The sequence below is a fragment of the Streptomyces sp. NPDC005004 genome (genome assembly GCF_053600675.1).
In genome coordinates this window covers 112,158-167,923 of the sequence record NZ_JBSGAH010000006.1, presented here as the reverse complement: position 1 = coordinate 167,923, position 55,766 = coordinate 112,158, and the positions used below count along the sequence as shown (strand labels likewise).

The 55,766-nt window shown below is 73.0% G+C and carries 47 protein-coding genes, 1 pseudogene and 1 riboswitch (2 of these 49 cut by a window edge); of the genes and pseudogenes, 16 read left to right on the top strand and 32 right to left on the bottom strand.

Going from position 1 to position 55,766, the window contains the following annotated elements; genetic code table 11:
* Positions 1 to 770, bottom strand: the 5' portion of a protein-coding gene (locus ACWEEU_RS10400) for a YihY/virulence factor BrkB family protein (RefSeq protein WP_451730713.1). Its footprint begins 163 nt before the window's first position; 770 of the gene's 933 nt are visible here — the first part of the coding sequence; its start codon is at positions 768 to 770; its stop codon lies beyond the left edge, outside the window.
* Positions 771 to 928: 158 nt separating this feature from the next.
* Here ACWEEU_RS10400 and ACWEEU_RS10395 point away from each other — a divergent pair, with 158 nt between their 5' ends.
* Entirely contained in the window at positions 929 to 1,684 is a 756-nt protein-coding gene (locus ACWEEU_RS10395) for a decaprenylphospho-beta-D-erythro-pentofuranosid-2-ulose 2-reductase (protein ID WP_385749428.1), read from the top strand.
* A gap of 21 nt (positions 1,685 to 1,705) precedes the next feature.
* Here ACWEEU_RS10395 and ACWEEU_RS10390 read toward each other — a convergent pair whose 3' ends face one another.
* From ACWEEU_RS10390 to ACWEEU_RS10370, 5 genes are all read right to left on the bottom strand, one after another.
* A complete protein-coding gene (locus tag ACWEEU_RS10390) occupies positions 1,706 to 2,287 on the bottom strand; it encodes a 2'-5' RNA ligase family protein (RefSeq protein WP_385749425.1) in 582 nt (193 codons plus the stop codon).
* A gap of 205 nt (positions 2,288 to 2,492) precedes the next feature.
* Positions 2,493 to 3,509 carry a tryptophan--tRNA ligase gene (gene trpS / locus ACWEEU_RS10385; protein WP_385749422.1) on the bottom strand — a complete coding sequence of 339 codons (1,017 nt, stop codon included), beginning with the start codon at positions 3,507 to 3,509 and terminating at the stop codon, positions 2,493 to 2,495.
* A 123-nt stretch (positions 3,510 to 3,632) separates the two neighbouring features.
* Entirely contained in the window at positions 3,633 to 5,090 is a 1,458-nt protein-coding gene (locus tag ACWEEU_RS10380; RefSeq protein ID WP_385749420.1) for a glycine hydroxymethyltransferase, read from the bottom strand.
* A gap of 40 nt (positions 5,091 to 5,130) precedes the next feature.
* Positions 5,131 to 5,219: riboswitch (ZMP/ZTP riboswitch) on the bottom strand.
* Between the two features lie 312 nt (positions 5,220 to 5,531).
* On the bottom strand, positions 5,532 to 6,719 hold the full coding sequence (locus ACWEEU_RS10375) for a glutathionylspermidine synthase family protein (RefSeq protein WP_451730708.1): 1,188 nt from the start codon (positions 6,717 to 6,719) through the stop codon (positions 5,532 to 5,534).
* 20 nt (positions 6,720 to 6,739) lie between these two features.
* A complete protein-coding gene (locus ACWEEU_RS10370; protein WP_385748666.1) occupies positions 6,740 to 7,075 on the bottom strand; it encodes a hypothetical protein in 336 nt (111 codons plus the stop codon).
* Positions 7,076 to 7,192: 117 nt separating this feature from the next.
* On the opposite strand from ACWEEU_RS10370, the gene ACWEEU_RS10365 reads away from it, so the two are divergent.
* Positions 7,193 to 8,047 (top strand): hypothetical protein, encoded by an 855-nt coding sequence (locus ACWEEU_RS10365; RefSeq protein WP_451731019.1) that lies wholly within the window; start codon positions 7,193 to 7,195, stop codon positions 8,045 to 8,047.
* Between the two features lie 105 nt (positions 8,048 to 8,152).
* On the opposite strand, the gene pdxR is transcribed toward ACWEEU_RS10365, so the two are convergent.
* A complete protein-coding gene (gene pdxR / locus ACWEEU_RS10360) occupies positions 8,153 to 9,547 on the bottom strand; it encodes a MocR-like pyridoxine biosynthesis transcription factor PdxR (RefSeq protein ID WP_451730703.1) in 1,395 nt (464 codons plus the stop codon).
* A gap of 46 nt (positions 9,548 to 9,593) precedes the next feature.
* Between pdxR and ACWEEU_RS10355 the strand changes: the two genes are divergently transcribed.
* Both ACWEEU_RS10355 and ACWEEU_RS10350 read left to right on the top strand, forming a co-directional pair.
* Positions 9,594 to 10,082 carry a carboxymuconolactone decarboxylase family protein gene (locus ACWEEU_RS10355; protein ID WP_451730700.1) on the top strand — a complete coding sequence of 163 codons (489 nt, stop codon included), beginning with the start codon at positions 9,594 to 9,596 and terminating at the stop codon, positions 10,080 to 10,082.
* Positions 10,083 to 10,113: 31 nt separating this feature from the next.
* Positions 10,114 to 10,515, top strand: a complete 402-nt coding sequence (locus ACWEEU_RS10350; protein WP_385748662.1) for a hypothetical protein — start codon at positions 10,114 to 10,116, stop codon at positions 10,513 to 10,515.
* Between the two features lie 52 nt (positions 10,516 to 10,567).
* Here the strand turns inward: ACWEEU_RS10350 and ACWEEU_RS10345 are convergent, their stop codons facing one another.
* The 9 genes and pseudogenes from ACWEEU_RS10345 to ACWEEU_RS10305 form a co-directional block, all read right to left on the bottom strand.
* Entirely contained in the window at positions 10,568 to 11,530 is a 963-nt protein-coding gene (locus ACWEEU_RS10345; protein WP_451730697.1) for an ABC transporter substrate-binding protein, read from the bottom strand.
* A 1-nt stretch (position 11,531) separates the two neighbouring features.
* Positions 11,532 to 13,478 (bottom strand): ABC transporter permease, encoded by a 1,947-nt coding sequence (locus tag ACWEEU_RS10340; RefSeq protein WP_451730694.1) that lies wholly within the window; start codon positions 13,476 to 13,478, stop codon positions 11,532 to 11,534.
* On the bottom strand, positions 13,478 to 14,635 hold the full coding sequence (locus tag ACWEEU_RS10335) for a quaternary amine ABC transporter ATP-binding protein (RefSeq protein WP_451730691.1): 1,158 nt from the start codon (positions 14,633 to 14,635) through the stop codon (positions 13,478 to 13,480). Before ACWEEU_RS10335 ends, ACWEEU_RS10340 begins: the two co-directional genes overlap by 1 nt.
* A complete protein-coding gene (locus ACWEEU_RS10330; RefSeq protein ID WP_451730688.1) occupies positions 14,632 to 16,164 on the bottom strand; it encodes a GMC family oxidoreductase in 1,533 nt (510 codons plus the stop codon). The genes ACWEEU_RS10335 and ACWEEU_RS10330 overlap by 4 nt, the downstream gene beginning before the upstream one ends.
* A 70-nt stretch (positions 16,165 to 16,234) precedes the next feature.
* A complete protein-coding gene (locus ACWEEU_RS10325) occupies positions 16,235 to 17,755 on the bottom strand; it encodes an aldehyde dehydrogenase family protein (protein WP_451730685.1) in 1,521 nt (506 codons plus the stop codon).
* Between the two features lie 187 nt (positions 17,756 to 17,942).
* Positions 17,943 to 19,442, bottom strand: coding sequence for a hypothetical protein (locus tag ACWEEU_RS10320; RefSeq protein ID WP_451730682.1), 1,500 nt, complete (start codon positions 19,440 to 19,442; stop codon positions 17,943 to 17,945).
* Positions 19,443 to 19,466: 24 nt separating this feature from the next.
* Positions 19,467 to 19,823 (bottom strand): hypothetical protein, encoded by a 357-nt coding sequence (locus tag ACWEEU_RS10315; RefSeq protein ID WP_385748738.1) that lies wholly within the window; start codon positions 19,821 to 19,823, stop codon positions 19,467 to 19,469.
* Between the two features lie 2 nt (positions 19,824 to 19,825).
* Entirely contained in the window at positions 19,826 to 21,550 is a 1,725-nt protein-coding gene (locus ACWEEU_RS10310; protein WP_451730679.1) for a hypothetical protein, read from the bottom strand.
* Between the two features lie 134 nt (positions 21,551 to 21,684).
* Positions 21,685 to 21,846, bottom strand: a pseudogene (locus tag ACWEEU_RS10305) (LysR family transcriptional regulator); the annotation flags it as partial.
* 188 nt (positions 21,847 to 22,034) lie between these two features.
* Here ACWEEU_RS10305 and ACWEEU_RS10300 point away from each other — a divergent pair.
* Positions 22,035 to 22,721, top strand: coding sequence for a siderophore-interacting protein (locus ACWEEU_RS10300; protein WP_451730676.1), 687 nt, complete (start codon positions 22,035 to 22,037; stop codon positions 22,719 to 22,721).
* A gap of 65 nt (positions 22,722 to 22,786) precedes the next feature.
* On the opposite strand, the gene ACWEEU_RS10295 is transcribed toward ACWEEU_RS10300, so the two are convergent.
* The 4 genes from ACWEEU_RS10295 to ACWEEU_RS10280 all read right to left on the bottom strand — a co-directional run bounded on the left by ACWEEU_RS10295 (position 22,787) and on the right by ACWEEU_RS10280 (position 27,238).
* Positions 22,787 to 23,776 (bottom strand): malate dehydrogenase, encoded by a 990-nt coding sequence (locus tag ACWEEU_RS10295; protein WP_385748746.1) that lies wholly within the window; start codon positions 23,774 to 23,776, stop codon positions 22,787 to 22,789.
* A 327-nt stretch (positions 23,777 to 24,103) separates the two neighbouring features.
* Complete coding sequence (locus ACWEEU_RS10290; protein ID WP_451730673.1) at positions 24,104 to 25,390, bottom strand: DUF2690 domain-containing protein; 1,287 nt, start codon at positions 25,388 to 25,390, stop codon at positions 24,104 to 24,106.
* A 509-nt stretch (positions 25,391 to 25,899) separates the two neighbouring features.
* On the bottom strand, positions 25,900 to 26,394 hold the full coding sequence (locus tag ACWEEU_RS10285; protein WP_385748752.1) for a DUF3017 domain-containing protein: 495 nt from the start codon (positions 26,392 to 26,394) through the stop codon (positions 25,900 to 25,902).
* Positions 26,384 to 27,238 carry a bifunctional methylenetetrahydrofolate dehydrogenase/methenyltetrahydrofolate cyclohydrolase gene (locus ACWEEU_RS10280; protein WP_018544005.1) on the bottom strand — a complete coding sequence of 285 codons (855 nt, stop codon included), beginning with the start codon at positions 27,236 to 27,238 and terminating at the stop codon, positions 26,384 to 26,386. Before ACWEEU_RS10280 ends, ACWEEU_RS10285 begins: the two co-directional genes overlap by 11 nt.
* A 286-nt stretch (positions 27,239 to 27,524) precedes the next feature.
* Between ACWEEU_RS10280 and ACWEEU_RS10275 the strand changes: the two genes are divergently transcribed.
* Positions 27,525 to 28,223: an RDD family protein gene (locus ACWEEU_RS10275; RefSeq protein WP_385748755.1), complete on the top strand. Its 699-nt coding sequence runs from the start codon at positions 27,525 to 27,527 to the stop codon at positions 28,221 to 28,223.
* A 96-nt stretch (positions 28,224 to 28,319) separates the two neighbouring features.
* Here the strand turns inward: ACWEEU_RS10275 and purH are convergent, their stop codons facing one another.
* Entirely contained in the window at positions 28,320 to 29,891 is a 1,572-nt protein-coding gene (gene purH, locus ACWEEU_RS10270; RefSeq protein ID WP_385748758.1) for a bifunctional phosphoribosylaminoimidazolecarboxamide formyltransferase/IMP cyclohydrolase, read from the bottom strand.
* Entirely contained in the window at positions 29,888 to 30,526 is a 639-nt protein-coding gene (gene purN / locus ACWEEU_RS10265) for a phosphoribosylglycinamide formyltransferase (RefSeq protein ID WP_385748761.1), read from the bottom strand. Before purN ends, purH begins: the two co-directional genes overlap by 4 nt.
* 306 nt (positions 30,527 to 30,832) lie before the next feature.
* On the opposite strand from purN, the gene ACWEEU_RS10260 reads away from it, so the two are divergent.
* Positions 30,833 to 31,678: a hypothetical protein gene (locus ACWEEU_RS10260; protein ID WP_385748763.1), complete on the top strand. Its 846-nt coding sequence runs from the start codon at positions 30,833 to 30,835 to the stop codon at positions 31,676 to 31,678.
* Here ACWEEU_RS10260 and ACWEEU_RS10255 read toward each other — a convergent pair.
* A complete protein-coding gene (locus tag ACWEEU_RS10255; protein WP_451730666.1) occupies positions 31,675 to 33,261 on the bottom strand; it encodes a cell division protein PerM in 1,587 nt (528 codons plus the stop codon). The two genes, ACWEEU_RS10260 and ACWEEU_RS10255, sit on opposite strands and share 4 nt — an antisense overlap.
* 104 nt (positions 33,262 to 33,365) lie before the next feature.
* Here ACWEEU_RS10255 and ACWEEU_RS10250 point away from each other — a divergent pair, with 104 nt between their 5' ends.
* Positions 33,366 to 34,424 carry a sigma factor-like helix-turn-helix DNA-binding protein gene (locus ACWEEU_RS10250; RefSeq protein ID WP_451730663.1) on the top strand — a complete coding sequence of 353 codons (1,059 nt, stop codon included), beginning with the start codon at positions 33,366 to 33,368 and terminating at the stop codon, positions 34,422 to 34,424.
* Positions 34,425 to 34,525: 101 nt separating this feature from the next.
* Here ACWEEU_RS10250 and sucD read toward each other — a convergent pair whose 3' ends face one another.
* The 5 genes from sucD to ACWEEU_RS10225 form a co-directional block, all read right to left on the bottom strand.
* On the bottom strand, positions 34,526 to 35,410 hold the full coding sequence (sucD, locus tag ACWEEU_RS10245; RefSeq protein ID WP_030811903.1) for a succinate--CoA ligase subunit alpha: 885 nt from the start codon (positions 35,408 to 35,410) through the stop codon (positions 34,526 to 34,528).
* A gap of 27 nt (positions 35,411 to 35,437) precedes the next feature.
* Positions 35,438 to 36,619 carry an ADP-forming succinate--CoA ligase subunit beta gene (sucC, locus tag ACWEEU_RS10240; RefSeq protein WP_385747822.1) on the bottom strand — a complete coding sequence of 394 codons (1,182 nt, stop codon included), beginning with the start codon at positions 36,617 to 36,619 and terminating at the stop codon, positions 35,438 to 35,440.
* Between the two features lie 396 nt (positions 36,620 to 37,015).
* A complete protein-coding gene (locus tag ACWEEU_RS10235; protein WP_451730658.1) occupies positions 37,016 to 38,209 on the bottom strand; it encodes a vWA domain-containing protein in 1,194 nt (397 codons plus the stop codon).
* 26 nt (positions 38,210 to 38,235) lie between these two features.
* Positions 38,236 to 40,689, bottom strand: a complete 2,454-nt coding sequence (locus ACWEEU_RS10230) for a DUF5682 family protein (protein ID WP_451730655.1) — start codon at positions 40,687 to 40,689, stop codon at positions 38,236 to 38,238.
* Positions 40,686 to 41,816 carry an ATP-binding protein gene (locus tag ACWEEU_RS10225; RefSeq protein ID WP_385747816.1) on the bottom strand — a complete coding sequence of 377 codons (1,131 nt, stop codon included), beginning with the start codon at positions 41,814 to 41,816 and terminating at the stop codon, positions 40,686 to 40,688. The genes ACWEEU_RS10230 and ACWEEU_RS10225 overlap by 4 nt, the downstream gene beginning before the upstream one ends.
* Positions 41,817 to 41,947: 131 nt before the next feature.
* Here ACWEEU_RS10225 and ACWEEU_RS10220 point away from each other — a divergent pair, with 131 nt between their 5' ends.
* On the top strand, positions 41,948 to 43,159 hold the full coding sequence (locus ACWEEU_RS10220) for a hypothetical protein (RefSeq protein ID WP_451730651.1): 1,212 nt from the start codon (positions 41,948 to 41,950) through the stop codon (positions 43,157 to 43,159).
* Between the two features lie 44 nt (positions 43,160 to 43,203).
* A complete protein-coding gene (locus ACWEEU_RS10215) occupies positions 43,204 to 44,811 on the top strand; it encodes a DUF5691 domain-containing protein (protein WP_451730648.1) in 1,608 nt (535 codons plus the stop codon).
* Positions 44,812 to 44,820: 9 nt separating this feature from the next.
* Here ACWEEU_RS10215 and ACWEEU_RS10210 read toward each other — a convergent pair whose 3' ends face one another.
* Entirely contained in the window at positions 44,821 to 45,243 is a 423-nt protein-coding gene (locus tag ACWEEU_RS10210) for a cobalamin B12-binding domain-containing protein (RefSeq protein WP_385747810.1), read from the bottom strand.
* 220 nt (positions 45,244 to 45,463) lie between these two features.
* Here ACWEEU_RS10210 and ACWEEU_RS10205 point away from each other — a divergent pair, with 220 nt between their 5' ends.
* From ACWEEU_RS10205 to ACWEEU_RS10195, 3 genes are all read left to right on the top strand, one after another.
* Positions 45,464 to 46,315: an esterase/lipase family protein gene (locus ACWEEU_RS10205; protein ID WP_451730645.1), complete on the top strand. Its 852-nt coding sequence runs from the start codon at positions 45,464 to 45,466 to the stop codon at positions 46,313 to 46,315.
* A 56-nt stretch (positions 46,316 to 46,371) separates the two neighbouring features.
* A complete protein-coding gene (locus ACWEEU_RS10200; RefSeq protein ID WP_451730642.1) occupies positions 46,372 to 46,923 on the top strand; it encodes an SMI1/KNR4 family protein in 552 nt (183 codons plus the stop codon).
* Positions 46,924 to 47,223: 300 nt separating this feature from the next.
* Positions 47,224 to 48,702, top strand: a complete 1,479-nt coding sequence (locus ACWEEU_RS10195) for a M23 family metallopeptidase (RefSeq protein ID WP_451731016.1) — start codon at positions 47,224 to 47,226, stop codon at positions 48,700 to 48,702.
* Positions 48,703 to 48,786: 84 nt separating this feature from the next.
* Here ACWEEU_RS10195 and pcrA read toward each other — a convergent pair whose 3' ends face one another.
* Positions 48,787 to 51,267: a DNA helicase PcrA gene (pcrA, locus tag ACWEEU_RS10190; protein WP_451730639.1), complete on the bottom strand. Its 2,481-nt coding sequence runs from the start codon at positions 51,265 to 51,267 to the stop codon at positions 48,787 to 48,789.
* A 248-nt stretch (positions 51,268 to 51,515) separates the two neighbouring features.
* Between pcrA and ACWEEU_RS10185 the strand changes: the two genes are divergently transcribed.
* The gene (locus ACWEEU_RS10185) at positions 51,516 to 52,529 is read left to right on the top strand and encodes a tellurite resistance/C4-dicarboxylate transporter family protein (protein ID WP_385747801.1); all 1,014 of its coding nucleotides are present in this window, start codon (positions 51,516 to 51,518) and stop codon (positions 52,527 to 52,529) included.
* On the opposite strand, the gene ACWEEU_RS10180 is transcribed toward ACWEEU_RS10185, so the two are convergent.
* A complete protein-coding gene (locus ACWEEU_RS10180) occupies positions 52,507 to 52,860 on the bottom strand; it encodes a hypothetical protein (RefSeq protein WP_385747799.1) in 354 nt (117 codons plus the stop codon). The two genes, ACWEEU_RS10185 and ACWEEU_RS10180, sit on opposite strands and share 23 nt — an antisense overlap.
* 369 nt (positions 52,861 to 53,229) lie before the next feature.
* Between ACWEEU_RS10180 and ACWEEU_RS10175 the strand changes: the two genes are divergently transcribed.
* Both ACWEEU_RS10175 and ACWEEU_RS10170 read left to right on the top strand, forming a co-directional pair.
* The gene (locus ACWEEU_RS10175; RefSeq protein ID WP_451731013.1) at positions 53,230 to 54,333 is read left to right on the top strand and encodes an NlpC/P60 family protein; all 1,104 of its coding nucleotides are present in this window, start codon (positions 53,230 to 53,232) and stop codon (positions 54,331 to 54,333) included.
* 150 nt (positions 54,334 to 54,483) lie between these two features.
* The gene (locus tag ACWEEU_RS10170; protein ID WP_451731010.1) at positions 54,484 to 55,500 is read left to right on the top strand and encodes a helix-turn-helix transcriptional regulator; all 1,017 of its coding nucleotides are present in this window, start codon (positions 54,484 to 54,486) and stop codon (positions 55,498 to 55,500) included.
* Between the two features lie 12 nt (positions 55,501 to 55,512).
* On the opposite strand, the gene ACWEEU_RS10165 is transcribed toward ACWEEU_RS10170, so the two are convergent.
* Positions 55,513 to 55,766: the end of a LuxR C-terminal-related transcriptional regulator gene (locus ACWEEU_RS10165; RefSeq protein ID WP_385747797.1), read on the bottom strand. 487 nt of this gene lie beyond the right edge of the window; the window shows 254 of its 741 coding nt (coding positions 488-741); its start codon lies off the right edge, out of view; its stop codon occupies positions 55,513 to 55,515.

Below are 55,766 nucleotides of genomic sequence, written 5' to 3'. Positions count from 1 at the left end.
ACGGGGACGCCGAAGGCGCCGTAGACGCTCTTCGCGGCGACACCCTGGATGTAGCCGCTGAGCAGCAGCTTGAGGAGTTCGAAGCCGACCGCGCCGAGCAGGGCGGCGACGACCAGGCGTCGGCGCGGCGGTTCGACGCCGGGCAGGAGGGTGAGGGCGTAGAGCAGGACCAGGAAGTCGGCGAGCACGGCGACGGCGAAGGCCGCCGCCCTCAGCAGCGCGGTGCCCCAGCCGTGTTCGTCGAGCCCCGCCTGGTGTGCCACCCAGCCGATGGCGGCCGAGGCGAGGGTGGAGGCGGCGAGGGTGAGCAGCAGGGCGCCGCCGAGCCCGACCAGGATGCCGGCGTCCTTGATCTTGGCGACGATCGGGTTGACACCCCGGTCGGGCAACTCCCAGACCGCGCGCAGACAGTCCCGGATCTGACCGACCCAGCCGATACCGGTGAACAGCAGCGCGGCACCGGCGATGACGCCGACCGTACCGGCGTTGTGCACGAGCGAGCCGAGGTCCAGCTTGTCGGCCAGACCCGGGAACTGGTCCGCGATCTGCCGCTGGACGGTCTTCTGCCGCGACGGGCTGAGCGTCGCGGCGGTGATCGCGGCGGCCACGGTCAACAGCGGGAACAGCGCGACGAAGCTGACGAACGTCATCGCGGCCGCCAGCCAGGTCCAGTTGACCCGGTCCAGGCGCGCGTACGACCGCCATGCGTGCGTGGTCATCAGCCAGGTGACGACCGGCCCGATGCCGGGGAGCTTTTTCAGCCAGTCCATGATCCGTCTCTGCCCTCGTCGCGGGAACTCCATGTGCCGGTACCCAGATCCGCGGGTACGGCACCGCACTTGTACCGCGTCTCATTAATCACCCATTGCGGGGAGCCCGGCGGTGCCTTGCGGCGTATCACCCATATGCGGGCGATACGGTCACGGGCATGTCTGCTGTCTCCGGACCTCCCCGGTCCCTGCTCGTCCTCGGCGGCACCTCGGAGATCGCGCTGGCGACCGCGCGCCGTCTGATCGCCCGCCGCACCCGCACCGTCTGGCTGGCGGGGCGTCCCTCCGCCGCGCTCGACCGGGCGGCGGAGAACCTGCGCTGCCTCGGTGCCGATGTGCGCACGGTCGCCTTCGACGCCCTGGACCCCGAGTCCCACGAGACGGTGCTGGGCAAGGTGTTCGCGGAGGGGGAGGTGGATCTCGTCCTGCTGGCCTTCGGACTGCCCGGCGACCAGGCGCGCGACGAGTGCGACCCGATGCGCGCCGTCCGCATCGCCCAGACCAACTACACCGGCGCCGTCTCCTCGGGGCTCGTCGCCGCCCGCGCGCTCCAGGACCAGGGCCACGGCGCGCTGGTGGTGCTCTCGGCCACGGCCGGGGAACGGGCCCGGCGCACGGACTTCATCTACGGCTCCAGCAAGGCCGGTCTGGACACCTTCGCGCAGGGCCTCGGGGACGCGCTGTACGGCACGGGCGTCCATGTGATGGTCGTACGGCCCGGGTTCGTCAGGACCGCGAAGACGGCCGGGCTCGGTCCGGTGCCGTTCTCCACCACCCCCGAGGCGGTCGCGGCGGCCGTCGAACTCGGGCTGCGCCGGGGCTCGGAGACGGTGTGGGTGCCGGGGACGCTGCGACCGGTGATGGCGGCGCTGCGGCACACGCCGCGGGCGCTCTTCCGCCGGCTGCCGCTGTAGAACCCCGGCGGAAAAAGCCCGTTACCGGCTCGCGATCGTGCCGCGTCCGGCCGGGCGGCCCGCCTGCGGCGGTACGACAGGGGCGCCGAACTGGTAGTCGCGCAGCCTGCCCCACACGCCGTCGGGTCCCTGCTCGTAGAGCGCGAACCCGGCGCAGGACCACTCCGCCTCGAACCCGGCCAGTTCCTCGAAAGCCCGGTCCATCGCGGCCTCTTCGATGCCGTGCGCCACGGTGACGTGCGGGTGGTAGGGGAACTGCAGCTCGCGCGGGACCGGTCCCGAGGCGTCGCGCACCCGCTGCTGCAACTCCGCGCACTCCTCGGCGCCGCGCACCACGCGCACGTAGACGACGGGCGACAGCGGCCGGAAGGTGCCGGTGCCCGACAGACGCATCGGGAACGGGCGTCCGGCGGCGGCGACGGCGGCGAGATGGGCGTCCACGGCCGTCAGGTCCGCCGCGTCGACCTCGGTCGGCGGCAGCAGGGTGACATGGGTGGGGATGCCATGGGCGGCGGGGTCACCGAAGCCCGCGCGCCGCTCCTGGAGCAGGCTGCCGTGAGGCTCCGGGACCGCGATCGACACGCCGATCGTTACGGTCCCCACGTCGTCTCCCGTCGTCACGTGTTGTCCGGCCGGCCACCTCTGCCCCGGCCACCGGCTATCGACTGTACGGCCACGGCCGTCCCCCGGGCAGGCGCAACGGACGTGATGTACGGCGCTTCTCCCCCTGGGACACGCGTGCGGTCGTACGCCCCGGGCGACTCGGGCGTCCGGGGCCCCGCTCAGTGCGCGTCGGTGCCGCGCGCGCTCAGTGCTTGGCGGGCAGGAAGCCCACCCGGTCGTACGCCTGCGCCAGCGTCTCGGCGGCGATCACGCGCGCCTTCTCCGCGCCCTTGGCGAGGACCGCGTCCAGCGTCTCGGTGTCGTCCAGGTACTGCTGGGTGCGCTCGCGGAACGGCGTCACGAACTCGACCATGATCTCGGCGAGATCGGTCTTGAGGGCGCCGTACATCTTGCCCTCGTAGCTCTTCTCCAGGTCGGCGATGGACGTGCCGGTGAGAGTGGAGTGGATGGTGAGCAGGTTCGACACGCCGGGCTTGTTCTCGGGGTCGAAGCGGATGACCGTGTCGGTGTCGGTGACGGCGCTCTTGACCTTCTTGGCCGTCGCCTTCGGCTCGTCGAGCAGGTTGATCAGGCCCTTCGGCGTGGACGCCGACTTGCTCATCTTGACGCCCGGGTCCTGGAGGTCGTAGATCTTCGCCGTCTCCTTGAGGATGTACGGCTTCGGGATCTCGAAGGTCTGGCCGAAGCGGCCGTTGAAGCGCTCGGCGAGGTCGCGGGTCAGCTCGATGTGCTGGCGCTGGTCCTCGCCGACCGGGACCTCGTTGGCCTGGTAGAGCAGGATGTCCGCGACCTGGAGGATCGGGTAGGTGAAGAGGCCGACGCTCGCGCGGTCGGCGCCCTGCTTGGCGGCCTTGTCCTTGAACTGGGTCATGCGGCTCGCCTCGCCGAAGCCGGTGAGGCAGTTCATGACCCAGGCGAGCTGGGCGTGCTCGGGGACGTGGCTCTGCACGAACAGGGTGCAGCGGTCGGGGTCCAGACCGGCGGCGAGGAGCTGGGCGGCGGCGAGACGGGTGTTGTCCCGCAGCTCCTTGGGGTCCTGCGGGACCGTGATCGCGTGCAGGTCGACGACCATGTAGAAGGCGTCGTGGGTCTCCTGGAGGGCCACCCACTGGCGCACGGCGCCGAGGTAGTTGCCGAGGTGGAACGAGCCGGCGGTGGGCTGGATACCGGAGAGCACGCGAAGCTTTTCAGCGGGGGCCATGGTGCCCATTGTCTCAGAGGCTGGGGGTGTGGTCGGCCCGGGTGGTGGGGGGTGGGGGCGGTGCGCGGGGGACTGCGGACCGTCGGTGGCTGGTCGCGCAGTCCCACGCGCCCCTGGGTGGGTCTAGCCGAGGTCGATTTCGGGGTACAGCGGGAACGCCGCCACCAGGTCCGTCGCCCGCTTGGAGATCTCGTCCGCCAGCTTCGGGTCCAGGACGTGCTGGGCCTTGGAGGGGGCGCCGGACTTCGTCGTGCCGGGCCGGGTCGTCGTGAGGACTCGGTCGATCAGGCCCGCCACCTCGTCCATCTCCGCCGTGCCGAGGCCACGGGTGGTGAGGGCGGGGGTGCCGACGCGGATGCCGGAGGTGTACCAGGCGCCGTTGGGGTCGGCGGGGATGGCGTTGCGGTTGGTGACGATGCCGGACTCCAGCAGGGCGGCCTCGGCCTGGCGGCCGGTGAGGCCGTAGGAGGCGGCGACGTCGATCAGGTTGAGGTGGTTGTCGGTGCCGCCGGTGACCAGGGTGGCGCCGCGCCGCATCAGGCCCTCGGCGAGGGCGCGGGAGTTGTCCACGATCCGCTGGGCGTAGTCCTGGAACGCGGGCTGACGCGCCTCCGCCAGGGCGACCGCCTTGGCGGCCATCACGTGCGGGAGCGGGCCGCCGAGGACCATCGGGCAGCCCCGGTCGACCTGGTCCTTGAGGGAGTCGTCGCACAGGACCATGCCGCCGCGCGGGCCGCGCAGGGACTTGTGGGTGGTGGTCGTGACGATCTGGGCGTGCGGGACCGGGTCGTAGTCGCCGGTGAGGACCTTGCCCGCGACCAGGCCCGCGAAGTGGGCCATGTCGACCATGAGGGTCGCGCCGACCTCGTCCGCGATCTCGCGCATGATCCGGAAGTTCACCAGCCGGGGGTACGCCGAGTAGCCCGCGACGAGGATGAGCGGGCGGAACTCGCGGGCCTGGGCGCGCAGCGCGTCGTAGTCGATGAGGCCGGTGGCCGGGTCGGTGCCGTAGGAGCGCTGGTCGAACATCTTGCCGGAGATGTTCGGGCGGAAGCCGTGGGTGAGGTGGCCGCCCGCGTCCAGGGACATGCCGAGCATCCGCTGGTTGCCGAACGCCTGGCGCAGCTCGGCCCAGTCGGCCTCGCTGAGGTCGTTCATCTGGCGCACGCCCGCCTTCTCCAGGAAGGGGACCTCGACGCGGTCGGCGAGGACCGCCCAGAAGGCGACGAGGTTGGCGTCGATGCCGGAGTGCGGCTGGACGTAGGCGTGCCGGGCGCCGAAGAGTTCGCGGGCGTGCTCGGCGGCGAGAGCCTCGACGGTGTCGACGTTGCGGCAGCCGGCGTAGAAGCGGCGGCCGACGGTGCCCTCGGCGTACTTGTCGCTGAACCAGTTGCCCATCGCGAGGAGGGTGGCCGGGGAGGCGTAGTTCTCGGAGGCGATCAGCTTGAGCATGTCGCGCTGGTCGTGGAGCTCCTGGCCGATGGCGTCCGCGACGCGGGGCTCCACCGCGCGGATGACGTCGAGGGCGGCACGGAAGGCGGTGGACTCGGCGGAGCCGGACGGGGTGGCGTTCTCTGGCATGGGGACCTCCGGACAGGGCGCGTCAGTGTGTCGGCGTGTTCGGTTCGGCCCAGGCGCACGGCACTCGCTGTTCCCGGGCCGCTCCCCGATGGTCCGTCCCATCCCAGCGCGCCAGTCACGGCCCACGGCCACCATACCGGCGATGCCCTGCGGGCGGCGGACGGTCCGGGGAGCGGACGGGGGGCGGGCGGGGCGCGCGGCGACCCGGGGGGCTACCCGGCAACCCGGGTCTACCCGGGGCCGGGAGCTGCCCGGCGACCGGGGACTGCCCAGCGACCGGGGGCTCCCCAGCGACCGGGGACTGCCCAGCAACCGGGGGCTCCCCAGCGACCGGGAGCTGCCAGCAACCGGGGACTCCCCAGCAGCGGGGGCTGCCCGGTCACCGGGGACTCCCCAGCAGCGGGAGCTGCCCGGTCACCGGGGACTCCCCAGTGACCAGGGCTAAAGGATCACGTGCGGGACGAAGCGGGCGTAGGAGTCGGTGATCAGGTCGCTTGACTCGCGGATGCCGAGGCCGGCCGGTTCGCCGTCGACGGTCCAGGCGCCGAGCACGACGTGGTTGCCGTCGAAGGCGGGGAGGGGGGCGAGGGCCTGGTAGCAGCAGGGGTCCCCGTGCTGCGGGGGCGGCGGGGACCCGGGCGGGTGCACGGTGACGCCCTCGCCCTCGCGGCCGAGCAGCGGCTTGGCGACGTAGCCGGTGGTGGCGGCCAGGTCGCGGGGGCCGTCGAGGTGGGCGGGGAGGAGGTTGGGGTGGCCGGGGTACAGCTCCCAGAGGATCGCGAGCAGCGCCTTGTTGCTGAGCAGCATCTTCCAGGCGGGCTCGATCCACAGGGTGCTGCCGGTGCCCCCGCCGTTGTCGAGGGTGTCGAGGACGTGGCCGCCGAAGGAGTCGGTGGTGAGCCATTCCCAGGGGTACAGCTTGAAGATCGCGCGGATGAACCGCACCCGGTTGTCCACGAAGCGACCGGAGAGGGTGTCCCAGCCGATCTCCTCCATGGTGAGCCAGTCGGTGTCGAGCCCGGCCTGCTCGGCGGTCTCCTTGAGATAGGCGACCGTCATCAGGTCCTCGCCGAGTTCGTCGGCCGAGGAGTGCGCGAAGTGCAGCGGGGCGCCGGGCGGGAGCAGCCCGGCCTGGGTGCGCCAGGCGTCGACCAGACGCTCGTGCAGGGAGTTCCACTGGTCGGCGCCGGGGAAACGGTCCTCCATCCAGAACCACTGCGCGGAGGCGGCCTCGACGAGCGAGGTCGGGGTGTCGGCGTTGTACTCCAGCAGCTTGGCCGGTCCCGTGCCGTCGTAGCGCAGGTCGAACCGCCCGTAGAGGGAGGGGAGTTCGGCGCGGCGGTGCCATGCCTCGGCGACCGCGCGGGCCACGCGCGGGTCGGTGATGCCGAGTTCGGCCAGCCGGTCGTGCTCGACCAGGTGCCCGGCGGCGGCGAGGCACATGGCGTGCAGCTCGGCGACGGTCTCCTCCAGCGCCTCGACCTCGGGCAGGGAGAACGCGTAGTAGGCGCTCTCGTCCCAGTACGGGCGCAGGGAGCCGTCGGGGTGGCGGGTGAGCGGGTAGATGACGCCCTGCTCCTCGACGGTGCGCTGCCAGTTGGGTCGGGGGGTGAGGGTGTGGCGTTCCATGGGGGTCGGTTCCGGTCCGGTCAGCCGCCGGAGCCGCCGTGGCCGCCGCCGAAGCCGCCCCGGTGGACGCCGCTGTGCCCGGACCCGCCGCCGGAGCCCTTGCGGGGCGCGGTGAAGGAGCCGCCCTTGATCCGGGAGCCGCTCCGGCTGCCGCCGTAGTACCAGGTCGTGCCGGGCTTGCCGTCGCGGCAGTTCTTGTCCGACACGACTTTGTAGCCCTTGGACGCGGTGTAGCTGTCCTGGTCCACGCAGCGCTTGTCCGGGTCGGACGAGCAGGCGGTCAGGGCGGCGGCCAGCAGGCCCATGCCGCCGAGGACGACCGTCGTGGAGCGGAGTCGGTCCCGGGTGTTCGCCATGTTCTGTTCTCCCCCGTCGGTGATGCGTTCGGCAGTCAGCCTAGAGATCGGTGTGAGTTTCCGGCAGGGCGGCCCCGCGTCCACCCGCTGCCCTACAGTCGCTTTGTGCTTTTTGGAATGGTGTGCGCGCTCGGCGCGGCGGTCTGCTTCGGTACGGCCACGGTGCTCCAGGCGGTGGCCGCGCGGGCGGCCGGAGGACAGGGCGGCGGGGAGGCGGCGCTGCTGCTGCGGGCGGTACGGCAGTGGCGGTACGCGGCGGGGCTCGCGCTCGACGGGCTGGGCTTCGTGTTCCAGATCCTCGCGCTGCGCTCGGTGCCGATCTACGCGGTGGGCGCCGCGCTGGCCGCGAGCCTCGCGGTGACGGCGGTGGTCGCGGCGCGGCTGCTGCGGGTCCGGCTGAGCGGGGCGGAGTGGGCGGCGGTCGGCGTGGTGTGCGCGGGGCTGGCGATGCTCGGTCTCGCCTCGGGCGCGGAGGGCGACCGCGGTGGCCCGTCCTGGCTGCCGTACGCGCTGCTCGGTACGGCCGCGGGGGTGCTGCTCCTCGGCGCGGTCGGCGGCCGGCTCTCGGGGCGGCCCCGCGCACTGCTGCTCGGTCTCGGCGCGGGGTTCGGCTTCGGGGTGGTGGAGGTCGCGGTGCGCCTGGTCAACTCCCTTCACCCCTACGCCCTGTTGACCGACCCCGCCCTCTACGCCCTCCTTCTCGGCGGCGGCGCCGCCTTCCTGCTGCTGACCTCGGCGCTGCAACGCGGCTCGGTCACGACGGCGACGGCCGGAATGGTCCTCGGCGAGACCCTGGGCCCGGCGGCGGTGGGCGTGCTCTGGCTGGGCGACCGTACGCGGGCGGGGTTCGGTCCGCTCGCGGCGGTGGGGTTCGTGGTGGCCGTGGCGGGGGCGCTGGCGCTGGCACGGTTCGGGGAGGCGCCGGATGCGGAGGAGACGGCGGCTGAGCCGGAGACGGAACGGGTGGGCTGAGGGGCTTCACGGCCGCGCACCGCCAGGGGGCGTCTCCCCCGAGGGCCTGTCTGACCATTCTCGTCTGCCGCCCTCCGGGCGACGACGGGAATGGTCAGACCGGCCCTACGGAAGCGCCCGGCACAGCGCCCCCAGCGCCTCCTTCCACGCGCTTTCCGGTGGCGTTCCGTAGCCCACGACCAGCGCGTCCAGGGGCTCGGTTTCGGCGTCGGGGTGCCGGTAGAAGGAGAGGCCGTGGAGGGCGAGGCCCTGCCAGCCCGCGGCTTGGACGACCGAGCGCTCGGTGCCGGGCGGCAGCCGCAGCACCGCGTGCAGACCGGCGGCGATGCCGGTGACGTGGACGCCGGGGGCGCGGTCGGTGACGGCGGCGGCGAGGGCGTCGCGGCGGCGCCGGTAGCGCAGGCGGGCGGCGCGGACGTGGCGGTCGTAGGCGCCGGAGGTGAGGAACTCGGCGAGCGTGAGCTGGTCGAGGACGCCACAGGTGTCGACACGCCCCTTGGCCGCGACCGTCGCCGCGTGCAGGGCCGGGGGCAGGACCATCCAGCCCAACCGGAGTCCGGGGGCGAGCGACTTGCTGGCGGTGCCGAGGTAGACGACCTGGTCGGGGGCGAGGTCCTGGAGGGCGCCGACGGGACGGCGGTCGTAGCGGAACTCGCCGTCGTAGTCGTCCTCCAGGATCAGTCCGCCGGTGCGCCGGGCCCAGTCGACGACGGCCGCGCGGCGGTCGGGGCGCAGCGCGGTGCCCATGGGGAACTGGTGGGCGGGGGTGAGGAGCACAGCGTCCTCCCGGTCCAACAGACGCGGGTCCGTGCCGAGTTCGTCGTACGGCAGCGGGGTCGTGGCGAGGCCCGCCTCGTGCAGCAGGGCGGCGTACGCGTCGAGGCCGTACGACTCGACGGCGACCGTGCGGGCGCCGCGGGCGCGCAGCACGGTGGCGAGGAGGCGCAGGGCGTGTGAGAACCCGGCGGTGATCAGCACACGGTCGGGGTCGGCGCGTACGCCCCGGACGCGGGCGAGGTATCCGGCGACGGCGGTGCGCAGTTCGGGGCGCCCCCGCGGGTCGCCGTAGCCGAGGGCGTCGAAGGGCGCGGTGGCCAGGGCGCGGCGGGCGGCCTGGAGCCAGGCGGTGCGCGGGAAGGCGGCGAGGTCGGGGGTGCCGGGGACCAGGCTCAGGGCGGGACGGCCGGGCGGGCGGTGCCGGGCGGGGGCCGCCGGTGCCGTGGCGGGCGGCGTGGCGCGCTCGGCGACGCGGGTGCCGGAGCCCTGGCGGGCGGTGAGCCACCCCTCGGCGACCAGGCCCGCGTACGCCTCGGCGACGGTGTTGCGGGCGATCCCGAGATCGGCGGCGAGGGCGCGGGAGGAGGGCAGCCGGGTGCCGGGGGCGAGCCGTCCGCCGCGTACCGCGTCGCGCAGCGCGTCGGTCAGGCCCTGGCGCAGACCGGTGCTTCCGGCCGGTTCCAGGTGGAGGTCGATGCCGAGATTGGCCCACGATTCCGCCATGGGAATGGACCATACTCCTGGGCCGCTCCGCTCCTAGGCTCGAAGCATGAACATCACCGAGTACGCCCCCGAGCACCCCGCCCGTCTGGCCTGGACCGAGCACGCGCCCGACGTCTACAAGGCGATGGTCCGCCTCGACATCGCCGCCCGGCAGGGGCTCGACCCCCGCCTCCTCGAACTGGTCAAGATCCGCGCCTCCCAGCTCAACCACTGCGCGTTCTGCCTCGACATGCACACCAAGGACGCCCTCGCGGCGGGCGAGACGGTGGAACGCATCGTCCAGCTCAGCGCCTGGGACGAGTCCCGCCACTTCTACACGGAACAGGAAGCCGCCGCCCTCGAACTCACCGAGGCGGTGACGGTGCTGACCGACGGTTTCGTACCGGACGAGGTGTATGCCCGCGCCGCCAAGCACTTCGAGGAGGCGGAACTCACCCATCTCATCGCCGCGATCACCGTGATCAACGCCTGGAACCGCTTCGCGGTGACGACGCGGATGGTGCCGGGGCACTACACCCCGGGACAGCACGCGTGAATCCTCTCCGTGTGCCGGGGCTTTCTGCGGCATGATGACCGCCGTGGAGAGCGACATACTCATCGACGCCTGGAAGCGTCTTCTCACCGACCCCCGCACGTCGTGGGTGGTGTTCGAGCACGGCACCTGCGTGGTGCTCACCGCTCCCGGGGAAGACCTCGCCGCGCAGGCCGGCCAGATCCTCGCGGAGTTCGGTCCCGTCCACGCGGGTGGTCCCTCGGGAGACTTCAGGGTGATCGAGGTCGAGGACGTCGAGGGCTGGGTGGTCACCGGCCATCACCCGGACGTCCTCACGTACGTCGCCCCCGACGAACCCGGTGGCCGGGACCACCTCTCGGTCGGGCTCTGCGGACGCTCACAGCGCCACCGGGACGGCACCGAACCGCACGTGGTCCACGTCGAGGACAGGCGCGGCCACCAGGGTTCCGCGTAGGAACACGGCCGCGCCGGGCGGCGGCCCACTCTCCGCCGCCCGGCAGTCAGGGTTACGACAGCCAGCGCTTCCAGACCGCCGGGTGGGTGTCCACCCACTTCTTCGCCGCGTCCTCGGGGCTCAGTTTCCGGTCCGCGATCATCAGCGAGACCTCGTTCTGGTCCTCCGTCGTCCACTTGAACTTCTTCAGGAAAGTGGCCGCCTTGCCGCCGGACCTGGCGAAGTCGGCGTTGAGGAATTTGCGGAGGGGGGTGTGGGGGTAGGCGCAGGCGATCTTCGCCGGGTCGGTGTCGCAGCCGGGTTTGTAGGGCGGCAGCTTCACCTCTGTCATCGGGATCTTCTTGAAGAGCCACTGGGGGGTGTACCAGTAGGTCAGGAAGGGCTTCTTCTCCTTGGCGAACTGTTTCATCTGGGTGATCTGGGCGGCTTCGGAGCCGGCGAAGACGACCTGGTAGTCGAGCTTCAGGTTCTTCACAAGGGCCTTGTCGTGGGTGACGTAGGCCGGGGAGCCGTCCATGAGCTGGCCCTTGCCGCCGCTCTCGGGGGTGCGGAAGAGGGACGCGTACTTGTTCAGGTTCTTCCAGTCGGTGACGTCCGGGTGCTCCTTGGCGAAGTACGCCGGGACGTACCAGCCGATGTGCCCGGTCACTCCCAGTCCCCCGGCGGGCGTCACCGTCTTCTTGTCGTGGACGTACCGCTTCTCCTGGTCGGGGTGGCTCCAGTCCTCCAGGAGCGCGTCGACGCGGCCCTGGCTGAGGGCGTCCCAGGCGGGGATCTCGTCCACCTGGACGGTGTCGACGTGGTAGCCCAGCTTGTGCTGGAGGATGTACTGCGCGACGGCCACGTTGGACTGCGCGCCCACCCAGGACTGCACGGAGAGGGTGACGCTCTTCGGGCCGCCCGCGTTGGCGAAGGGGCTGGCCTGCTTGGTCATGTCGGCCGCGCCGCAGCCGGTGAGCAGGGCGAGCGCCGAGGCTCCGGCGAGGGTCACCCCCACAGTCGTACGGATACGCATCTCACGCTCCCTTCTTCGCGCCGCGCCCCGTCGGCTGGGTCACCCGGTCGAGCATCAGGCCGAGGCAGACGATGGCGGCACCGGCGACCAGACCCGTCGCGAGGTCGCCCTGAGCCAGGCCGAACGCGACGTCGTAGCCGAGCGCGCCCGCGCCGACCAGACCGCCGATGATGACGACGGCGAGGACCAGGACCACGCCCTGGTTGACGGCGAGCAGCAGGGAGCGCCGGGCCAGCGGCAACTGGACCTGCCAGAGCTGCTGGCGGCCGGTCGCGCCGAGCGAGCGGGCCGACTCCAGCGCGGCCGGGTCCACCTGGCGCAGACCCTGGGCGGTGATGCGGACGACCGCCGGGAGCGCGTAGACCACGGCGGCGACGACGGCGGGCGCGCGGCCGACGCCGAAGAGCGCGACGACCGGGATCAGGTACACGAACTGCGGCATGGTCTGGAACACGTCGAGGACCGGGCGCAGCACCCGCTCCACGCGCTCGCTGCGCGCGGCCGCGATGCCGGTGGCGATGCCGAGGACCAGGGTGACGGCGACGGCGGCCAGCACCTGGGAGAGGGTGTCGAGCGAGGAGTCCCACACGCCGAGCACGCCGATCGCGGCCATGGCGAGGACGGCGGTCAGGGCGGTGCGCCAGGTGCCGATGAGCCAGGCGAGCGCGGCCACCACGAGCAGCACCGCCCACCAGGGCAGCGCGCGCAGGCCGTCGCGCAGCGGGTCCAGCATCCAGATGGTGAAGTGGCCCGCCCAGTCGGCGGTGCCGCCGACGACGGGGACGCCCGAGTAGAGGTGCGCGGTCATCCAGTCGACGGCGTCGTTGACGGGCGCGGCGATGTCGAGGGTCAGCCCGGTGGGCCAGTCGGCGCGGCCGAGCAGCCGTGCGAGGACCGCCACGGCCACGGCGCCGCCGAGGGCGTACAGCCAGTGGGTGCGCGGGCGGTCGGCGCCCTCGGTGGCACGGCCCGCCGCGGCGGTCACGCGGTCCAGGACGACGGCGAGCAGCACGATCGGGATGCCGGCGGCGAGGGCCGCGCCGACGTCGACGGAGGCGAGCGCCTGGTAGACGCGGTCGCCGAGACCGCCGGCGCCGATGACGGAGGAGATGACGGCCATGGAGAGCGCCATCATGATCGTCTGGTTGAGGCCGAGCAGGAGTTCCTTGCGGGCCAGCGGGAGGCGCGCGGTCAGCAGCCGCTGGCGCGAGGTGGCGCCGAGCGAGCGCACGGCCTCCAGCACCTCGGGGTCGGCGCCGCGCAGGCCGAGCACGGTGAGGCGGGCCATGGGCGGGGCGGCGTAGACGACGGTGGCGAGGACGGCGGCGGGCACGCCGATGCCGAAGACGAGCACCACGGGGAGGAGGTAGGCGAAGGCCGGGAGCACCTGCATGGTGTCCAGGACCGGGCGCAGGGCGCGGTCGAGCCGGTCGGAGAGCCCGGCGCCGAGGCCGAGCAGCGCGCCGACGGCGACGGAGGCGAGCACCGCGACCACCATCAGCGCGAGCGTCTGCATGGTCGCCAGCCACATGCCGAGCGCGCCGCAGGCGAGGAACGCCACGGCCGTGCCGACCGCGAGCCGGACCCCGGCCACCCGCCAGGCGACCAGGGCGCCGAGCACGGTGACACCGGGCCATCCGGCGGCGAGCAGGGTGAGGTAGACGCCGCGTACGGCGAGGACGACGGCGTTGCTGATGTGGCCGAAGAAGTACAGGAACAGCGGGTGGCTGTCCCGGTTGTCGATGACCCAGTCGCTGGCGGCGCCGAGCGGCTTCACCAGGCTCACGGTCAGCGCGTGCGGCCAGCTGCCGCTGCCCCAGCGGGCGCTGAGCAGCGGGACGAGGACCGCGGCGGCGACGGCGAGCACGGCCAGCTTGGCGGCGGGACGGGATCCGAGGGCAGCGGGGAGCGCGCGCCGGGCGGCGGCGGGGACGGTGATCGTGGCCATCAGGCGGCCTCCGGCTCACGCTCGGTCGTGGCCGAGCCGGCGCGCTCGCCGGAGGGGGCGCCCCCGGCGTCCGGCGTGTTGGTCCCCGCGACGACGCTCAGCAGCGCCTCGGAGTCGACCACGCCCATGCAGCGTCCCGCGTCCATCACCCGGGCCGGGGCGCCCGCGCGGGCGACGGCCTCGATGGCTTCCGCGACCGGCGCCTCGGGGCGCACGGCGGGACCGTTGCCCGCCTCCTCGGCGGAGGCGGGCCGCATGGCGGTACGGCAGGTGACGACCTGCTCGCGCGGCACGTCGCGGACGAACTCGCGCACGTACTCGTCGGCCGGGGAGTTGACGATCTCCTCGGGGGTGCCGAGCTGGACCACGCGGCCGTCGCGCATCAGGGCGATGCGGTCGCCGAGCTTGAGGGCCTCGGAGAGGTCGTGGGTGATGAACACCATCGTGCGGCCCTCCTCCTCGTGCAGGCGGACCACCTCGTCCTGCATGTCGCGCCGGATCAGCGGGTCGAGCGCGCTGAACGGCTCGTCGAAGAGCAGGACCTCGGGGTCGACGGCGAGGGCGCGGGCGAGACCGACGCGCTGGCGCTGACCGCCGGAGAGCTGGCCGGGGCGGCGCTTCTCCATGCCCGCGAGGCCGACCTTGGCGACGAACTCGGCTGCCGTCTCGCGGCGTTCGGACTTGCCGACGCCCTGGATCTCCAGGCCGTAGGCGACGTTGTCGAGGACGGTGCGGTGCGGCAGCAGACCGAAGTGCTGGAAGACCATCGCGGCGCGGTGGCGGCGCAGTTCGCGCAGCCGGGTGCGGTCCATGGCGCGCACGTCCTCGCCGTCGATGGCGATGGTGCCCGCGGTGGGCTCGATGAGCCGGGTCAGGCAGCGCACGAGGGTGGACTTGCCGGAGCCGGACAGGCCCATGACGACGAAGACCTCGCCCTTGCGCACGTCGAAGGAGACGTCGCGGACGGCGGCGGTGCAGCCGGTGCGGGCGCGCAGCTCGGCCGGGGACAGGGCGGCCAGCTCCGGGTCGGCGGGGACGCGCTCGGGCTTGGGTCCGAACACCTTCCACAGGCCGTCCACGGAGAAGACGGGCGCGCCGGGCTCGGCGGCAAAGGCAGCGGAGGTGGGCGGCTTGCGGGTCGGCACGGTGAGCGTCATCCCGCATCACCACCGATCAGATCGACGGCCTTCTCACCGACCATGAGTACTCCGATCATCGGGTTCACCGCCGTCATCGTCGGGAAGACCGAGGCGTCGGCGATACGGACGCCCTCAAGTCCGCGGATACGCAACTCGGGGTCCACCACGGCCAGTTCGTCGTCGGGGGCGCCCATTTTGCAGGTGCCGGCCGGGTGGTAGACGGTGTGGGCGACCTTGCGGGCGTACTCGCTCAGCGCCTCGTCGTCCCGCACCTCGGGGCCGGGGCAGACCTCGCGCTTGAGCCAGTGGGCGAGCGGCTCGGTCTTCGCTATCTCGCGGGCGATGCGGATGCCGTCGACCAGGGTCCGCGCGTCGTAGTCGTCCTCGTCGGTGAAGTAGCGGAAGTCGAGCGCGGGCTTCACCTCCGGGTCGGCGCTGGTCAGGTAAAGGCGTCCGCGGCTCTTGGGCTTGGGGATGTTCGGGGTCATCGAGACGCCGAACTCGGGCCGCTCGTAGCCGAGGCGCTCCGGGTTGTCGGTGAACGGGATCTGGTAGAAGTGGAACATCAGGTCCGGGCCCGCGTGTTGGGGGTCGCGGCGGACGAACAGACCCGCGTCGGAGTCCATCGCGGAGTTCTCCGGGATCGGCCCGTCGGTCTCCCAGACGATGACCGACTCGGGGTGGTCGAGCAGGTTCTCGCCGACGCCGGGCAGGTCGTGGACGACCGGGATGCCGAGCCCTTCGAGCTGCCGCCTGGGGCCGATGCCGGAGTGCAGCAGCAGGCGCGGGGTGTCGACGGCGCCCGCGCAGAGGATCACCTCGCCCCGCGCCTTGATCAGCAGCTCCTGGCCGTCCTTGGTGCGCACGTGGACGCCCTCGGCACGGGTGCCGTCCAGCTCCAGCTTGTACGCCCAGGTCTCCAGGAAGAGACGGAGGTTGGGGCGCTCGTCCATCACCGGGTGGAGGTACGCCACGGAGGCGGAGGAGCGCTTGTTGTTCTCCGGGTGGTAGGCGAGGTCGAAGAAGCCGACGCCCTCGGTGAACGGCTTCTTGTTGAAGCCCTCCACGCGCGGCACGTCCAGCGCGGCCTGCGCGGCGTCCACGAAGTCGCGGGCGATGGCGTTGCGGTCCTGCTCGTCCACCGGGACGATGTTGTTCTTCAGCCGGGCGAAGTACGCCTCCATCGGGACGGCGCCCCAGCCCTCGGCCCCGGCCTGCTCCCACTCGTCCCAGTCGGACGGCAGCGGCTTGAAGGAGATCAGGGTGTTGTGCGAGGAGCAGCCGCCGAGGACCCGGGCGCGGCTGTGCCGGATGTGGGAGTTGCCGCGCGGCTGCTCGGTGGTCGGGTAGTCGTAGTCGAGGTCGCCGCCGAGCAGGCCCATCCAGCGGCGCAGGGTCAGCACGTCGTCGCGGTCGACGTCGCTCGGGCCGCCCTCGATGACGGCGACCGTGACATCGGGGTTCTCGGTGAGGCGGGAGGCGATGACGGAGCCCGCGGTGCCGCCGCCGATGACGACGTAGTCGTACGCGTGGGTGTGTTCGGGCATGGGGTGATTGCTCCTGGGGGCAGGGATGCCGTACGGAGGGGGCGTACGGAGAAGTCGTGCGGGGCGGGGGTCAGCCCGCGAACCAGCGCACCGGGCGGGGGGCGAGGTTCTGGTAGACGTGCTTGGTCTCGCGGTACTCGGCGAGTCCGGCGGGACCCAGCTCGCGGCCGGTGCCGCTCTTGCCGAAGCCGCCCCACTCCGCCTGCGGCAGGTAGGGGTGGAAGTCGTTGATCCACACGGTGCCGTGCCGCAGCCTGCCGGCGACGCGCCGCGCGCGGCCGGGGTCGGCGGTCCAGACGGCGCCCGCGAGGCCGTACTCGGTGTCGTTGGCGAGGGCGACCGCCTCGTCCTCGGTGCGGAAGGTCTCGACGGTGAGGACGGGTCCGAAGACCTCCTCCCGCACGACGCGCATCTCGCGGTGGCAGTGGTCGAGGACGGTCGGCTCGTAGAAGTAGCCGGACTCGGGGCGGTCCTCGCTCGGCTCGGGGCGCTTGCCGCCGCACGCCAGCGTGGCGCCCTCGGCGAGCGCGGAGGCGACGAAGTCCTCGGTCTTGGCGCGCTGCTGCTCGGAGACGAGGGGGCCGCACTCGACGCCTGGGGCGGTGCCGCGGCCGAGCCTGATCCTCCGTGCGCGCCGGGCGAGTTCGGCGACGAAGCGGTCCCGGACCGACTCCTCGACGATGAGCCGTCCGCCCGCCGAGCAGACCTGGCCGCTGTGGATGAACGCGGCGTTGAGTGCCTGGTCGACCGCGGTGTCGAAGCCCTCCTCGGTGGCGCAGGCGTCCGCGAAGACCACGTTGGGGTTCTTGCCGCCGAGTTCGAGGGCGACCTTCTTCACGGTGGGCGCGGCGGCCTGGGCGACCTTCGTGCCGCTGACCAGTCCGCCGGTGAAGGAGACCAGGTCGACGTCGGGGTGCTCGGCCATCCGGGCGCCGACGGTGTGGCCGGGGCCGGTGACGAGGTTCGCGACGCCCGCGGGGAGTCCGGCCTCGGCGAGCAGCTCGATCAGCTTGACCGTGGTCAGCGGGGTGATCTCGCTCGGCTTGAGCACGAAGGTGTTGCCCGCCGCGAGCGCCGGGGCCACCTTCCAGCTTGCCTGGAGCAGGGGGTAGTTCCAGGGCGTGATCAGCGAGCAGACCCCGACCGGCTCGTGCACGACCACGCTGTGGATGTCGGGCGAGCCCGCGTCGACGACGCGGCCGGGCGCCTCGGCGGCGACCAGGTCCGCGAAGTAGCGGAAGGCGTCCGCGACGCAGTCGATGTCGACGCGGCCCTCCTCCACGGTCTTGCCCGCGTCGCGGCTCTCCAGCAGGCCGAGCGGCTCGCGGTCGCGTAGGAGGAGGTCCGCCACGCGGCGCAGCAGGGCGGCGCGCTCGGCGACGGGGGTGTGGGGCCAGGGGCCGTGGTCGAACGCCTGCCGGGCGGCGGCGATCGCCCGGTCCGCGTCCTTCTCGTCACCCTCCGCGACCACGGCGAAGGGCCGGGCGTCCGCGGGGTCCAGGATCTCGCGTGTCGCGCCGGAGGCGGCGTCGAGCCACTCGCCTCCGGCGTGAATGGTCGCCCCCACCGGTCGTTCCGTTCTGTCCGCCATGATCGGTATTGCCTTCCGTTCCTGTTCAGCGTCCCTGCGTGACAGAAGTGCCACCTCCAAGGACCGGGACCGCATTCCCGCGCCCTCCGAAGCACATGCGCATTCGAGGGGTGAAAGTGGGCCGGGTCACTGAAATCACGGAGGAAATACGGACAAAGAGAGCGTCTGCCGGGGGTCGTCCGCCGGCTCAGTCCACCGACGCCCGCGCGTCACAGCCCGTGTCGGGCGGGCAGAACCACTTCAGCGCGGTGGTGAGCAGCTCCAGCTCGTCGTCCCGGCCGTCACTGTCGGGGCCGTACACCGCGATCGCGTAGATCCGGCCGTCGCCGGCCACGAACCGCTCGTCCAGCACGTGCCAGGTCCCCACGTCGGGCTCGCCGCGGATCGTGTCGGCCAGATACTCCAGGCGCGATCCGGTGAAGTCGCCGTCGTCCATGTTCCGCAGGTCCAGCTTCTCGAAGCCGTCCGGTTTGCGGGTGTCCGGCGACAGATACAGCTCGAACGAGGCGTCCGGGGACTGCTCCGCGACCTGGTAGATCTGGAGCCGGTGACTGCGGTCCGGGCTGCGGTAGTTGACCACCCGGATCCCGTACATCGAGGGCGCGCTGCTACGCGTCCACTCCACGGGTACGGCGATCCTGAACCCCTCCCGGTCGGGGCGCACCTCGTACCCCTCGGGCGGCCGCGAAGCCGACGGCGAGGGGTCGGCGGACGGGGACGACTCGGTGTTCCCGGTCGGCGCCGGTGCCGACGTGGAACTCCCCTGAGCGGTGTGCCGCCCCTCCCCGTCCCCGCCGAGGGCGAAGACCAGCGCGAAACCCACGGCCGCTCCGACAACGGCGGCAGCGGCGAGGACGGGCCACAGGCGCCGGGTGCGGCCCGCGGGGGGCTCGTCGGGCTGACCGTCGGGCGGCGGCCATCCGCCCGGGTACGAGGTGCCGGCCTCGGCGAAGTGTCCGTCGTCGGGGGCGTACACCGAGGTGCGCGCCGTTCCGCCGACGGGGGGCCAGGCGGGGAAGGCTGTGCCGGAGCCGCCGGGCGCGTCCTGGGTCGGAGCTTCGGCGCCGGGGTCACCGCCGGAGGACCCGCACGGGAGCCCTGCGCCGGAACGCCCCGAGGCGGGGTCCCCCGGCGAGCCCGGACCACGCCCGCCGGGCGAAGTCTCCGCGCCGGCTTCCTTCGGTACGAATCCCTCCGGGAGCCGCGCGCCCCGGCCGTCCGGCAGCGCCTCGCCGGAGTCCCCGGCGCCCGCACCACGCGCCGGGGACTCCTCACCGGCGCCCCGCGATCCGAGCCCCTCCGGGGAGCCGCCGCCGCGTCCGCCGGGCGAAGACTCCTCCGGGCCGTCCCCGCTCCGGCCGCCTGCCGCCGACTCGGTGCCGGGCTCTCCGCCCGCGCGACCGGCCCCCGGCTCGGTCGGGGACTCGGCCCCGGTTGCCGCCGGGGGCCACGCGGTCTGACCGGCAGCCGGAGGCCACTGACCCTGGCCCGCCGCCGGGGGCCACTCGCCCTGGCCCGCCGCCGGGGGCCATGCCGGGGGCGGGACCGGTGCCGTGTCGGCGGCCGGCACGTTCGGGGCCCGCTCCGGGCGTGGCGGCGGAGGAGAGGTCGGTGTCGCCGGGGAGTCCCCCGTGCCGTCCTCCCACCGCTGGGCGTCCTCGTTCCAGTACCGCTGTCCCCCGCTCATCGCGGCCCCCTCCCCCTTGTGTCGTCAGAGTCCCAGGAGGCCGGCGAGGGTGCCGGCCGAGGTGAGGACGGTCATGAGGGCCTGGGAGTCGGCGAGGAGTTCCCGGAGGCGCTCGCGGCGGGTCGGGGCGGCCTGGCCGGTGCGGGCGATCTCGGACTCGGTGTCGGCGAGGGCGGCGTCCAGCGTGGCGGTGCGGTCGTCGGCGCGGACGCGGGCGAGGTCGGCACGCAGATCCCGTACGGCGGCGAGGAGTTCCTCGGTGGCGGGGTCGGGCGAGACACCCCCGCCGTGCCGGTGGCTCTCGGCGTGGGCGTGACTGCCGACGGCGAACGTGCTGTGCGACACGTCCCCGAAGCTGACGTTGGGCTCGTCACCGGACATGGCTAATCGGTTCCCTTCTGCGGCGCCGAACCACCCGCGAGACCACCGGAGGCCGACGCGTGGCTGCCGACGGCGAAGGTGCTGCCCTCGACGCGGCCGATGGTGACGTCGCCGTTGCTGATGTTGACGACCTTCTGGACGAACTCGCCGGTCTCGTAGCCGTATTCGGCGAGCGCGGAGCGCACCCCGCCCGCGACACGGTCCTGCACGACCTTGAGGTAGCGGGCCACGTCCATCTCCTGGAAGAGCGAACCGTCGGGCCGGGAGCCGAGTTCACGCACGGAGAGGGCGGGGCCGTCGGGCAGCGCGCCAAAGTGGCCGCCGGTCAGCAGCCGCCAGACGTACACCAGGCCCCGGCCGAGCTGGGCCAGCGCGCGGCCCGCCGAGCCCGGCACCAGGACGAGGGCGGTGGCGGCCTTGCCGAGCACGTTGTTGTTGCGGAACCGGTGGGCCGTACGGTCGGCGTCCTTGAACTCCTCGCGCACCGGCGTCAGCACGTGCGGGGCGATCTCCAGGACCAGCATCCGCCCCTGGGTGTGGACGCGCACGAAGACCGTGACGACCAGTTCCTCCTCCCAGCCGCCCACGCGCACCCGCAGGAAGTGCCGCCGCTTCTCGGCGCCCTCCTCGACCGCGTGCGCCCGGTGCTCCTCGAAGGCCTGCTCGGTGTACGGCGCCTGGTCGCGGGTGAGCAGCCCCTCCGCGGGCAGGAACACGCACTCGTCGACCTCCATCCGCCGCAGCCGGTCGCGCACGGCGGGGCCCGCGTACTCCGCGGGGATCCGCAGCTGTTCGAGCAGCGGACGGATCTTGTCGAGGATGGCCCGGTTGCTGAGCGGCTGCCGCTTCTTCAGCTCGTCCGGCTTCAGCTCCACGGCGAGCACCCAGGTGTCGTAGGCCGCTCCGGCGCCGCAGAAGGGGCGCGCCTCGTGGTAGAGGACCAGCGGCGCGTGCTGCTCCAGCCGGATGCGCTGCCGGACCCGCCGGAAGCGCGGGTTCTCCGCCCGCTCGGCGGGGTCGCCCGCGGCGTCCGGGAAGCGCCGCGGGGAGAGTTCGACGGCGAGCGCCCGGCTGATCTGGGTGCGCTGGAGGTGCACGCACAACGCGATGGCGGCGAGCAGGACGAGCGTGAGCCACGCCTGGAGCGGCTCGACGGCCGCGGTCAGCGTGTCGAGGAGACCGCTGGAGGAGCCCGAGGAGCCGTAGGGGTCGTAGGGGTCGTAGGACGGCTTGTCGTCCTCCCCGGCGCCGAACGCGGCGGCGACCGTCAGTGCCAGCAGTACCGCGAAGTACAGGCGGCCCGACCAGCGGACGAGGAACGCGATGACCAGGCGGTACAGCGGCGGCTCGGTGGCACGGCCGCGGATCGCGGGGGCGGCCGCGAGCATGACGCTGGGCCACAGGGCGAGCGCGAGCAGACCACCGCTGAGCGGCATCCCCACCAGCCACAGCCCGATGATCGCCCCGGCCCACAGCAGTTCGAACCGGCGCGCCCGCAGCGCGTGCGCCAGCACCCGCGCCGCGTCGAAGCCGAACGACGGTGCCACGACGCGCTGTTCGTTGAGGTGCAGCTCCTCGATGACCCGGTCGCGGTAGCCGGGGTCCAGATACGCCCCCGCGCACAGCAGCCGGGTCGCCTCGCTGGCATGCGGTGGCGTGCCCGGCAGCGCGGACGGCGCCCCGGCGGACGTGGGCCGGCTCTGCTCCGGCACCTGTGCGGCGCTCATGCCACTCCCCCGAAAAGTGGTGACGCGCGGCCCGTGTCAGTGGGCCGACGGACGAACCCCGAGGATAGAGGGGACGCGGGGACGACGGCACCCGTTTTGCCGCCGGGCGCTTGTGTGAAGCCTGTGAAGCGGCGTCAGCCCGTCGTGACCGCACCGAGGACGAGGTCCCGCACGCGGTCCCGCAGCCACGCGTGCGCCGGGTCGGCGTCGTGCCGGGGGTGCCAGGCGATACCCACCCGCAGGGGCGGCAGCGGCAGCGGGACCGGGAAGACGACCAGGCCGAGCGCCTCGGCCATGGCGCGGGCCCCTTCACCCTGCGCACGGTCGCCCTGGTCGCCGCTGGTGGTCGCGGGCTACGGCGGCCGGGAACGACCCCTCCCGGCGACGGCGCCGGGAAGGGAGCGCGTAGCATCGCCCACCACCCCCCACTGATGATCAACTCGGGTTCCTTTCGGCCGAGTTGTCGCACTTCAAGGAGCCGTGCATGCCCGCGCTGCTGAATCCCGTCCTCGATCTGCTGATGCTCCGGGGCACCGTCACCGCCGTGGAGCGGTTCACCGCCCGGATGCGGCGCCTGCGCGTCGAGGGCGAGGCGCTGGCCGGTCTGGACGTGCTGCCGGGTCAGCAGGTGCGGGTCCTGGTGGGCACCGCGGTGACCCGTCGCACGTACTCGATCTGGCGCTATGAGCCCGCCGGCGCACTGGAGTTGTGCGTCCTGGACCACCCCGGTGACGGTCCGGGCGCGCGCTGGGGCCGCGAGGCGGCGGTCGGCGACGAGGTGCGGCTCGGCAAGCCGGAAGGTTCCTTCACACTGCGCCGGGACGCCGCGCACCACGTCTTCGTCGGCGACGAGACCGCGTCGGTCGCCTTCGGTGCGATGCTCGCCGCGCTGCCCGACGGCGCGCGGGTCTCGGGCTGCGTGGAGACGGACACGGTGGGCGACCGGCTGCCGCTGGCCCACGCGGGCCGCATCGAGTGGATCCTGCGCGGCGAGATCCCGCTGCCCGAGGCGGTGGGCCGCCTTTCGCCCGCGCCCGGCGGAGTGGCGTACGTCGCCGGTGAGGCGCGCACCGTGCAGGCGGTACGGCATGTGCTGCGCGACGCGGGCTGGGACCGGCGCTCGGTACTGACCAAGCCGTTCTGGACGCCGGGCAAGCGCGGCATGGAGTAGGTGTGGAAAGACGGGACGGGCTCCCACCGGTCGTACCGGTGGGAGCCCGTCAGCGTGCGCGTGGCTCAGATGAGGCCGAGGGCGCGGACCGCGTCGCGCTCCTCCGCCAGCTCCTGCACCGAGGCGTCGATGCGGGCGCGGGAGAACTCGTTGACGTCCAGGCCCTGGACGATCTCGTACGTGCCGTCCTTGGTGGTGACCGGGAAGGAGGAGATCAGGCCCTCCGGGACGCCGTAGGAGCCGTCCGACGGGATGCCCATGGAGGTCCAGTCGCCCTCGGCGGTGCCGTTGACCCAGGTGTACACGTGGTCGATGGCGGCGTTGGCGGCGGAGGCGGCCGAGGAGGCGCCACGGGCCTCGATGATCGCGGCACCGCGCTTGGCGACGGTCGGGATGAAGTCGTCGGCCAGCCACTGCTCGTCGTTCACGACCTCGGCGGCGTTCTTGCCCGCGACCGTGGCGTGGAAGATGTCCGGGTACTGGGTGGCGGAGTGGTTGCCCCAGATCGTCAGGCGCTTGATCTCGGAGACCGGCACGCCCGTCTTCTTCGCGAGCTGGGTCAGCGCGCGGTTGTGGTCGAGGCGGGTCATCGCGGTGAAGCGCTCGGCCGGTACGTCCGGGGCGGCGGCCTGGGCGATCAGGGCGTTGGTGTTGGCCGGGTTGCCGACGACGAGGACCTTGATGTCGTCCGCGGCGTGGTCGTTGATGGCCTTGCCCTGCGGCTTGAAGATGCCGCCGTTGGCCTCGAGGAGGTCGCCGCGCTCCATGCCCTTGGTACGGGGGCGGGCGCCGACGAGGAGGGCGACGTTGGCACCGTCGAAGGCGACGTTCGGGTCGTCGGTGATGGTGATGCCGTTCAGCAGCGGGAACGCGCAGTCGTCCAGCTCCATGGCCGTGCCCTCGGCCGCCTTCAGCGCCGGGGTGATCTCCAGCAGGCGCAGGTTGACCGGCACGTCCGCGCCGAGGAGCTGGCCGGAGGCGATGCGGAAGAGCAGGGCGTAACCGATCTGGCCGGCCGCGCCGGTGACGGTGACGTTCACGGGAGTGCGGGTCATGGCGTTCTCCGTATGACAGGCGGTGGGGCGTCCCTGCCCCGTGTGGATGATCGATCTCTTGGCGTCAAGAGAGATCCAGCGGTCAGGCTATCGCGCATCCCGCATCCCGGACGTCCGGGGCCCTGTGGCTCACCCCACAGGGCGGCTGCTCCGCCGAGTTGACCCCGGAGAACGTATGAGGCGGCCGCCCGTCCGGGAGAGGGAGACGAAGGCGGCCGCCGGCGGGGGTACCGGCCGTCACCGGTCTCCCGTGGGGGGGTACAAGTGCGAGTGCCCGGGTTCGGGCGAGCCATGCCGGGCCGGGCGGAATTCGTTCGGGGGGCGTGGCTACTTCGCCGGTTTCGTGCAAGCCGTCCTCCCGGCCGCGAGCGTCGCGCAGGCCCGGACACCGGACGCCTGCTCGACCGTCACCATCGGGGTGTACGCGATGGTGTCCCCGGCCTCGGTGACGGCGCCGTGCCGCTCACCGCCCACGAGAACACGCACCCGGTCCCCCGGCGCGGCCCCGGTGATGCGCCCCCAAGCCGCGCCGCAGATCCGGCTGTACCGCACCTCCAGCGTGACCGTCCCGACGACCGCGCTGCTCACCGTCGCCACCCGGGCCCCGCTGCACCCCATGGCCTCGGCGTCCTTCCCCGCGCAGGAGGCCCCGGCGCACTTGACGCCCGCGGGCAGCGCCTGCGGGGTACGGGCCGCCGCCGAGGGCGGGTCGACGGCCCTCCCGGGCTCGCTGCCCCCGTCGTCCCGCCCGGTGAACAGGAGGACCGCCCCGATCGCGAGGAGGACGACGGCGGCCCCGGCCGCGAAGAGCGTCGTACGCCGTGCGCGGCCGGTGTCCTCGGCGGGCGGGGCGGCGCGGTCCACGTCGGCCGCGGTCGGCTGCGCCGGGAGGTGCGCAGCCCCCGCGGGAACCACGCCCGCCGGTCCGGCGATCCCCGGCGCCGCACCGCCGTGACCTGTGCCGCCGGGCTTCGCGGGGGCACCGGCGCCGTCCGGCGTCCGAGGTGCCGCGCCGTTGCCGCCACCGGTGCTGCCCGCGGCGGGAGCCGGGCCGAAGCCGCCTGCCGCCGACGGACCGCCGGTGCCCGTGCTCCCCGCTGCGGGCGCGGACCCGAACCCGGCTCCACCCGGTGCCCGAACGGCGTCGGCGACCGTGTCACCCGGCCCCGGGGCCCGGCTCGGCGCACCGGCACCGGCGGCCGCACCGGCACCGCTTGCCCCGTCACCGCCGCCGACCGCCGAAGCCGCGCCCGGCCCGCCGGCCCCCGCCGTCCCCGCGTCCCCCAGCGCCGCCCGTGCCTGGGTGATCCGGATCTGTTCCATCGTGTGGTCCTGGCGGGACTCCGCGCGGCTCCAGGCGCGTTCGGCCAGTTCCCACATCGTGGTGAGGTGGACGGGGCTGGTCCCGGTGGCCTCGGCGAGGGCGACGACCGCGCCGAGGGGGGCGAGGAGGCGGCCTCCCAGGTAGCGCTCCCAGGACGTTCTGCTGTAGCCGGTCCGGTCCGCCAGCGCCGCGACGCTCAGGCCGCCCTGGTCGACGATCCGCCGTAACTGACCGGTGAACTCCCTTATCTGCGGATCGAGTTCGTCCGGCAGCGGTTTCCAACGAGGCATCGCTCTTCCCCCCACACTCGTCCCCCGGCGAGAGCCGTCTCCCCACGGCCGCGCCGGAACCGGACGGTCCCCGTCGATCCGCCCGGTGCGTCCGGTCGTCCGGTCACCCGTTCATCCACGGGGATGCGCCACCGGAGGACCCCGGTTCCCCTCCCGGGGGCGCACGGAAGCATCCGTCCGTGGGCAGCGCTCCGTCGCGCGCGCCCTAACCCCCCGCCCATGGGACGACCCCGTTGGGCGCCTTCACGCACCTTCACCACGTTAGCCCGGTTCTCCGGCCGCTACGGGGTGTTCGCGTCGTTGTCCCCGAACTGCCCCGGAACCGGCAGCACCCAGGGTGCGGGCCCGTAGCGGAACCGTCACCTCCGTGCCACAGCCGACGGACAGGCGTTGAACAGCCGCGCCGGGCCGCGCCACGCTGATCCCCGGCGGCTCGCCCCCGGTCGGGGGAGGGGGCGAGCCCACCGGCCACAGCGGCCGCGGGAGCCGTAACCGCCTTGCGGACGGCGTTACTTGCTCACCGTGAAGTGCAGCGCGTCCTTGAGGAACGGGATCACCAGCAGGGGGTTCGGCTGGACCATCAGGGCCAGCAGGGTGATCACGACGCCGAGGATGCCGTAGGTGACGATGTCCGTGAACCGCGAGCGGACCGCCAGCATGCCGACCGAGGGCAGCAGCCAGCGCAGCACCGCGCCGGTCAGCAGCGCGACGCCGATCAGCAGGGTGCCGGCGCGCACCAGGTCGAACGCGGTCAGCAGCAGACCGAGCCCGACCAGGGACAGCACGACGAGCATCGGCCACTGCCGCGCGGGTGCCGGGGCGTCGCCGGAGGCGGCCCGGCCACCGCCCTCGGGGCGCGCGGTGTCCTTGGTGAACAACGGGAAGCGGCGCTTGCGAGCCGCGGGCGCCGTGGCGGCGCTGCCGGCTTCCGTCCGCACCGTCCCGTCCTCCTCGCAGCTCTCCGCGCGGGTCTCCGCGTCCTCGCGCACGTCGTCAGCCGGCACTGCGCTCCGCCGCCTCGACCACGTTGACCAGCAGCTGGGCACGGGTCATCGGGCCCACGCCACCGGGGTTGGGGGAGATCCACGCGGCCACCTCGGCCACGTCCGGGTGGACGTCGCCGACGATCTTGCCCTCGGCGTTGCGGGAGACGCCCACGTCGAGCACGGCCGCGCCGGGCTTGATGTCCTCGGCGCGGATCAGGTGCGGGGAGCCGGCGGCCGCGATGACGATGTCGGCGCGCTTGAGGTGCGCGGCCAGGTCGCGGGTGCCGGTGTGGCACTGGGTCACCGTGGCGTTCTCGCTGCGCCGGGTGAGCAGCAGCGGCATCGAGCGGCCGATGGTCACACCGCGGCCGACGACGACAACCTCGGCGCCCTTGGTCTCGACGCCGTAGCGGCGCAGCAGGGTGAGGACGCCGTTGGGGGTGCAGGGCAGGGGGGCGGGCTCGTTGAGGACGAGGCGGCCGAGGTTGGTCGGGTGGAGGCCGTCGGCGTCCTTCTCCGGGTCCATCAGTTCCAGGATGCGGTTCTCGTCGATGCCCTTGGGCAGCGGGAGCTGGACGATGTAACCGGTGCAGGCCGGGTCCTCGTTCAGCTCGCGGACGACCGCCTCGATCTCCTCCTGGGTGGCGGTGGCGGGCAGTTCACGCTGGATGGAGGCGATGCCGACCTGCGCGCAGTCGCGGTGCTTGCCCGCGACGTACTTCTGGCTGCCGGGGTCCTCCCCGACGAGGACGGTGCCGAGGCCGGGCGTGATTCCCTTCTCCTTCAGCGCCGCCACGCGGGCGGTCAGATCGGACTTGATCGCGGCTGCGGTGGCCTTGCCATCGAGAATCTGGGCGGTCATACCCCCATCCTCGCGGATGACGGGCCCCCGGTTCCAATCCGGGTGGGCGCTGGCGGAGTGGCGTCCCGCACGTCCCGCACCTCCCGGGATGTCCGTCGTTGATCACTGATGATCGTTGATGTTGCACTTGCACAACACATCGCGAATACGGGTGGACAAGATCTTGCGCCTCCACAACCATGAATGGCGCACAAGCCGCGGTCCGGTGGGGGGCTAACCGCTCATAACGTGTCATTCCTCCGTGCCTTCCGCGTCGTCCCCGCAAGGTCAACGGAGGAAACCAGCCATGAGTTTCGGCTCGCCCAACAACCCGTACGGTCAGCCCCAGGACCCCCAGCAGGGCTACGGCCAGCCGCAGCAGCCCGGTTACCCCCAGGCCCCGCAGGGCGTGCCGCCGCAGTACGGCTACCCGCAGGGCGGCGGCGTCCCGCCCCAGGGCTACGGCTACCCGCAGCAGCCCGGCGTCGGTTACCCGGGCGGCCCCGGCCCCCGTCTGGCCTCGATGGGCCGCCGCTTCGGCGCCCGCGCGATCGACTTCGCGATCATATTCGTGATCTACATCATCTTCGCGTCCATCGGCATCGCGGGCGCCGTGAGCTCGGCCCAGGAGTGCGACGCCAGCGCGGGTTCGGCCGCCTACGACGCCTGTATGCAGGACGCCAGCCAGGGCATGGTGAGCAAGATCCTCCCCATCGCGCTCCTGTTCGGTCTCGCGACCCTGCTCTACGAGTGGCTGATGGTCGGCCTGGTCGGCGCGACCCTGGGCAAGCTGGCCGTCGGCATCCGCGTCCTGCGCGCCGACACCGGCCAGAAGCCGGGTCTGCTCAAGTCCTTCCTGCGCTGGATCATCCCCACCGCCGCGGGCTACGTGAGCTGCGGCATCGGCCAGCTCCTCGTCTACCTGTCCCCCTTCTGGGACAACTCCGGCCGCCAGCAGGGCTGGCACGACAAGGTCGCGGGCACCGTGGTGGCGCACAAGGACTGAGCGCACGGTTCACGGCCGAGGGCCGTGTCCCCCCGATCCGGGTGGGACACGGCCCTCGGCCGTATGTCGGTGCGGCCGTACGCCGGCCCGGTGCGCTCAGTGGAAGAAGTGGCGCGTCCCCGTGAAGTACATCGTCACGCCCGCCTTCTTCGCCGCCTCAACGACCTGCTCGTCGCGGATCGAGCCGCCGGGCTGCACGATGGCGCGGACCCCGGCGCCGATCAGGATCTCGGGCCCGTCGGGGAAGGGGAAGAACGCGTCGGAGGCCGCGAAGGCACCGCGCGCCCGCTCCTCGCCCGCCCGCTCGACCGCCAGCTTGCAGGAGTCGACGCGGTTGACCTGCCCCATGCCGACGCCGACCGAGGCACCGTCCTTGGCGAGCAGGATCGCGTTGGACTTCACCGCTCGGCAGGCCCGCCAGGCGAAGGCCAGCTCGGCCAGCTCCTCGGCGGAGAGCGCCTCGCCGCTGGCCAGGGTCCAGTTCGCCGGGTCGTCGCCGTCGGCCTGGAGGCGGTCGGTCTCCTGGACCAGGACACCGCCGTCGATGGGCTTGACCTCGACACGGGAGGCGGGCGCGTGCGGGGCCTTCAGGACGCGGATGTTCTTCTTCCGCGTCAGGGCCTCCAGCGCGCCCTCCTCGTAGTCCGGCGCCACGATGACCTCGGTGAAGATCTCAGCGACCTGCTCGGCAAGCTCCTTGCTGACCGGCCGGTTCACCGCGATGACGCCGCCGAACGCGGAGAGCGGGTCGCAGGCGTGCGCCTTGCGGTGCGCCTCGGCCACGTCCGCGCCGACCGCGATGCCGCACGGGTTGGCGTGCTTGATGATCGCGACACACGGCTCGTCGTGGTCGTAGGCGGCACGGCGCGCGGCGTCCGTGTCCGTGTAGTTGTTGTACGACATCTCCTTGCCGTGCAGCTGCTCTGCCTGGGCGAGCCCCTCGGCGCCCTGCTCGACGTACAGCGCGGCGGGCTGGTGCGGGTTCTCGCCGTAGCGCAGGGTGTGCGCGCGGTCCCAGGTGGCGCCGAGGAAGTCGGGGAACGGGGAGTCGTCCACCGGGGCGTACGCGGTGGCGAACCAGTCGGCCACGGCCACGTCGTAGGCGGCGGTGTGCCGGAACGCCTCGGCGGCCAGGCGCTTGCGCGCGGCGAGGTCGAAGCCGCCCCCCTGGGCGGCGGCGAGCACGTCGGCGTACCGCTCGGGGCTGGTCACCACGGCCACGGAGGGGTGGTTCTTGGCGGCGGCGCGGACCATCGAGGGGCCGCCGATGTCGATCTGCTCCACGCACTCGTCGGGGGAGGCGCCGGAGGCGACGGTCTCCCGGAACGGGTAGAGGTTGACGACGACGAGGTCGAACGGCGCGACGCCCAGCTCGTCGAGCTGCGCGCGGTGGCTGTCCAGGCGCAGGTCGGCGAGGATGCCCGCGTGGACCTTGGGGTGCAGGGTCTTGACCCGGCCGTCCAGGCACTCGGGGAAGCCGGTCAGCTCCTCGACGGCCGTGACGGGGACGCCCGCGGCGGCGATGCGGGACGCCGTGGAACCGGTGGAGACCAGCTCCACACCGGCCTCGTGCAGCCCGCGCGCGAGCTCTTCGAGGCCGGTCTTGTCGTAGACGCTGACGAGCGCCCGGCGAAGGGGCCGCTTGGTGCTCTCGGCGGTGGCGGTCACTGGATAACTACCTTTCGTCCCTCAATGCGATGGCCGTGGCGGGCGAGCCGGCCCACGACCTCGACGAGCAGCCTTCGCTCGACGTCCTTGATGCGCTCGTGCAGAGCGCTCTCGTCGTCCTCGTCCCGGACCTCGACCACGCCCTGCGCGATGATCGGCCCGGTGTCGACGCCGTCGTCGACGAAGTGGACGGTGCAGCCGGTGACCTTGGCGCCGTACGCGAGCGCGTCGCGCACACCGTGGGCCCCGGGAAAGCTCGGCAGCAGCGCCGGGTGGGTGTTGACGAACCGCCCGCCGAACCGGGCCAGGAACTCCTTGCCGACGATCTTCATGAACCCGGCGGAGATCACGAGGTCGGGCTCGAAGGCGGCGACCGCCCCGGCGAGCGCCGCGTCCCACTCCTCGCGGCTCCCGTGGTCCTTCACCCGGCACACGAAGGTCGGCAGCCCGGCGCGCTCGGCGCGGGCCAGCCCCTCGATGCCGTCGCGGTCCGCCCCGACGGCGACGATCCGGGCGCCGTACGCCTCCGCTCCGACGCGTTCGATCTCGTCCAGCAGTGCCTGGAGGTTGGTTCCGGAGCCGGAGACCAGCACGACCAGACGCTTGGCCGACGGACCGGCGGGGGTGGCGGCCACGATGGGGCCCTTTCTCGGGACGGCGGAATGTCCGGCCGGTTCGTACGGTCGCGTTTGTACGGTCGTACAAAGCTTCGCGCCCCCGGATACGGGGAAGTCTACGAAGCGGCCGGCCGCCAGCAACGATACCGGCACTCCGGACGGCCCCCACGGGACGGGGGCGTGGCCGGAAGGTAGCGTTCGCCAGGAACCGGCTCGGGAACGCCGTGGTGGCGCGGTCCGTTCACGGGACGGAAGCTCGTGCCGGACAGTTGTCACGGCCTGAGCAGTGGCCTACGTCATGACCTAGGGGAAGACGCTCCTTTGATGCCCGATCGCAGCCCGCGACTCCTCACGTTCCCGCCGCGTCCGGACCTGGGAGGCGAGCGCGGCTCCGTGCTGCCCGAGCGCGGCTTCACGCTGCTGCGGGAGCGGCCCTCCACGCCGCCCCAGGCACCGACGGGCGGCGACGGCGGCCGGGGCGGCGACCAGCAGGACGACAACCCGTTCGCGCCTCCGCCCGAGGGCAGCCCGGACCAGCCGTGGCGCCCCCGGCACCCGGAGGGCTCGGACTCCGGCGAGGGCCAGGGCTCGCCGTGGGGCAACCGTCCCGAGGGCTCGGGCGGCCAGGGACACGGCTCGCCCTGGGGCAGCCAGTGGAGCGACCGGCAGCCCGGCCGCGCCCCCGGCACCTTCGGCGAGCGTCCCGGCAGCGGACCCGAGCGTCCTGGCGGGGGCCCGGACAAGAAGCGCTGGGACCTGACCGACCCGGCGCAGCGCCGCGCGCGCTACGCGCTCCTGGCCGGCATGTGGGCCGTCTTCTTCGTGCTCCTGGGCTGGCCGTACGTCTCGCTGCTCCTGGGTGCCCTCTCGCTGTACTGGGGCGGCAGCTCCCTGCGCGCCAAGCCCCGCACCCCGGACCCGGACGCCCCCGCCGCCGCGCAGCCGCCCCAGCACGGCCGCCCCCAGGCGACGGCCGCGATCGGCGGCATGATCGCCGCTGCCCTCGCCCTGTGCCTGACGGCCTCGGTCTTCACCGTCCAGCTCGTCTACCGCGACTACTACACCTGCGTGGACGACGCCCTGACGAACAAGGCCAAGCAGTCCTGCGACACGCTGCTGCCGAAGGAGCTGCGGGGGGTCCTGGGGTCGGCGGGGGCCGAGCGGGGCTAGTCGACGCGGGGCTGGTCGTCTCGGGGCTGGTCGTCTCGGGGCTCGGCCTTGGGCACCGGCGTCGCCGTGGTGAGGGCGTCGGACCAGTCCGAGGGGAAGGGGTCGTCCGCGTCGAGGAAGTCGTACAGCTCCTCGGCGGGGGGCCGGGGGTTCTGCTGCCCGGGTACGGCGCCCTCCGCGACCGGGGCGCTGTGCGGGCCGGATTTCCGCAGCCTGGTGAACACGCCCCTCGGCTCCGCGGACCGAGCGGGGACCGCGCCCGGCTTCCGGGTGCCGCGCAGCCGCCAGGCCCGTACCGTCCACGCCACCGGCAGCCCCGTCACCAGGACCCACAGGCCCGCCGCGGGGCCCGTACGCCACCACACCGGGCCGAAGTCGGCCAGCGCGCCGACGCCCAGCGGACCGCCCGACAGTGCGGCGAGCAGGGCCAGCGTCCCGGCGCAGAGCAGGGCCGCGAGCGCGAGCACTCCGGTGGTGCGCGGGGCCGTCCAAGGCGCTTCCCCGCCCCGGCTGGCGCCGCGCGCCACGAACCAGCCGGTGGTCACCCCGGCGGCGACGGGCACCGCGGCCGCCGCCCAGTTCAACGGGGTGGCCGGGCCCGGGCCTGGCACGGCGGCGAGCAGCGGGAACGGCGGCAGGAGCGGGGCCGGGTCGGAGAGCAGCGGGTGCACCAGATGGCCGGAGCCGAGGGTGAAGCCGGGGCCGAGGGCGTAGGCGGCGGCCCACACGGCCGCGTTGGGGATCAGTGAGACGGCGAGCAGCAGGACGGTGGACCGGCCGGTCCAGCCCTCGGTGAGCTGCGTGAAGGACTGCCGCGCGGCGTCCCCGTGCCAGACCAGCGAGACCCCGAGCAGCAGCGCCCCGCCGCCGGTGAGCGCGGCCGTACCGGCCACGGCCGCGCGCAGGGCCGTACGCAGCCGGGCCCGCGCCTCCGCCCCGGCGCACAGGCCCCGCACGGGCCCCGGCAGCGGTCCGAGCGGTCTGCCGTACGCCGACCAGACCCCGGACGCGGCGGCGGCGGCGATCAGCGGGAGACAGACCGTCACCCAAGGCCAGGAGGGGCCGAGTTCGCCGCCAGAACCGTAGAGGGCGACGGCGGTGCCGACGCCGAGGTAGCCGAGGACGACGCCGGTCCACGCCGTGTGGGCGGCGACGGGGGGCGGGGCGTCGGACGCCTCGGTGGGGTCCGAGTGGCCGGCGGCGTCGGGGGCGTCCACCGCGTCGCGCGCGGCCCGGTGCAGCAGCCACACCGGCAGGGCGAGCAGCAGCAGCGGGGTGAGGCCCACGGGCTGCGGGGTGCCGGAGAGGGTGTCGGCGCGCAGGAGTTCGGCGCCGTGGGCCAGCAGCCAGAGCGCGGCGGCGATGTGCAGCGCGCCGCCCGGACCGCTGTCGGGGTACGGGGAGCTGACCCACAGCACCATCACCAGCGCGGCGCACGCGGCGAGTCCGAGCCCGGCGGCGAGCGCGCCGCTCACGAGGCTCGCGCCCAGACCGGGTGAACGGTCGCGCAACCGGGTCCGCAGGGACGACGGCGGAGACGACGGCAGGTACGACGACGGGGGGCGATCGGTCGGCGGGATCACGTCGCCATGCTCCCAACGACACGCGCTTTCCCGGCGTAACAGGCGAAGCACCGTAGTGTCGCCCAATATATGTTTATGCGCTTTATCACGCAGAGGGGTGAACCGTGACGCAGACTTACGCCGGTCCGCTGCCACCACCGGACGAACGCCGACGCCTGCGCGAGCACCACGCGCTGACGCAGGCTCAGGTCGCCAGGCGACTCGGTGTCAGCCGGGCGACCGTACGCGCCTGGGAACGCGGCCGAGGCACTCCGAGCGGCCCTCGCCACGAGGCGTACGCCCGCCTGCTCACCGAGCTGGCCGACCAGACGGCGGGTCGGACGCACGCGGCGAGCCCTCCCCCGCCGAGAGACTCCGAGCCGCCACCCCTGACTCCCGCTCAGGTGTTCGACGCGCTCTACGTGTTCTGCGCCCCCGCCCTGGTCCGCCAGACCTACCTCCTCACCGGGCGCCGCGAACTGGCCCGCGAGGCCGTCGAGCGTGCCTTCCAGCTCGCCTGGCAGCGCTGGCCCGAGGTGGCCCGGGACCGCGACCCGGGCGGCTGGGTGCGGGCGACTGCGTACGAGTACGCCCTCTCCCCCTGGCACCGCTTCCGCCCCCGCCACCGCAACCCCGAGCCACCGCCCGCCGACCCGGCCGACCGCGCCCTGCTGGACGCGCTGCTGAGCCTCCCGCCGTCGTACCGGCGCACCCTCGTGCTCTACGACGGCGTCGGGCTGGACCTGCCCGAGCTGGCCGCCGAGACGGAGGCCAGCACCCCGGCCGCCGCGGGACGGTTGACCCGTGCCCGCGAGGCCGTCGCCGCGTACGTCCCGGAACTGGCCGACCCGGCCGCGCTGCACCGGCGGCTGACCGAACTGGCCTCCACGGAACGGCTGCGTGCGAACGCCCCCACCACGGTGCGCACCGTCGGCGAGCGCCGCAACGTCTTCTGGACCCGCGCCGCCCTCGCCTTCACCGTCGCCATCGTCGGCGCGACGGCGCTGACCCTGCACTCGGCCCCGACGCACTACGAGGCGCCCATCGCCCCCGCCCAGGCGGTACGCGGCGTACCCGCGACCCCGGCCATGGGACCGCTGTCGAAGGCGGAGCAGGACCTGCGCGCCAAGCTGCGCCGGGAGCAGGGCAACGGGCCGGAGCGACTGACGCCGGATGCTGGATGACCCGGCCCGGGAACGCCGGTGGGCCCGGTCCCCCATGAGAGGGGACCGGGCCCACCGGTGTACCGACGAACGGGCGATCGGGTGATCGGGTGATCGGCCGATCAGGCGGAGAGGATCTCCCGCGCCAGCTTGGCGGTCTCGGTCGGGGTCTTGCCGACCTTGACGCCCGCGGCCTCCAGGGCCTCCTTCTTCGCCTGGGCGGTGCCGGACGAACCGGAGACGATGGCGCCGGCGTGGCCCATGGTCTTGCCCTCGGGCGCGGTGAAGCCCGCAACGTAGCCGACGACCGGCTTGGTCACGTTGTCCTTGATGAACGCGGCCGCGCGCTCCTCGGCGTCGCCACCGATCTCACCGATCATCACGATCAGGTCGGTGTCGGGGTCGTCCTGGAACGCGGCCAGGGCGTCGATGTGCGTGGTGCCGATGATCGGGTCGCCACCGATGCCGACGGCGGTCGAGAAGCCCAGGTCACGCAGCTCGTACATCATCTGGTACGTCAGCGTGCCGGACTTCGAGACCAGACCGATGCGGCCCGGCTTGGTGATGTCGCCCGGGATGATGCCGACGTTCGACTGGCCCGGCGTGATGATGCCGGGGCAGTTCGGGCCGATGATCCGGGTCTTGTTGCCCTTCTTGCCGGCGTACGCCCAGAAGGCGGCCGTGTCGTGCACGGCGATGCCCTCGGTGATCACGACGGCCAGCGGGATCTCGGCGTCGATGGCCTCGACGACCGCGTCCTTGGTGAACTTCTCCGGCACGAAGATGACCGAGACGTTCGCGCCGGTCTTCTCGATGGCCTCCTTGACGGTCCCGAAGACGGGTACCTCGGTGCCGTCGAAGTCCACGGTCTGACCCGCCTTGCGCGGGTTCACGCCGCCCACGACCTCGGTGCCGTCGCCCAGCATGAGCTTGGTGTGCTTCATGCCGGTGGCACCGGTCATGCCCTGGACGATGACCTTGCTGTCCTTGTTGAGCCAGATAGCCATGGTGTGTTGTGTCCTCGTCCTGAGTGCTTACTTTGCGGCGTGGGCCAGCTCGGCGGCCTTGTCGGCCGCGCCGTCCATGGTGTCGACGCGCTGCACCAGCGGGTGGTTGGCGTCGGTGAGGATCTTGCGGCCCAGCTCGGCGTTGTTGCCGTCGAGGCGGACGACGAGCGGCTTCTCGACCTTCTCGCCGCGCTCCTCGAGGAGCTTCAGCGCCTGGACGATGCCGTTGGCGACCTCGTCGCAGGCGGTGATGCCGCCGAAGACGTTGACGAACACGGACTTGACGTCCGGGTCGCCCAGGATGATCTCCAGGCCGTTCGCCATGACCTGGGCGGAGGCGCCACCGCCGATGTCCAGGAAGTTGGCGGGCTTCACGTCGCCGTGCTTCTCACCGGCGTACGCGACGACGTCCAGGGTGCTCATGACGAGACCCGCGCCGTTGCCGATGATGCCGACCTCGCCGTCGAGCTTGACGTAGTTGAGGCCCTTGGCCTTGGCGGCCGCCTCGAGCGGGTTGGCCGCGTCCTTGTCGTGCAGCTCTTCGTACTCGGGGTGACGGAACTCGGCGTTCTCGTCGAGCGACACCTTGCCGTCGAGGGCGATGACCTCGCCGGAGGCGACCTTCGCCAGCGGGTTGACCTCGACCAGGAGGGCGTCCGACTTGATGAAGGTGTCCCAGAGCTTGATCAGCACGTTGGCGACCTTGTCCGCGACCTCGGCCGGGAACTTGGCGGCCTCGACGATCTCGCGGGCCTTGGCCTCGTCCACACCGTCGATGGCGTCGATCGCGATCTTCGCGACGGCCTCGGGGCGGGTGGCCGCGACCTCCTCGATCTCCATGCCGCCCTCGACGGAGGCGATGGAGAGGAAGGTGCGGTTGGCACGGTCGAGGAGGAAGGAGACGTAGTACTCCTCGACGATTTCCGGAGCGGTCTCGGCGATCATCACCTTGTGGACCGTGTGGCCCTTGATGTCCATGCCGAGGATGTCCGTCGCGCGGGCGACGGCCTCGTCCGGGGTGGCGGCGAGCTTGACGCCGCCGGCCTTGCCACGACCACCGACCTTCACCTGCGCCTTGACGACGGACTTGCCGCCCAGACGCTCCGTGATCTCGCGCGCCGCCTCAGGCGTGTCGATGACTTCACCGGCCAGCACCGGTACATCGTGCTTGGCGAAGAGGTCCCTCGCCTGGTACTCGAACAGGTCCACGCGCTTCCGTCCCTATCAGTGATCTCGCGGTTCGTTGGATGCGTGGGCGTGCCGCGAAGGGCAACGTGACGTCCGCTTGTCACTAGGGGGGCGCACACGGTGTCCGAGCGCGCGGCATGTCCGCCTCGCAGGTTATCGCTGCTTGCCGGGGCCCTCTAAATCGCGGGTCACACCCGAGCGGTGATACCTGTCACATGATGCCGGGCGAGGTGACACGCGGTGCCGTGACCCTGGCCGGGCGCGCGGCGGGGACAAGGAGTTGTCGCAGGTCAGGTCGGGGGTGGAGCGGGACGGGATGCGGCCTGGTGAGTGACGGACGGGGGACGGTCGGGACCCGGCTGGGCCGGGCTGGAGGCAAGGGTCCGCGGGCGGGCGGTGGCCGGTGCTGGCGCGAGGTCAGGAGGGGTGCGGGACGGGGACGGGCCGCTTCTCCAGTGCCGCCGCCATCACCTCCGGGAAGTGGTCGGGGGTGCAGGCGAAGGCAGGGATGCCGAGCGCGGCCAGGGCTGCGGCGTGGTCGCGGTCGTAGGCGGGGGTGCCTTCGTCCGAGAGCGCGAGCAGGGTCACGAACTGGACGCCGGACGCCTTCATCGCGGCGACCCGCTTCAGCATCTCGTCGCGTATGCCGCCCTCGTACAGATCGCTGATCAGCACCACGACCGTCTCGGCGGGCCGGGTGATCCGCGACTGGCAGTACGCCAGCGCCCGGTTGATGTCCGTGCCGCCGCCGAGCCGGGTGCCGAAGAGGACGTCCACCGGGTCGTCCAGTTGATCGGTGAGGTCCACGACCGAGGTGTCGAAGACGACCAGGCGCGTACTGACCGACCGCATCGAGGCCAGCACCGCCCCGAACACCGACGCGTACACGACCGACGCGGCCATCGACCCGGACTGGTCCACGCAGAGCACGATCTCCTTCTTCACCGACCGCGCCGCCCGCCCGTATCCGACGAGCCGTTCCGGCACCACCGTGCGGTGCTCGGGCAGATAGTGCCTGAGGTTGGCCGCGATCGTACGGTTCCAGTCGATGTCCTGGTGACGCGGTCTGCCGATCCGGGCACTGCGGTCGAGCGCCCCGGTGAGGGTCGCCCGGGTACGGGACGCCAGCCGCTCCTCCAGATCCTCGACCACCTTCCGCACGACCGCCCGCGCGGTCTGCCTCGTCGTCTCCGGCATGACCTGGTGCAACGAGAGCAGCGTGCCGACCAGGTGCACGTCCGCCTCCACCGCCTCCAGCATCTCCGGCTCCAGGAGCAGCGCGGCGAGCCCGAGCCGGTCGATGGCGTCCCGCTGCATGAACTGGACGACGGAGGAGGGGAAGTACGTACGGATGTCCCCCAGCCAGCGCGCCACCGACGGCACCGAACCACCGAGTCCCGCCGAACGCTCCCGCCCGCCCGCAGCACCCTTGCCGCCCCGATCCTGCTTTCCGTACAGCGCGGTCAGTGCCGTGTCCATCGCCGCGTCCCGCCCCGCGAGCGCGCATCCCGTGCCGTCGGCCTGCTCCCCGCCGAGGACGAGCCGCCAGCGGCGCAACCGCTCGGCGCCGGCTTCGGCTTCGCGAGGTGCGGTGCCTGTCGTCCTCGGCATGTCTGTCGTCGCTGGCGTGTCTGTCGTCATCCGCCCACCCCCGCAAGCGCGTTGTCGTCCCTGGACCCGGTCCGCTCTTCCGCCAGCCCGAGCAGCGCCCGCAGCACCGGCACCACGGCATCCGCGCGCCGCGGGTCCGGCTCGGCCGCGAAACCGGGCGGTGCCGTCGCGCCGGTCACGGGTCCGGCCGCGCCTTCCGGCCCACGCCGGACCAGCTCGCCGAGCGTGCGCCGCACCCCGGGTTCGTACGCGGAGAAGGTCCGCCGCAGCAACGGCAGCACGTCCGTGAACGCGTCCGCCGACACCGAGGTCAACCACCCGTCGACCAGCCCCAGCAAGCGCTCGTCGTGCACCAGCAGCAGCCCGCCCCCGCCTCCCCCGACAAACCCCTCGATCCACGCGGCCGCGTCCCCGGGCGGTGTCCCCGGGGACAGCGCCAGCCCCATGAGCCGTGCCGCCTCCCTGTCCGCCAACGCGCCGTCATCGAGCAGCAGTCGGACGGCACGACCCCGTATCTCGCCGGGAACGGCGTCGCGCAGGGCGAGGGTGCGGAGGACGGTGCCCCAGCGGTCGCGCAGGGGGGAACGCCGGGGTTCGTCAGACCGCTGGGGATCGTCGGGGTGCCGGGGGTGCTCGGCGTCTTCAGGATGGCCGGCGCGCTGCGGGCCCTCGGCACCCGACCCCGCTTCGCCCTCCGGGCGGCGCCCGCCCCACACCTCGGACAACAAGGCCACCGCCCCCTGCACCCCCTCCACGTGCCCCCGCATCTCGTGCGCCGCGTCCGCGTCCAGGCCGGCACACGCCGGGGGCAGTCCGACGAAGATCCGGTCGGCCAGGACGGCCGCCACCTCGGCGAGCGCGCCGGTATGGGTGCCGCGCACATCGCCGTAGCGGAGGGACCGGACCAGCGCGGGAAGGGCCTGCGCGAGGTGGCCGACGTCTGAGTCGAGGGCCGCGCGGTCGACCAGGACGCGCATGACCACGGGCAGGGCGTCCGGCAGACCGGCGAGCAGACACCGTTCGGCCAGCACGGTGACGTCGGCGAGGGTGCGGGCGGCGATCGCGTCCGCCTCCGCCTTGGCCGTCGCGGCGCCGAGGACGGTGGTCCCCCACACGCCCGCCTCCGCCACCCTCACCGACAACTCCGGTTCCCAGCGAAGCCGCCAGGTCTCGCGGAAGGTTCCCGTGCTCCCTCGTGACGTGGTGGGTTCGCCCCAGCCGACGCCGAGCAGCCGCAGCCGGTGCAGCAGCCTGCCGCGCGCGGCGTCGGTGTCCTTGCGCAGGTCCAGCTCCAACTCCCGCTCCGCCGCCTCCGGCTTGAGCCGCAACCGGCGCTGCTCCCGGGCGAGGTCCCGCTGCAACGGCACCGCGGGCGCCGACTCCGGCACCTCCCCGAGCACGTCCCCGACCACCAGCCGGTCGTACACCAGGGACAGCGGCAGGTCCGATCCGTCGCACATCACCGCGCGCACGGCGTCGGTCGTCTCGCTCAGCCCGGGCAGCGGGCGGCCGCGCAGCACGGCGAGGGTGTCCGCGAGCCGGACCGCCTCGATGACGTGCGCGGAGGACACCATCCGGTCCTCCTGCCGCAGCAGCCCCGCGACCTTGGTCAGCCATCGCTCGACCGGCCGGTCCGGCGCCCGGAACAGATGTGCGTACCACCCCGGCGAGTCGATCCCCGCGCCGTAGCCGCTGAAGCGGGAGAGGCGACGGTACGTCCAGGGCACCCACGTCAGCTCCGTCCTCACCTTGGGCAGCCCCTTCAGCAGGGCCCGGTCGGCGGCGACGGTGACCCTGGCCCGCAGCGCGGGCACGTGCCACGCCCCGCACACCACCGCGACCGCGTCCCCGAACTCACGGCGTGCCGCGCGCAGTCGGAGCCGCATGTGCGCCTCCCGCGCCTGGTCCCGGGTGCGTCCCCCGTCCCCGTACCGCTCACGCAGCGCCCCCATCGCCTCCTCCAGCGCGGCGAACGGCGCGAAGGGGTCCCCCGCTCCCCCGCCCCGGTGCTCGACCACGTCCTCCCACCAGCGCTCGGGATCGTCGTACCCGGCGGCGTCGGCCAGCGCGGCGAGCGGATCGAGACGCGTCCCCTCAAGTGACCCGGGGTCGGCGCCGGGCTCGTCCCCGGGCTCCGCCAACGTGTGCGCCGCCGGCAGATCGACGAACCGGGCCGGGATCCCCCGCTCGGCCGCCCAGCGGATCGCCACCCACTCCGGGCTGAACTCGGCCAGCGGCCAGAAGGCCGAGCGGCCGGGTTCGTCCACGGCGTGGGCGAGCAGCGCGACCGGCGGTCGCAGGCCGGGGCCGTCGGCGAGCGGGATCAGCGGATCGGCCTCGGGCGGCCCCTCGATCAGGACGACAGCGGGCCGGGCCGCGTCCAGCGCCGCGCGAACGGCCCGCGCGGAGCCGGGCCCGTGATGCCGTACCCCCAGCAGCAGCGGCCCGGACGCGAACGCCCCGCCGCTCACCGGGTTCATGCGCTCACCTCGCGGCAGGCCCGGTAGAAGTCGGTCCAGCCGTCGCGCTCGCGCACGACCGTCTCCAGGTACTCCTGCCATATGACCCGGTCGGCCGCCGGGTCGCGGACGACGGCGCCGAGGATGCCCGCGGCCACGTCCCCGGCACGCAGCACGCCGTCGCCGAAGTGGGCCGACAGGGCGAGACCGCCGGTGACGACGGAGATCGCCTCGGCCGTGGACAGGGTGCCGCTCGGCGACTTGAGCCTGGTCCGGCCGTCGCCGGTGACGCCCGCGCGCAGCTCGCGGAACACGGTGACGACGCGACGGATCTCGTCCAGGCCCTCGGACGCGGGCGGCAGGTCCAGGGAGCGGCCGATCTGCTCGACGCGGCGCGTGACGATGTCCACCTCGGCGTCGGCGGTCTCCGGCAATGGCAGCACCACGGTGTTGAAGCGGCGGCGCAGCGCGCTGGAGAGGTCGTTCACGCCACGGTCGCGGTCGTTGGCGGTGGCGATGAGGTTGAAGCCCCGGACGGCCTGGACCTCCTCGCCCAGCTCGGGGACGGGCAGGGTCTTCTCGGAGAGGATGGTGATCAGGCTGTCCTGGACGTCGGCCGGGATGCGGGTCAGTTCCTCGACCCGGGCCGTCATGCCCTCGGACATGGCGCGCATGACCGGGCTCGGCACGAGCGCCTCGCGGCTGGGGCCGTGGGCGAGCAGCCGGGCGTAGTTCCAGCCGTAGCGGATCGCCTCCTCCGGGGTGCCCGCCGTGCCCTGCACCAGCAGGGTCGAGTCACCGCTGACGGCTGCGGCCAGGTGCTCCGACACCCAGGTCTTGGCCGTGCCGGGCACGCCGAGCAGCAGCAGGGCGCGGTCGGTGGCGAGTGTGGTGACGGCGACCTCGACGATGCGGCGCGGGCCCACGTACTTGGGGGTTATCACCGTGCCGTCGGGCAGCGTGCCGCCGAGCAGATAGGTGGCCACGGCCCAGGGCGACAGCTTCCAGCGGGCCGGGCGCGGTCTGTCGTCGTGGGCGGCCAGCGCGGCGAGTTCGACCGCGAAGGCGTCCTCGGCGTGCGGTCGCAACGCCTGGGCATCCCCTGCCCCGGCGGTCGGTTCGGCGGTCGTCCCCGTGGACACAGACATGGCTGAGGCCCCCTTCGGCTCGGCCGGTCGGCGAGCTGGTTCCACCATGCAGCACGCCACTGACAACCGCTTCGGCCTGTGGATAACTCGGACGCGGCCGATTGTCAGTGGCGGGACCTACCGTCGTTCGCATGACTCAGCAGGGGGTGCGACGGGGTGCGGACCGGGAGCCGGCCCAGGCGCCTGACGCCGCCTCACGCAGCGCGGGCAGCGGATTCGGAGAGCGGGCGGAGGAGCGGACGGAGGAGGGGAGAGCGGAGCGGAGACGGGGCTCCGGCGGCCCGGCCGACCCCGAGGCGGCCCGGCGTCGTGCCGAGCGCCGTGAGCAGCGGGTCACGGCGGGCGTGACCGAACTGGAGCAGCGCCTGGCGGATCTGCTGCGCGGCGGCCTGGCCGCGGCCGAACAGGCGGGGTGCACGCCGTGGGAGGAGACGGCCGCCCGCATGGTCGACGCACAGGCGCCCGGGCTTGCGGCGAAGGCAAGGGAGTTGGGCGCGATACCCGCCTCCGGCGCGGACTGGCCCACCAGGCTTCTGGAGGAGTGCGCCCTGCTGCACCTCCTCGGCCAGGGCTGGCTGCACCGCGCCCAACTGCCCGACGCCCTCGCGGCCACGGTCCGCTCCCGGCTCGGCCTGCCCGCGTCCGCCGGCGGTCCACCGCTGCGCGACCGCTGGCTGGTCCTCGCCCAGTACGACACGGCCGACCCGAAACTGACGACCCGCCGCATCTGGCTGCACGGCACCGGCTCCGGCCACACCCGGCTGCTCCTCTCCTACGGCGCCGCCGGACGCGCCCCCGAACTGTCCCTGCCGGTCGGCCACATGCTGGAGGCGGACCTGACCGGCTACGCGGGCGCGGGGCAGCTCCGCGCCGCGCTGGGCGAGCGGTACGCACCAGCCACCCCGGCCACCGACCGCCCCGCCGGGCTGACCACCGCGCAGGCGGCCGCCCGCTACGGCGACGCGCTGCGCGAGGATCCCTGGCTCGACACGGTCCCGGTCATCCTGGCCGGGGTCGTACCGGTGCCGGACGCACGCCCCGGTTCCTGGCAACTGGCCGACGCGGAGGCGGACCCCAAGGAAGAAGCCGGCACCAAGACAGAAGCGGCCCCCAAAGAAAGGGACCCCGAGGAACCGGGCCCCACGGAACCGGAGCCCGACCCGCCGGTCCCCACCGCACTCCCCCTGACCCCCACGTCCCTCACCCGCCCCGGCCTCTGGCGACTGATCGCCCTCTCCGGCGGCACCCCCCTCACCGTCTTCGGCGAGCTGGGTCACCGAGGCTTCACCCCGCTCACCGCCTGGCCCGCACACCAGTCCGGCACCCCGGTGACGCTGCACTGACCCCGCCGCGGCACCGCCCCGGCCCCACACGGAAGGGAACCCCGATGCACGAGACGACGGCCACCACCGCACCTTCCTGGGACGACCTCCTCACCATCGCCCTGCTCGGCACCGACCGCCGCCCCGTACCCGCGGCGGACGGCGGCCGCGCCGCACCCCTGGCCCTGCTCGACGCCGCCGCCATGGCGACCGTCCGACGCCGGGCCGGCCTTCGCGCCGGACCCGCCGCGCCACGTCCCGAACCCGCCCCCGACGACCCACGCCCGCTCCTCCCGAGCCGCGCCACCCACAGACTCGCCGCCCTCCTCACCGACCGCTCCCCCGCGGGCACCCGACGCGGCAGCACCCCCGACCTGACGGAACTCCTCCCCCAGTGGCTCGCGGCCGCCAACGCACACGGCTACGCCCCACCCCCGCACCTGCTGCCCGCCCTCCTCGACGCGGCCCGCGGACGGACCGATCTCCGGCCCGCGGCCCTGGAGTTCGCGGGCCCGAGAGCCCTGTGGCTGGCCCGCCTGAACCCGGACTGGCGGTTCGCCCGCCGCACGGCCCTTGGAGGCTCGGCCCTGCCCGACCCCGAGGACAGCGAGGCCGTACGCCACCTCTGGCAGGAGGGCCTGTTCGCGGAGCGAGTCGCCGTGCTGACAGCCGTACGCGCCCACACCCCGTCAAGGGCACGAAAGTTGCTGGAATCCACCTGGCCCACCGAGCGCGCCGAGGACCGCCTCATGTTCCTCGACTCGCTGCGCACGAGCCTGTCGTCTGCCGACGAGCCCTTCCTGGAACGGGGCTTGGCCGACCGCAGCCGCAACGTACGCGCCGTAGCGGCGGAGTTGCTGTCCTCCCTCCCCGGCTCCGCCCTCGCCGCGCGCATGGCGGAACGCGCCCTGACCTGCGTGGCCCTCGACCACACGGGTGCGGAACCCACCGTCGCCGTGGAGGCTCCGCACGTCTGCGACGCGGGCATGGAGCGGGACGGGGTGTCGGCCACGCCGCCGAAGGGGCGGGGTGAACGGTCCTGGTGGCTGGGCCAGTTGGTGGAGGCGGCCCCGCTCGGGGTGTGGTCGGCGCGGCTCGGCGGCCGTACCGCGGAGGAGATCGTGGCGCTGCCCGTGGCCGACGGCTGGCAGGAGGAGCTGCACGCGGCGTGGTGCCGGGCGGCGGTGCGGCAGGGGGACGCCGAGTGGGCGAGGGCGCTGCTCGGCGCGCCCGCCGCACCGGAGGCGGGCGGTCCCGGCGCCGTCTCCCTCGCGGACCGGACAAGACTGCTGGCCACGCTGGAAGCGGCCGAGCGCGCCGACTGGGTGGCCGGGTTCATCGCCCGGCACGGTCTGTCGGAGGCGTTCCAGTTACTCGGCGCCTGTGCGGTGCCGTGGGCGCCGTCGCTCGGCCGGGCGGTGGTGGACGCGCTCGACATCGCCCGGGAGGCGGGCAGTTACCCGTGGAGCTTCAGCGGTGTGATGGGCCTGGCCGAGCGCTGCCTCGACCCCGCGGAGACCACTCGTCTGGACGCCCTGCTGGCCCGCCCCGAGGAACGCGAGGACGGCCGGCCGGGCGCCGGAGGCTACTGGGCGGAGGCGTTCCAGCGGCTCGCCACCACCCTGCGACTGCGCACGGCGATGGCGGCGGAGCTGATACCCGGAAGGGGGTGAAGGCGCCGGTCAGCCGCCCGAAGCCGCCGGCTGCCGCACGTTCTCCCGCACCCACTCCACGATCGCCCCGGTCGTCGCGCCCGGCGTGAAGATCGCCGCGACTCCCTTCTCGCGCAGCGGCGCGATGTCCTCCTCGGGGATGATGCCGCCGCCGAAGACGAGGATGTCCGCGGCGTCGCGCTCCTTGAGGAGGTCGATGACGGCGGCGAAGAGCGTGTTGTGGGCGCCCGAGAGGATCGACAGCCCGATGGCGTCGGCGTCCTCCTGGATCGCGGTGGTGACGATCTGCTCCGGCGTCTGGTGGAGGCCGGTGTAGATGACCTCCATACCGGCGTCGCGCAGCGCCCGCGCGATCACCTTGGCCCCGCGATCGTGGCCGTCGAGCCCCGGCTTGGCCACCACCACGCGGATCGGACCGGCTGCCACACCCATCACTGCCTCCATCGAGCCACCGGAAGCGGCCGCTTCCGTCATACCGACAAGTACCGCATCCCTGGCACGTTCCGCCACCGTCGCGAAGTGAACGAACGTTATCGCCAGGATCCCGCAACCGGCAGTTTTACGACCGGCGGGGAGGGGGAAATCACATAGTGGGACATGAGGGCGCGCGGGGGACAGAGACGCCTCCCGCGCGCCGACAGGAGGTCGGCCAATGAAGGTCACCGGAGTATTTCCGTTCTTCCTCCCCGTCTGCCGCCGCTTCTGGCCCGGCAGATTGGCCTCTCTGTCCGTAACGCTGCTCAAAGCCACCGCGCTCGAGGCCGCGATCCTGGCGGGGCACGTGCTGCTGTATCCCACCGGCCTCACGCAGGAGCGGCGCCAGGCCGCACTGCCCTCACCGGACGGCGCCGCCCGGCTCCCCGTCCCGGCGGGCCCGCCGGTCATCCTGCTGCACGGCTTCATCGACAACCGCTCGGTGTTCGTGCTCCTGCGCCGCAGCCTCGCGCAGCACGGCCGCCAGCGCGTCGAATCGCTCAACTACTCCCCGCTGACCTGCGACATCCGCACGGCCGCCGAGCTGCTCGCCCGCCATGTGGAGGAGATCTGCGAGCGCACCGGGAGCCGTCAGATAGACATCGTGGGCCACAGCCTGGGCGGCCTGATCGCGCGCTACTACGTGCAGTGCCTCGGCGGTGACCTGCGGGTTCGCACCCTGGTCACCCTCGGCACCCCGCACGCCGGCACCCGCGCGATACCTCTGGCCAACGCCCACCCCATCGTCCGGCAGATGCGTCCGGACTCCGCGGTCATCGAGGAGCTGTCCCGTCCGGCTCCCGGCTGCCGTACGCGATTCGTGAGCTTCTGGAGCGACCTGGACTCGGTGATGGACCCGCTGGAGGCGGCCTGCGTCGAGCACCCCGACCTGGACGCCCTCAACGTCCGTGTCACGGGCATCGGCCACCTCGCCCTCCCCGTCCACCCCGCCGTGGCCGCCGGGATACGGGACGCCCTGGACACCGAGTCCGCCACGAAGCGCGAGGCGGGCGGCCTGACGGTGGCCTGACCGCTGCCCGGGAGACGCCCGGACGACCGGTCCCCGCCCTTGTTACGGTCCCCGCCATGGAGACCTGGGACCCAGCCGCCGTACGAGCCCGCCTGCGAGAGGCGGCGGCCGGCGACCCGTCGAGGCGACGCTTCGGGTCGAACACGCACCGTTACGAACTGCGGCCTCCGTTTGCCGAGCCGGAGATCCGGTCGTTCGAGACCGGCCACGGCATCGCCCTGCCGCCGGAGTACCGCTCCTTCGTCGCCCAGGTGGGTGACGGCCCCGCCGGTCCGGCCCACGGCCTGATGCCCCTGACCACACCCCGCCCCGAGGTCGTGGAGGACGAGGCGGTGGACGACGAATGGGCGGAGGACCGCCGACCGGGACGTCTCGCCGCGCCGTTCCCGCTCACCGAGCCCGCGTCCGGCCGAATCGGTACCGGCGCCGACTCGCTGACCAGGGGAACTCTTCTGCTGGCCGAGCAGGGCTGCGGGACGTTTCTCCGGCTCGTCCTGAACGGCCCGCACACCGGGGAGATCTGGCTCTTCGACCCCGACTGGGCCGGATTCGTGCCCGCCCACCCCGGATTCCACGCCTGGTACACGGGATGGCTGACCACTCTGTGAACGCGCGTCACACCGACCGCCTCCGTATGAGCCCACCCCGTCGGCATCGGAAGACAGCCGTGACACAGCCCGCGCACAGGTGACACAACGTCACTCATCATCGAACATTCTTCGAACACAAAGCCAAACTCGCGTCCGCGACCCCCGAAACACGGCCGAATGCCCGTTTCCCGCCGCCGCGAAACCGGCGGAAGATTGTGGCGCCCGTGTACCGCCGGGTACAGTCGCCGCACTGCTCTGGCAGCCCCTGTTGTCGAGGCGAAAGAGAAGTTGGTGAACGACCGTCACCCGTCGGGGACCATGACCTCCCCGGCCCCGGCTTCCGACGCCTCCGCCGCGCACTACGCGCCGTACGGAGCCCCGGAAGTCCCGTACGACGACCTCACCACCTACAGCGGCTACGACGCCACTGGTTTCGCGGTGGGCACGGGCCAGACCGGAGCCTTCTTCCCCGCCGAGGCGTACTACGGCGTCCACACAGATGCCCAGACCGGCGGCTACGACACCTCCGCCTGGCAGACCGGCTACGACCACGACCCGTACGCCACCCAGCACCACGCCGTCGCCGACACCGGCGCCTACGACACCACCGCCTGGCAGGTCCCCACGCAGGCCACCGGCCACGACGTCAGCGGACAGTGGGACGCGAGCGCCTGGCTCCAGACCGACGGCGCGGCGAGCCACGACCAGACCCAGCAGTGGGACTGGAACGCGCAGAGCCACGACACCGGCGCCTACGACGCCACCCAGTGGAACTCGGACGGCGGCACGGCGAACGGCCACCAGGAGCACCACGCGCCCCACGAGCACCAGGCGCCGTACGACACGCAGGACCACGCGGCGTACGACCACACCGCCGCCTTCGAGCAGCAGGCCGACCACCACTCCCCCTATGGCGACGACGCCGCGATGGCGGAGTTCGGGGAGACGGCCGCGCCCGAGGAGGAGCCGGACTCCACGGGCGAACTGCCCGTCGTGCCCGACCTCCTGGACGACCAGGAGGAGACCGTGCCGGCGCCCCGGGCGGGCGGCCGCGCGGCGAACCGCTCCAGACGCCGTACGCCCGCCAAGCGCTCGGCCCTGCTGACGGTCGCCGTGCCCTCGGTCTGTGTGATGGGCGTGGCCGGGATCGCCGCGGCCTCGGTCGGCAACCTCACCGACGACGCCCAGGAGACCAGCGCGACCGCCTCGGACGCGCACACGGTGAAGCCGTCCGTCGCCAACAGCAAGCTGGACAGCCAGCTCAAGACGCTCTCCGCCGGGGTCGACGACTTCACCGACCGGGCGAGCCGCACCCAGGAGCGCATCGACCTCAAGGCGCAGCAGGCGCAGGAGAAGAAAGAGGCCGCCGCCGAGGCCGCGCGCAAGGAGCGGCTGCGCCCCAAGTTCGTCCTCCCGGTGGCCCAGAAGGGTCTCAGCGCCTACTTCGGCCAGGCGGGCGTGAACTGGATGTCCGTCCACACCGGCATCGACTTCCCCGTCTCCTACGGCACCACCGTGATGGCGGCCACCGACGGCGTCGTCTCCACCAAGTGGAACAGCGCCTACGGCAACATGATGATCATCACGGCCAAGGACGGCACCGAGACCTGGTACTGCCACCTCTCCAGCTACCGCGTCGCCAGCGGTACGGCCGTCAAGGCCGGCCAGCCGGTCGCCTTCTCCGGCAACTCGGGCAATTCCACCGGCCCCCACCTGCACTTCGAGGTGCGTCCGGGCGGCGGCGCGGCGATCGACCCGCTGCCGTGGCTGCGCAGCCACGGCCTCGACCCGACCTGATCGTCCCCGTACTCGCGGAACGAGCCCCCGCCTCGAAGGCGGGGGCTCACTCGTCTGCGCGCTCGTCTGCGGCTTCCCGCTCGGCTAGAGCTTCTCGACCGGCGCGTACCGCAGCAGCAGCCGCTTGGCGTTGCCGCCGCCGAAGTCGATCGTGGCCTGCGCCTTGTCGCCCGCACCGGCCACCGCGACGACCGTACCGAGCCCGAACTGGTCGTGCGTGACCCGGTCCCCGACCGCCAGCGCCACCACCGGCTTCTCCGAGGCCCGCCGGGTGGCGAACCCGGACGCGCCCGCCGCCGACGAACGCGAGCGGGACGAGGAGAGCGAGGACGCGATCGAGCCCGCCCGGGAGGATGGCGGCGCGGCCGCCGCACCCGTGCGCTTCCACTCGACGTGGGTGGCCGGGATCTCGTCCAGGAAACGGGAGGGCGGGTTGTACGAGGGCTGGCCCCAGGCGCTGCGCATCGACGCACGGGTGAGGTACAGCCGCTCGCGGGCGCGCGTGATGCCGACGTACGCCAGGCGCCGCTCCTCCTCCAGCTCCTTGGTCTGGTTGAGGGCGCGCATGTGCGGGAACACGCCGTCCTCCATGCCGGTCAGGAAGACGACCGGGAACTCCAGACCCTTGGCGGTGTGCAGGGTCATCAGCGTGATGACGCCGTCGCCGTCCTCCTCGTCGGGGATCTGGTCGGAGTCCGCGACGAGGGCGACCTTCTCCAGGAAGTCGGCCAGGGTGCCCTGGTCCTCGCTGTCCTCGCGCTCCTGCTCGAACTCCAGGGCCACGGCGGCGAGTTCCTGGAGGTTCTCGATGCGGGTCTCGTCCTGCGGGTCGGTGGACGCCTGCAACTCGGCGAGATATCCGGTGCGTTCGAGGACGGCCTCCAGGATGGTGGCCGGTCCCGCGCCGGACTCGACGATCGTGCGCAGGTCCTCCATCAGCGTGTTGAACCGCTTGACCGCGTTGGCGGAGCGCGCGGCCATGCCGTACGCCTCGTCCACCCGCTTCAGCGCCTGCGGGAAGCTGATCTTCTCGCGCTGGGCGAGGGCGTCGATCATCGCCTCGGCGCGTTCGCCGATGCCCCGCTTGGGCACGTTGAGGATGCGGCGCATCGGCACGGAGTCCTCGGGGTTGGCGAGGACGCGCAGGTAGGCCAGGACGTCCCGGACCTCCTTGCGCTCGTAGAAGCGGACACCGCCGACGACCTTGTAGGGCAGGCCGACGCGGATGAAGATCTCCTCGAAGACACGGGACTGGGCGTTGGTGCGGTAGAACACCGCGACGTCCCCGGCCTTGGCGTCGCCCGCGTCGGTGAGGCGGTCTATCTCCTCGGCGACGAACTGGGCCTCGTCGTGCTCGTTGTCCGCGACGTAGCCGACGATGCCCGCGCCCTGGCCCGCGTTGGTCCACAGGTTCTTCGGGCGGCGGGACTCGTTGCGCTCGATGACCGCGTTGGCGGCGGAGAGGATGGTCTGCGTGGAGCGGTAGTTCTGCTCCAGCAGGATCGTCGTCGCGTTCGGGTAGTCCTCCTCGAACTGGAGGATGTTGCGGATCGTCGCGCCCCGGAAGGCGTAGATCGACTGGTCCGCGTCACCGACGACGCACAGCTCGGCGGGCGGCAGGTCGGCCTCGCTCGGCGGCACGTCCTCGTCGTGGGCACCGGTGCCGACCAGCTCTCGCACCAGGGCGTACTGCGCGTGATTGGTGTCCTGGTACTCGTCGACCATGACGTGCCGGAAGCGGCGGCGGTAGTGCTCGGCCACGTCCGGGAAGGCGCGCAGCAGGTTGACCGTCGTCATGATCAGGTCGTCGAAGTCGAGCGCGTTGGCCTCGCGCAGCCGCGACTGGTAGAGCGCGTACGCCTGGGCGAGGGTCTTCTCGAAACCGTCGGTGGCCTGGGCGGCGAATTCCTCCTCGTCGATCAGCTCGTTCTTGAGGTTGCTGATCTTGGCGCTGAAGGACTTGGGCGAGTAGCGCTTGGGGTCGAGGTCCAGGTCGCGGCAGACCAGGGCCATCAGGCGCTTGCTGTCGGCAGCGTCGTAGATCGAGAACGACGAGGTGAAGCCGAGCTTCTTCGACTCGCGGCGCAGGATGCGGACGCAGGCGCTGTGGAAGGTCATGACCCACATCGCGTTCGCGCGCGGGCCGACGAGCTGCTCGACACGCTCCTTCATCTCGCCCGCGGCCTTGTTGGTGAAGGTGATCGCGAGGATCTGGCCCGGGTGCACATGCCGCTCGGCGAGGAGGTGGGCGATGCGGTGGGTCAGCACACGCGTCTTGCCGGAGCCGGCGCCCGCGACGATGAGCAGCGGGGAGCCCGCGTGCACGACCGCGGCACGCTGGTTCTCGTTCAGCCCGTCCAGGAGGGCCGCCGCGTCGATCGCGGGGCGCGGGGCGCCGTCGCGGTAGTGCGCGTCGCGGTCCGGCGGCAGGTCGAACTTCCCGCCGAACAGATCGTCCGGAATCGACTCCGGAGCGTGCTCGTCCTCGGGCGGTGGGGGCTGTTCCTCGTGGCCGTGCGGGGCCTGGAGGTCCGCCAGGAAGCTGTCGTCAAAGAGGCTGCTCATCGCTCTACGAGTCTAGGGCGCCGCACCGACAACCGGTCGCCACGTGGAGAACCCGGTCGCAATTCCGGGGAGTTGATCTCGATGGAGCGGGGGTGGAGCGGCGTACGGCCTGGTCGGAGCGGGCCGGGGTGATGTGGCCCACGTCGGCGCGGACCCGGCCGGGCGGGGGATCCCGGGCGCGCGTCCTTTCGAGCCCCACGCGCGCGTGCCCTCCGGTCCGGGGCGGCACCGCTCCCTAGCATCGGGGCATGTCCGGCATCTCAGGTCTGCGCGCGTGGTGGTGGGAACGCCCTCCGGCGGCGGGTACCGCCGTGATGGCGACCGCCGTCGTCTCGATCGGCCTGCGGCTGGCCGGCGCCGAAACGGTGTCCCTGGTCTTCCTGGCGCTCGCCTGCGTCGGCTGGCTCGCCCTGGGCGCCGATTTCGCCCTGCGGCTGGCCCGGCAGCGGGAGCGCTGGCTGACCGAGGCCCGCACCCCGGGGGCGCTGACCGCCGTGGCCGCGACGGCGGTGCTCGGCACCCGCTTCGCGCTGCTCGGCTGGTCCGTGGTGGCCGAGGCGCTGCTGGCGCTGGCGGCCCTGTTCTGGCCGGTGCTGCTCTACGTCGTCACCCGGCACTGGGGTCACAGAATGCCCGGAGCGGTGTTCCTGTGTTGTGTGGCCACACAGGCGCTCGCGGTACTGGCGGCCACGCTCGCCGGAACCGAGGCGGTGGCGTGGCTCGCGCACACCGCGCTGGTGCTGTTCGGGGTGGGTCTGCTGCTCTACGGCCTCGCCCTGCCGCGCTTCGATCGGCGCGAGCTGACGCGGGGGGCCGGCGACCACTGGATCGCGGGCGGCGCGCTGTCCATCTCGGCGCTGGCCGGGGCCCGGCTGATCGCCGCCGACAGCCCGCGGCTGTACCTGTGGAACCTGGACGACAGCGGCGTCCTGCGCGACGTGACGGCCGCCCTGCTCGTCCTCGACCTGGCCTGGTACGCGGTCCTGCTGGTGGCGGAGCTGGCGCGCCCGCGTCCGCGCTACGGCCTCGGACGCTGGGCGACGGCCTTCTCGATGGGGATGACGGGGGCGACGACACTGGCGGTCGCCGCCGCCCTGCACATCGGCTGGCTGCGGGTGCCGGGCCACGTGCTGGTGTGGGTCTCGTTCGCGGTGTGGCTGGCAGCCGCCACGGGCGCGGTGCTCACGGCGCGGACCGGGGCCCGGGACGGTCAGGACGACGGCCCCGAGGGGTCCGGCGTCACGTCCACAGCACGGCGATGAAGACGTTCGCCACGGTCAGCGCGCCGACCAGCGCGAAAGAGCCCTTGTCGACCTTCTCCTCGTCGCGCTTCACATAGACCAGGCCGAGGATCACGATCAGCAAGGCCAGCTTGATGCCGATCTTGATGGTGTTGACGTGGTGGCCCTGAGCCTCGTTGAGGCCGACCAGGATCACGCCGGTGACCAGCATGGTGAACGCGCCGTGCAACATGCCCGGGACGAAGCGGGCGGTGCCTCGGCCCATCGCCTTCATCTGGGTGAGGAAACCGCCGAGCAGCGCGGCGATGCCGATGATGTGCAGGCCGACGAAGAGATGGATGAGTACGTCCATGCCCCGGAGCCTAGCGGGGGTGTGCCGTAGCACCTCTCCCGCCCCATGTGTCCGCAATGCACTCATCGGTCACCAGACCGCGCGAAGGCGGCGCCCCCACTTCGGCGTACCGGTCGCAAACGATCCCCGTCCGGCCCGTAGCAGACAATTCCGCACACCCGTTACCAAGCTGTCACACACCCGCCTAGCGTCCTCCCCCAGGTGACCGGCTCCCCACGCCGCCCGGACCAGGGGCGGCAGCCGGACACCACCGCCGAGGAACGTCCGGTGGCCGCCCGTCTCCCCTGTGCGGGCGGGCACCGGACACCGGCCGCTCGAGTCGTACGGGTCCTCGGCCGTACGAGTCCAGGGAAGGACGTGACGGTCCAGGTGGCAACGCACCGGAGGCCCCGACATCGCTCGCTGGGTGGCAACACCGCCCGCACGGCCGCGACCCTCGCCCTCGCGGGGGCGGCGACCGCGACAGCCTTCGAGGGAGTCGGCCACGCCGAGCCTCAGCTCACCCCGGCGCAGGTCAGGACCAGAGTGGACACGCTGTACCGGGAGGCGGAGAGCGCCACCGAGAAGTACGACGGCGCCAAGGAGAAGGCGGACGCGGCGCGCCGGCGGCTGAACACCCTCCAGGACGAGACCGCCCGCAGGCAGGACCGGCTGAACACCGCCCGCGACGCCCTCGGCACCTACGCGGCGGCCCAGTACCGCGACGGCTCCATCTCGCCCACCTGGCAGCTCGCCCTCTCCGGCGACCCCGACCGCTATCTGGACGGCGCCGCCCTCGCCGAGCGCGTCGGCGACCAGCAGGCCGGTGCCGTCAGCCGGGTCCGCACCCAGCTCCGCGAGATCGAGCAGTTGCGCGGCGCCGCCCGCGTCGAGCTGAAGTCGCTGCGCGCCCGCCAGGCGGAGCTGAAGCGGCAGAAGAAGACGGTCACCACGAAGCTGCGTGAGGCCCAGCGGCTCCTGCACCGGCTCACTCCCCGGGAGCGGAAGAAGGTCACCGGCACCGCCCCGGCCCACGCCGGCCGCGCCACCACGGCCGCCCACCCGGCCGGCGCGCACACCCCGCACAACGGCACCCCCGGAACCGGCGTGGTGAAGGCGCCCGGCGCCCCGGCCGTGGCCTCCGGCTCCCGCGCCGCCGCGGCCGTCGCCTACGCCTACCGCAAGCTCGGCAGCCCCTACGTCTGGGGCGCCACCGGCCCTCATGCCTTCGACTGCTCGGGTCTCGTCCAGGCCGCCTACCGCTCCGCCGGGATCTCCCTCCCCCGCACCACCTACGCCCAGATCAACGCCGGACGGCGCGTCTCGCGCTCCCAGCTCCGCCCTGGTGACCTGGTGTTCTTCTACTCCGGCGTCAGCCATGTGGGCCTCTACATCGGAGGCGGAAAGATGATCCACGCCCCGAACCCCTCGGCGCCGGTGCGCATCGCACCGATCAGTCAGATGCCGTTCGCCGGGGCGACACGGGTGGTGTGAGGGCGCCCCCGCGCGCCCGGGATCAGGGCGCCGCCGGCCGGGAAGGACAGCGCGGCCAGGGCCGGGTTCGCCGAGGATCATGCGTTCATCGAAAAGGGGCTTCACTGCCACCCCGTGTCAGTGGAGTCGGCGAGGATGGCGCGCGTGGCCATGACCGCGAGCCGTCTGCTCTCCCTCGTCCTGCTCCTGCAGAATCGCGGCCGCATGACGGCCCGGCAGCTCGCCGCCGAGCTGGATGTCTCGGTCCGCACGGTCTACCGCGACGTGGACGCGCTGTCCGCCGCGGGTGTCCCGGTCTACGGCGAGCCGGGCCACTCGGGCGGGTTCTCACTGGTCGAGGGCTATCGCACCCGGCTGACCGGACTGCACGGAGCCGAGGCGGACGCGCTCGCCCTGGCCGGTCTGCCCGGTCCCGCCTCCGAACTGGGTCTCGGCGCCGATCTCGCGGCGGCCCAGCTCAAGCTCGACGCGGCCCTGCCACCGGCGCTGCGCGAGCGGGCGACACGGGTCCGCGAGCGGTTCCACCTGGACACCTCGCGCTGGTACCGCGAGGCCGAGCAGGTCCCCCGGCTCACCGCCGTCGCCGAGGCGGTGTGGAACCGGCGGACGCTGCGCGTGCTCTACCGCCGCTGGGCCGAGCCCCGGGAGGTGGAGCGCGAGCTCTGTCCGCTCGGCATCGTCTTGAAGGCCGGGCTCTGGTACGTGGTGGCGCAGTCCGCAGGCCGGACGGGGAGCGAGGCGAGGGGCGCCGCCGTCCGGACCTACCGGGTGTCGCAGATCCTGCGGCTGACCGACGCCGGCGGCGAGCCCTTCGAGCGGCCCACCGGCTTCGACCTGACCGCGTACTGGCGTGACTGGATCGCCGGTTTCGACGCGCACCGCTTCCGGGACCGCGCGGTGCTCCGGCTCTCGGCGCAGGCGTGGCGGCGGTTCCCGGAGCAGGTGGACGCGGCGGTCCTGGCATCCGCCGAGACCCATGCGGGACGGCCCGACCCGCAGGGACGGGTCCGTACGGTCGTCCCGATCGAGTCGGTCGAGCACGCCACCGTCGAGGTGCTGCGGCTCGGGCCGGGCGTCGAGGTACTCGAACCCCCACAGCTGCGGGAGGCGGTGGCCGACGCCGCCCGCGCGCTGCTGCGGCTCCACGAGGCGCCGGACCCGGCCTGACGGCCGCCGCGGTCACACCAGGCGGCGCGCCGTCGCCCAGCGGGTCAGCTCGTGACGGTTGGACAACTGGAGCTTGCGCAGGACCGCCGAGACGTGGGACTCGACCGTCTTCACCGAGATGTAGAGCTGCTTGGCGATCTCCTTGTAGGCGTAGCCCCGGGCGATCAGGCGCAGCACCTCGCGTTCCCGCTGGGTGAGGCGGTCCATGTCCTCGTCGACCGGCGGGGCGTCGGTGGACGCGAAGGCGTCCAGGACGAAACCGGCCA

What these genes read in the sequence shown, in the direction of transcription:
- ACWEEU_RS10395 (WP_385749428.1), top strand. Translation starts at nt 929, where the DNA reads ATGTCTGCTGTCTCCGGACCTCCCCGGTCCCTGCTCGTCCTCGGCGGC.
- trpS (WP_385749422.1), bottom strand. Translation starts at nt 3,509, where the DNA reads ATGGCCCCCGCTGAAAAGCTTCGCGTGCTCTCCGGTATCCAGCCCACC.
- ACWEEU_RS10380 (WP_385749420.1), bottom strand. Translation starts at nt 5,090, where the DNA reads ATGCCAGAGAACGCCACCCCGTCCGGCTCCGCCGAGTCCACCGCCTTC.
- ACWEEU_RS10375 (WP_451730708.1), bottom strand. Translation starts at nt 6,719, where the DNA reads ATGGAACGCCACACCCTCACCCCCCGACCCAACTGGCAGCGCACCGTC.
- ACWEEU_RS10370 (WP_385748666.1), bottom strand. Translation starts at nt 7,075, where the DNA reads ATGGCGAACACCCGGGACCGACTCCGCTCCACGACGGTCGTCCTCGGC.
- ACWEEU_RS10365 (WP_451731019.1), top strand. Translation starts at nt 7,193, where the DNA reads ATGGTGTGCGCGCTCGGCGCGGCGGTCTGCTTCGGTACGGCCACGGTG.
- pdxR (WP_451730703.1), bottom strand. Translation starts at nt 9,547, where the DNA reads ATGGCGGAATCGTGGGCCAATCTCGGCATCGACCTCCACCTGGAACCG.
- ACWEEU_RS10355 (WP_451730700.1), top strand. Translation starts at nt 9,594, where the DNA reads ATGAACATCACCGAGTACGCCCCCGAGCACCCCGCCCGTCTGGCCTGG.
- ACWEEU_RS10350 (WP_385748662.1), top strand. Translation starts at nt 10,114, where the DNA reads ATGATGACCGCCGTGGAGAGCGACATACTCATCGACGCCTGGAAGCGT.
- ACWEEU_RS10345 (WP_451730697.1), bottom strand. Translation starts at nt 11,530, where the DNA reads ATGCGTATCCGTACGACTGTGGGGGTGACCCTCGCCGGAGCCTCGGCG.
- ACWEEU_RS10340 (WP_451730694.1), bottom strand. Translation starts at nt 13,478, where the DNA reads ATGGCCACGATCACCGTCCCCGCCGCCGCCCGGCGCGCGCTCCCCGCT.
- ACWEEU_RS10335 (WP_451730691.1), bottom strand. Translation starts at nt 14,635, where the DNA reads ATGACGCTCACCGTGCCGACCCGCAAGCCGCCCACCTCCGCTGCCTTT.
- ACWEEU_RS10330 (WP_451730688.1), bottom strand. Translation starts at nt 16,164, where the DNA reads ATGCCCGAACACACCCACGCGTACGACTACGTCGTCATCGGCGGCGGC.
- ACWEEU_RS10325 (WP_451730685.1), bottom strand. Translation starts at nt 17,755, where the DNA reads ATGGCGGACAGAACGGAACGACCGGTGGGGGCGACCATTCACGCCGGA.
- ACWEEU_RS10320 (WP_451730682.1), bottom strand. Translation starts at nt 19,442, where the DNA reads ATGAGCGGGGGACAGCGGTACTGGAACGAGGACGCCCAGCGGTGGGAG.
- ACWEEU_RS10315 (WP_385748738.1), bottom strand. Translation starts at nt 19,823, where the DNA reads ATGTCCGGTGACGAGCCCAACGTCAGCTTCGGGGACGTGTCGCACAGC.
- ACWEEU_RS10310 (WP_451730679.1), bottom strand. Translation starts at nt 21,550, where the DNA reads ATGAGCGCCGCACAGGTGCCGGAGCAGAGCCGGCCCACGTCCGCCGGG.
- ACWEEU_RS10300 (WP_451730676.1), top strand. Translation starts at nt 22,035, where the DNA reads ATGCCCGCGCTGCTGAATCCCGTCCTCGATCTGCTGATGCTCCGGGGC.
- ACWEEU_RS10295 (WP_385748746.1), bottom strand. Translation starts at nt 23,776, where the DNA reads ATGACCCGCACTCCCGTGAACGTCACCGTCACCGGCGCGGCCGGCCAG.
- ACWEEU_RS10290 (WP_451730673.1), bottom strand. Translation starts at nt 25,390, where the DNA reads ATGCCTCGTTGGAAACCGCTGCCGGACGAACTCGATCCGCAGATAAGG.
- ACWEEU_RS10280 (WP_018544005.1), bottom strand. Translation starts at nt 27,238, where the DNA reads ATGACCGCCCAGATTCTCGATGGCAAGGCCACCGCAGCCGCGATCAAG.
- ACWEEU_RS10275 (WP_385748755.1), top strand. Translation starts at nt 27,525, where the DNA reads ATGAGTTTCGGCTCGCCCAACAACCCGTACGGTCAGCCCCAGGACCCC.
- ACWEEU_RS10260 (WP_385748763.1), top strand. Translation starts at nt 30,833, where the DNA reads ATGCCCGATCGCAGCCCGCGACTCCTCACGTTCCCGCCGCGTCCGGAC.
- sucD (WP_030811903.1), bottom strand. Translation starts at nt 35,410, where the DNA reads ATGGCTATCTGGCTCAACAAGGACAGCAAGGTCATCGTCCAGGGCATG.
- ACWEEU_RS10235 (WP_451730658.1), bottom strand. Translation starts at nt 38,209, where the DNA reads ATGCCGAGGACGACAGGCACCGCACCTCGCGAAGCCGAAGCCGGCGCC.
- ACWEEU_RS10230 (WP_451730655.1), bottom strand. Translation starts at nt 40,689, where the DNA reads ATGAACCCGGTGAGCGGCGGGGCGTTCGCGTCCGGGCCGCTGCTGCTG.
- ACWEEU_RS10225 (WP_385747816.1), bottom strand. Translation starts at nt 41,816, where the DNA reads ATGTCTGTGTCCACGGGGACGACCGCCGAACCGACCGCCGGGGCAGGG.
- ACWEEU_RS10220 (WP_451730651.1), top strand. Translation starts at nt 41,948, where the DNA reads ATGACTCAGCAGGGGGTGCGACGGGGTGCGGACCGGGAGCCGGCCCAG.
- ACWEEU_RS10215 (WP_451730648.1), top strand. Translation starts at nt 43,204, where the DNA reads ATGCACGAGACGACGGCCACCACCGCACCTTCCTGGGACGACCTCCTC.
- ACWEEU_RS10210 (WP_385747810.1), bottom strand. Translation starts at nt 45,243, where the DNA reads ATGGGTGTGGCAGCCGGTCCGATCCGCGTGGTGGTGGCCAAGCCGGGG.
- ACWEEU_RS10205 (WP_451730645.1), top strand. Translation starts at nt 45,464, where the DNA reads ATGAAGGTCACCGGAGTATTTCCGTTCTTCCTCCCCGTCTGCCGCCGC.
- ACWEEU_RS10200 (WP_451730642.1), top strand. Translation starts at nt 46,372, where the DNA reads ATGGAGACCTGGGACCCAGCCGCCGTACGAGCCCGCCTGCGAGAGGCG.
- ACWEEU_RS10195 (WP_451731016.1), top strand. Translation starts at nt 47,224, where the DNA reads ATGACCTCCCCGGCCCCGGCTTCCGACGCCTCCGCCGCGCACTACGCG.
- pcrA (WP_451730639.1), bottom strand. Translation starts at nt 51,267, where the DNA reads ATGAGCAGCCTCTTTGACGACAGCTTCCTGGCGGACCTCCAGGCCCCG.
- ACWEEU_RS10185 (WP_385747801.1), top strand. Translation starts at nt 51,516, where the DNA reads ATGTCCGGCATCTCAGGTCTGCGCGCGTGGTGGTGGGAACGCCCTCCG.
- ACWEEU_RS10180 (WP_385747799.1), bottom strand. Translation starts at nt 52,860, where the DNA reads ATGGACGTACTCATCCATCTCTTCGTCGGCCTGCACATCATCGGCATC.
- ACWEEU_RS10170 (WP_451731010.1), top strand. Translation starts at nt 54,484, where the DNA reads ATGACCGCGAGCCGTCTGCTCTCCCTCGTCCTGCTCCTGCAGAATCGC.